The sequence below is a fragment of the Streptomyces sp. NPDC026092 genome, from assembly GCF_040638605.1.
Taxonomy (GTDB): Bacteria; Actinomycetota; Actinomycetes; order Streptomycetales; family Streptomycetaceae; genus Streptomyces.
Genome location: NZ_JBEZYN010000010.1, coordinates 226,010 through 271,909, shown reverse-complemented (window position 1 = coordinate 271,909; position 45,900 = coordinate 226,010). Strand labels below are relative to the sequence as shown.

Below are 45,900 nucleotides of genomic sequence, written 5' to 3'. Positions count from 1 at the left end.
GGCATGGTCTTCCAGCGCTTCAACCTCTTCCCCCACATGACCGCCCTCGCCAACGTCATGGAAGCCCCCATCCAGGTCAAGGGCGAATCACGGGCGGTCGCCCGCGAGCGGGCGGAACGCCTCCTCGACCGGGTCGGCCTGGCCGACAAGGCCGGGAACTACCCCTCCCAGCTCTCCGGCGGCCAGCAGCAGCGCGTCGCCATCGCCCGCGCACTGGCGATGGAACCCAAGCTGATGCTCTTCGACGAGCCCACCTCGGCCCTCGACCCGGAGCTGGTCGGCGACGTCCTCGACGTCATGCGCGACCTCGCCGAGTCCGGCATGACCATGATCGTCGTGACCCACGAGATGGGCTTCGCCCGCGAGGTCGGCGACAACCTGGTCTTCATGGACGGCGGCGTCGTGGTCGAGTCCGGCCACCCGCGCGACGTCCTGACCGACCCGCAGCACGACAGGACCAAGGCGTTCCTGTCGAAGGTCCTCTAAGCGGGCTCGGGAAGGGGCGGTACGGAGAGCCTCCGTACCGCCCCTTCCTCGTTCGAGGCTCCGGTCGGCCGAACGGCGGTATGTCGCCTTGCGGCGGCCCGGCCGGGGCCGGACCGTTTTCTCGCCGCGACCGTGCGCCTGATCGGAGACCCTCTGTGGACGCCCCGCCGACGATGACGCTCGGTCCGGACCGGTCGGCCGAGCGTGTCGTGCGGCCGCGGCGCGCGCTGCGCGCGGGGGCCTCGCAGGTGCTCGCCGCGGCCGTGGGGTTCGTCCTGGGGTTGCTGCTGCCGGGGATCGACGGCGGGTACCAGGTGGCCGCGGAGCGGGCCGTCGACGTGCTGAAGGTCGTCGGCCTGGGGGTGCTGAGCGTCGCGACGCTGATCTTCTCGGTGCTGTTCCTGGTCGTGCAGTGGGCGGCGGGGAACTTCAGTCATCGGCTCGTCCTGTTCCGGACCGATCCGGTGGTGTGGCGGCTCTTCGCCCTCGTGGTCGGCGTGCTGGTGTTCTCGGTCACGGCGAACCTGGCGATCGGCTCGCACCGCACCGTGTCCGTGGCCGTGCCCGCGACGGCCACAGTGCTGGCCGCGACCGCTCTCGTACAGGTCCGGCGGCTGCAGTTGAAGGCCCTGAAGTCCATCCAGCTCGCGCACGTCCTCGCCGATGTACGCGACCGGGGGCGGGAGGTCCTGCGGGCGATGCACCCGTCACCGAACGGCACGGACGGCGTCGTGCCCGACGCTCACGAGGCGCGCGCCCTGCCGGAGGTGACGTCGACCGTCGTCTGGGCCGGTGACACCGTCCTCGTGGCGCAGGTGGACTGGCTGCGGCTGGTACGGGTGGCGACGCGGGCGGACGCGGCGGTGGTCCTGAAGGTGCCGGTGGGGAGCACGATCTACCCGGGCGACCTGGTGGCCGAGGTCCGCGGTGGCCGTGTGCCCGACGCGGAGGTGCTGCGGGCGGTGGTCGGCGAGATCGAGCGCACCTTCCACCAGGATCCGACGCTCGCCTTCCGGCTCCTCGCCGACATCGGGCTCCGTGCCCTCTCCCCCGCGATCAACGACCCCGCGACCGCCGTCCAGGTCCTCGACGCCGTCGAGGGCCTGCTCCGGCCGCTCGCCTCCGCGGAGCTGGGCGACAGGTCGATCGCCGATGCCACGGGTGCCGTACGGGTGGTCATGTGCCTACCTGGCTGGGAGGAGTTCGTGCGGGTCGGGTTCGACGACGTGTGCCGTGCGGCCTCGGACGCGCCGATGGTGCTGTCCCGCGCCCGGCAGCTGCTCCTTCGAGTGCGGGAGGCGGCGCGGGAAGAGCGCCGGCCGGCCCTGGAGGAGCGACTGGCCTGGGTGGACCAGGAGCTCGCCGGCAGGCACCCGGCGTTCCTGCGCGAGGCCGCCGACTGAGCGCTGATCGCCCTACTCGACGGGCTTGTCCAGTCGGCCGAGGCGATGCCGGCCCGTCCCCTCCGGTACCGCCGCACTCTCCCGCAGTCCGTCGGGGGTGGCCTCCGAGGCGCGCCGGTACCAGCGGCCGTACCGCCCGGCGAGCGCCGGCGCGGAGACGCCGTGCAGCAGGACGCTGAGGGCCACCGTGAAGGCGACGACCCGGCCCATCAATGCCGTACCGGGGACGTGCTCCTCCACCATGAGCAGGCCGAGGACGACCGAGGCGAGTCCTCGTGGCCCGAACCAACCGATGTACGCGACCGTCGGGGCCCGCAGCCCGCTGCCGAGGAGCGAGAGGGCGACGGGCACCATGCGGACGACGGTCAGGCTGAGCAGGGCGTAGACGACGATCTGCCAGGTCAGGTGCTGCAGGGTCGGTCCGAGGAGCACGGCGCCGAAGAGCATGAGGCTGATCGAGGCCAGCAGCCCGCCGAGGTTCTCCGCGAACTCGGGCGTGTCGTCACGGCCTTCCCGCTTCTCCTCGGGGCCCGTCCCGAAGTGCCGGAGAGCGTGTCCGAAGGCGAAGCCGGCGACCCAGGCGGCGATGAAGCCGCTGCCGTCGACGACCACGGCCAGTTCGTAGGAGGCGACGGCCGCGGCGAGGACGTACACCTGTCCCCACTCCCGCGTGACCCAGCCACGAGTTCGGGCCGCCGCGAGGAGCCGCCCGCCGACGCCACCGACCAGCAGGCCAAGGACCGTACTGAGCACCAGCGCCCGCCAGAAGGTGCCGGCCACGCCCTCGGCGGCGTAGGAGGTGCCGGGGATCGCGGCGAGGAAGACGACGAAGAACGGCAGCACCATGCCGTCGTTGAGGCCGCTCTCCACATTGAGGCCCTGCCGGACGAGCCCCGGCACGCGCGGGTCCGACATGGCGCTCTTGCCCAGCGCGGCGTCCGTGGGCGCGAGGATCACGCCGAGGAGCGCGAGTTCCCACATCGTGAGTCCCGGCAGCAGGGGCCAGGCGAGCAGCCAGCCTACGGCGATGCTCAGCAGGAGCCCGATCCCGAGCAGCCGACGGGGCAGGAAGCCGCCCGTGGTGAGGTCGCGGCGGCGGACGGTCATGGCGTCGGTGAACAGCACGAGCGTCAGGGCGGCTTCGAGGAGCACCATGATCGGCTCGGCGTCCGGTGCGAGGCTCACGAGGTCGAGGACGGCGGGTCCGATGAGGATGCCGAAGCCCGTGAACACGATCGCCGACGAGACCGGCGTCGACGCCAGGCGCCGCGATCCGAGGGCGTACGCGGCGGTGACGCTCGCCACCGCCGCCACCGTCCACGCGCCGCCGCTCATCGCTCCGCTTCCTTCGCGCCGTCCGGCCGCTCGTCCCTCACGTTCCCGACGAGGCCGCCCCGGCCGCCGCCGGCCGGTCGGTGTCGCCGTGCCAGGTGGGCCAGCCGAGCAGCCGGGGGCGTTCGGTCACCCAGGCGCGGGTGTCCGTGCCGATCTCCGCGGAGATGAGCGACTCCAGGAGCTGGGAGTAGCGCAGCACGAGATCGCGGTGGGCCGGGTCGGCGGCGAGGTTGTGGACCTCGGCCGGGTCCTCCTGGCGGTCGTAGAGGACGACGTCGTTGTCGGCGAAGAGGGCGTCCAGGTCCGCCGGGCGGTTCGGGCGGAGCGGGGAGAAGTACCGGCCGAAGGTGTAGCGCTCGTCGGTGTAGCCGCGGAGGAAGCCGCGCTTGGTCCAGTCGGGGCGCAGCGCACCTGACTGGATCCGTTCGTTGGCGTCCGGGTCGGCGAACTCGAACCAGAAGTTGGCGTCGAGGGTCGTGATCGACTCGACGGCGGTCAGGACGCCCTCGCGTACCGCGGATCCGTCGAGGACCGACAACAGGGAGTGGCCCTTGAGCGCGGGATACCGGTCGGCGATCTGTTCCTGGTCCACGCCCGCGCAGGCGAGCAGGGTCGGGGCGAGGTCCACGGACGACGCCAGCGCGTCGGTCCGGCCTCCGCCCTGGACATCGGGGTGGGAGAGGAGGAAGGGAACGTGGAAGTTCTCGTCGTAGACCAGGTTCCCCTTCTGCCGCAGGCCGTGGGAGCCGGCCATCTCGCCGTGGTCGGAGGTGAAGGCGACGACGGTGTGGTCCGCCTGCCCGGAGGCCTCCAGCGCGTCGAGCACCAGCTCGACGCTGCGGTCGACGTCGCGCAGCGCGTTGAGGTAGAAGTTCAGGCCGTCGTACCAGTGCGCGTCGTCGGCCACCGGTCCGAAGACGATCTCGAGCATCCGCGCGAACTCGGCCACGGCGGGGGCGGCGCCGGACAGGTCGTCGTGCAGGCTCGGGGGCAGCGGGAAGTCCCAGCGCTTGCGGTACACGGGGATGTCGGCGGCCGCCTTCGCGACCACGGCGTGGGCGAGCCCGAACGGCAGCTGGACCTGGGGGGAGCCGCCGTAGTCGAAGCTCATGATGTCGTGCGGGTTCACGAAGTTGACGGCCATGAACCACGGCCGGTCCTCCGCCACCACGGGCGCGCGGTTGCGCAGCCAGCGCACGGCCTGTCCCGCGATGACCGGGTCGATCTTCAGCCCGGCCCAGGCTCCGCCGTCGATGTCGCCCCAGTCGTTGAACTCGCTGAACCCGTACGGCTCCAGGGCGTCCGTCGTCGGCTCGGGACGGTCCGGGGTGATGTACGCGTTCGAGAGGTGCCACTTGCCTTGATAGGTGCAGTAGTAGCCGGCCGAGCGCAGCATCGTGCCGATCGTGCCCAGGGCGGGGTCCAGGGGACGGATGTACGGCATGTTGTCGTTGTCGTAGATCTCGGTGATCGGCAGGTGCTGTCCGGTGTAGAGCACGGAGCGGGCGGAGCTGCACATCGCCGAGGCCGAGTAGAACCGGTCGAACACCGTCCCCCGCGCCGCCAGCCGCTCCCGGGCGGGCAGCGAGAACCCGTCGGGGCGCGGGACGACCGCCCGCTCCTCGTCCGTGACGATCAACAGGATGTTGGGGCGACGCTCCATGGCCACCTGCCCTCCGACGTGGTTTGCACCCGTGCGACATGGCCGGACGGCGCAGATGCTCGATCATTGGCCCTCGCCCGAATCTACGGCGCCCCACACTCCCCCGCCCGCGCGGCGCGGCCACGTGCCGCCGTCCGGGTTACGCCTGCGCGTCACACCGGCAGCCGGCCGTCGAGCCCGGCAGGTCCCAGGGCGCCCAACTCCCGCTCCGCGACGGAACGGAAGCTGCGTGCGGGGCGGCCGGTGACGCGCTGGACGGTGTCGGTGACGCGGTCCTCGGCGCCTTCGGCGATGGACCGGTCCATGGCGGCGAGCATCGTGGCGAACTCCTCGGGCATGAAGGCGGTGAGCCGGTCGCGCAGCTCCGCGTGCGACAGCTGCCGGTGGCTGACGGAGCGCCCGGTGACCTGCGTGACGATGGTGGCGATGTCGTCGTAGCGGAGAGCCTCGGGTCCGGTGAGGACGAGGTCGGTGTCGGGGGCGTGGGCGTCGGTCAGGGCGCGGACGGCCACGGCCGCGATGTCCTCGGCGTCGACGAAGCCGACCCGGCCGGTTCCGGTGGCGGTGCTGATGACGCCGTCGGTCCGGATGCTCTGTGCGTGCACATGGTCGCCGGTGAAGTTCTGCATGAACCAGGACGGCCTCAGCACCGCCCATTCGTCGAAGATGCCCGGCAGCGCCTTGTGGACCTGGCCCACGGCGGGCCCGCCCTCGGGGATCGCGGAGGAACTCAGCAGCACCGCGCGCCGTACCCCGGCGGCGCGGGCCCTGCGCAGGAAGGGCAGGACGACGCCCGCGGGGTCGGGGTCGCCCACGGGCGGGATCACATAGACGCGCTCGGCGCCGTCGAGGGCGTCGGCGTGGCTCGCCGGGTCGTACCAGTCGAACCGGACCGGCTCGGCGCCCGCGACGGGCGTGCCCCGGCGGCCGGCCGCCCTGACCGCGTGGCCCGCGGCCGTCAGCTGGGCGCACGTGCGGCTGCCCGTGGTCCCGGTGGCGCCGATGACGAGGGTGGTTGCGGCGGCGGTCATCGGCTGCTCCCGGCGAGGTCGACGCCGGCGTCGAGGACGGCGAGGGGGTTCCAGTAGTCGCGGTAGGAGGTGAAGCGCCCGTCCTCGACGGTGACGACGGCGATGTACGTCATGTCGAAGGGGTGGTCGCCCTCGACGAGCCGGCCGACGCCGCGCATCTCGACGACGATGGTCCGCGGCTCGGTGGTCTCGTGGATCCGCAGGTCGGCTTCGGGGAAGTCGTGCACGTCGATGCTGTCCGGGTAGGGACGCATGTACGCGGCGATCGCCTCGCGTCCGTCCAGCCGCGACGGCATTCCCGGGGGCGCGAAGGGGAACTCCATCACGCCGTCCTCGGCCCAGAGGCCGACCCAGCCGGGGATGTCCTTGTCGAGCAGGAGCCGCAGGCTGTGGCGGTACAGATCCGCCGGTGAGGCCGATGCGGGTACGGACATGGGTATGCTCCGTTCTCAGAGAATACGGACCGGGGGTCCGCTTGCAGAACGATACGGACCGAGGGTCCGCTTTTCAACCGGAGGAGCTCGTGACCCTGCCCCAGCCCGAGCGGAGGACCCGCAAGGACGCGGCGCGCAACCGACAGGCCGTCCTGGAGGCCGCCGACGCCCTCTTCGCCCGCTCCGAGCGCCCCGAGGACCTCACGATGGCCGACATCGCGGCGGCGGCCGGCGTCGGCAAGGGAACGCTCTTCCGCGCCTTCGGCGACCGCGCGGGCCTGCTGCGGGCCCTGTACGAGGCCCGCCTGGAGCCGGTCGTCGAAGCCGTGGAGACAGGCCCGCCACCCCTGGGCCCGACCGCCCCACCCCAGGACCGCGTCCCCGCCCTGCTCGACGCGATCCTCTGCTTCAAGCTCGACAACCGCCCCCTCGCCCTGGCCCTGGAGGAGAGCGGGACGAGCAGCAGCCCGTACCAGGCCGGGCACTACGCGCACTGGCACGACCGGCTCCGGTCCGTCCTGGAACAGCTCCCCGCCCTGCCCAACCCCGCCTTCACCGCCCACGCCCTGCTGGCCGCCACCCGCGCGGACCTGGTCGAACAGCTGGCCGGGAGGGAAGACGTGCCGCGCGAGCAGCTCAGGGCCCAACTGGCGGAGTACGCAAGCAGGGTCGTGGCCGCGCGCTAGCGGCACAGCCCTACCTCAGGCCCGGGGCCGTCAGTGGTCCGTATGGACTCGACCGGCGCCATCAAGGTCACGTCAAGGAAGGGACGCAGGCGGGTGGGGGCGGGGATAGCTTCGAGTGCGCGCCTCGGGTGCTTGACGCGTCCGGGCCCCAGTTGCCGCTCGCGGTCCCTATGGAGGGTCCCATGTGTCTGTTCCAGTACGACGCCGATCCGGAGCCTGAAGAACCCGAGCCGGCCGGGCCTCTCTACGTGCCCGTCCGGCCGGGGCGGGCGGAAGTGGTGGTGCGGCTGTTCCGCACCCCGCTCGGAGCCCGTACCGCAGTGGGGTTCACCAGCCAGGAGCGACTGGCCGCCACCCTTGGCGCCGACCAGTCCTGCATCCGGCTCACCGAGTCCGCGCTCCGCGCCGTCGCCGAGCCGATCGGCGCGTCGATACTGACCGTCGACCCGACCCTCACCGCACCCGCGGTCACCGTCGGGGCGATCGGGTCCCCCGCCACTCCGGTCCTGCCGGCCCCCGGCACCACCGCCACCCAGGCCGCCTAAGCCGTCGACGCCCTCCGAGGGGCGGGGCGACCCCACCCCCTCAGAGACGTGGACCGTCGAAAAGGGTCGCCCGCCTCCCCGACTTGCCTGGAAGGAAAGTCGGGGTTAGCTTTCCTGTTAGGAAAGTAGAGCGGGGACGCGGGAGGGCATGCGACGTGAGCGCACCGGTGAACGCCGAACAGGCGTGGAGGGACCTGCAGCGCATCCGCGTGCCGCAGGAGCGGGTGTACGACGAGGTCGAGCGGTCCGCCGCCGGCGGGCGGGGCAGCACCTGGGCCACGGCCGGGCTCATGTGGCTCTTCCTGGCCGGTCTGGGCCTGGACCTGCCCGGATGGGGCGTGGCGCTGGTCATCGCCGCGTACGCCGCGCTCCTTGCCGTGGTGGGCACGGTCCAGAACCGCCGGAGCCGGGTGCGCCTGCACCACACCCGGTGCACGTGGCGGATGTTCGCCGCGTTCGGCGCCGGGGCGGTGGTCACCGGCGGCACGACCCTGCTGTCCGGCCGTCTGGTCGACTCGCTGGATCCGATGGCCGGCAGTCTGATCCAGGCCACGGTCTCCGCGACGGCGTTCCTGCTGTTCGTCGGGCCCACTGGCCGCTGGGCCGCCCGGTCGGTGCGGGGCCGAGGCGTACGGGCCGTGGGCGCGGCGGACGCGGGGGCCGAGCGATGAGCATTCCCGTCGGCTTCGACGAGCTGATCCACCCCGCCACACGGCTGTCGGTGGTCTCGCTGCTCGCCGCCACCGAATGGGCGGACTTCGCGTTCGTCCGCGACAGCCTCTCGCTCAGCGACTCCGCGCTCTCCAAGCAGTTGCACACCCTGGAGGAGGCCGGCTATCTGGAGCTCCAGAAGGACGGCGGCGGCCGCAAGCGGCGCACCCGGGTACGGCTGACGGACCGCGGCCGCTCCGCCTTCGAGGGGCACGTGGCGGCGCTCCGGGCGATCGTCGAGGGCGCCGGGTTCCCGGCGGCGACCGACGCACCGGCCCCGGCTCCCCATGCCTCCTCGGGGGCCGGGCGATGACGCTACGGAACACCTTCGCCGAGCCCGTCGTCCACGCGCGCGGCGTGCGGATGGCGTACGGCGACATCGATGTCCTGCACGGCGTCGACCTGGACATCCACCGCGGCGAGGTCTTCGCCCTGCTCGGGCCCAACGGGGCCGGGAAGACGACCACGGTCGAGATCCTGGAGGGCTTCCGGCGGCGTTCCGGCGGCGAGGTGAGCGTTCTCGGTACGGACCCGGAGCGCGGCGACGACGCGTGGCGCGGCCGGATCGGGCTTGTCCTGCAGTCGTGGCGCGACCACGGCCGCTGGCGGGTCGCCGAGCTGCTGACGCACTTCGCCACGTACTACCCCGACCCCCGCGACCCCGCCGAACTGCTCGCCCTGGTCGGTCTCACCGAGCAGGCCGGCCGGCAGGTGGCCCGGCTGTCCGGCGGGCAGCGCCGGCGTCTCGACGTCGCGCTCGGCATCGTCGGCCGCCCCGAACTCCTCTTCCTGGACGAGCCGACCACCGGCTTCGACCCGGAGGCGCGGCACGAGTTCCACGTCCTGGTCGAGCGGCTGGCCCGCGACGAGGGCGTCACCGTGGTCCTCACCACCCACGACCTGGTGGAGGCCGAGCGGCTCGCGGACCGGATCGCCATGCTCGTCGGCGGCCGGATCAGGGCCTGCGGCACGCCCGAGGAACTGGCCCGGCGGGCCGCCGCCCGGGCCGAGGTCCGCTGGACGGCCCTCGACGGGACGTCCCACCGCCAACGCACCGAGGATCCCTCGCGGTTGGTCTGGGAACTCCACCGGGACGCGGAAGGGCCGATCGCCGGCCTCGAAGTCCGCCGCCCGACGCTGGAGGACACGTACCTGCACATGGTGCACCGCGAGACGGACGACACGGCCGAGGAGGCACAGGTCGCATGACGAAGACCCCCAGGACGAACGCCTGGCGTGCCGGGCTCCAGCGCGGCCGCATCGAGCTGCGGCACCTCCTGCGCAATGGCAAGGAGATGTCCGGCCACCTGTCCAACGTGGTCGTCGCGGTCGTCATCGCCACGTACATCGACGGCGACGTGGACGGCACCGCGGCCCCGATGGCCCATCTGGTCCTCGCGGGCTTCGCCGCCTATCTGCTGTTCCAGATCGGGCTGATCAACCTGCCGCAGATCCTCGTGACCGAGCGCGAGGAGGGCGTCCTGCTGCGGCTGCGCGCCACGCCCGGCGGGATCCCGGCCTACCTCGTCGCCAAGTGCGTACTGATCGTCGGTGTGGCGGTCGGCACCCTGGCCCTGCTCCTGGCGGCCGCCGCGCTCCTCGCGGACGGGCCGCTGCCGCACGGGCCCGGCGACTGGCTGACGCTGCTGTGGGTGACCGCGCTCGGGCTGCTCGCCGTCGTACCGCTGGGCGCGGCCATCGGAGCCGTACTGCCCAATCCCCGCGAGGCGTTGGCGCTGATCATGCTGCCGATGCTGGGGCTCCTGTTCACCTCAGGGGCGGTGTTCCCGCTCAGCGCGCTGCCCGGACCGGTCCAGCAGGTGGCCTCGGTCTTTCCGCTCAAGTGGACGGCGCAGGGGCTGCGTTCGGCGCTGCTCCCCGACTCGGCACGGACCGCCGAGGCGGCCGGCTCCTGGGAACTGCCCATGGTCGCCCTCGTCCTGACCGCCTGGGCGGTCCTCGGGTTCCTCCTCGCGGTGCCCCTCCTGCGCCGCGCGGCCCGCCGCGAGACCGGCTCCCGGCTGTCCGCGCGGCACCGCAAGGCGGCGCAGAGCGGCGCCCTGCCCGCGTAACGACGGAAACGCCGCCGCCGGTTCCACAAAGCCCATGGGCCCGTGGAACCGGCGGTCGGCGAGGGTCGTCCGGGGCTGCCCCCAAGTGGATCCGCAATCGTCCTCGCGGCATCGGCGGGCTCCTGCCGGCTGGTCGCACGCACGCGCTCTCCCTCCATGATGCGCGCGCCCGGGCCGCCAGGAGCCGCCCGCCGCCTCAGTGCTGGTGGGCGCCGCCTGCCGGCTTCTCCTCCGAAACGGCCGCGCCGTGGCTTCCGTGGTCTCCGTGGCCCGGGACGGTGCCGTCCGGCTTGGCCACCAGGAAGAGGCCGGCCATGCCCATGTCGGAGTGGCTCTGGACGTGGCAGTGGTACATCCAGGCGCCTGCCCCGACGTGTTCTCCCGCGATGACCTGGAATCCGAAGGAGTCCGCCGGGCCGGTGATCTTGTTGTCGATGACTCGGCTCACGTCCTCCGGGCCGGCCAGGAGCCCCGTACGGTTGTCCGCCCAGCGATGCCCGTGCATGTGGAACGTGTGGTAGTACTCGCCGTGCGTGATCATGATGATCTCCACCCGGTCCCCCACCGTGGCGAGGAAGTTGGGCGGATCGGCCGCCGGCCGGTTGTTGATCGTCATGTCGTTGAAGACGACCGTGAACTGCTTGTCCGGGAGGAGGTCGCCCTTCCGACGCACGATCAGGCCGCCGTACAGACCCTTGCGGATGCCTCCGGTGCCGTGGTCCGTGCCGACGACGTGGTCGTGGTAGTGCCAGTACCCGGCACTGCCGGGGCGCCAGGTCCCGTCGGGGCGGCGGCCCGGCGCGTGGGTGCGCCAGGTGTACGTGCGGGTGGCGCCGGGTTCGACATGGCTGCCGCTCATCCGCGTGCCGTCGTTGTCGATGTCGTAGTCCACACCGTGCGGGTGCAGGCTCACGGCGACGTCCGTCAGGTTCTCGAACTCGATGTGGAGGGTGTCGCCCTCGACGATCTCGATCAGCGGGCCGGGCACGGTGGCCTTGCCCTTCTCCAGGCCGTACGCCATCCGGCCGTCGACCAACTTCTCTGCGTACAGCTTGAGATGGCGTATCTGGCCCCCGGCGGGGGCAGTTCTGGGTGGAGCGGCGGGTGCGGCGTTGGAGGCGGAGGCGAGAGACAACGATGTCACGCCGGTCGCGGCGACGGCCCCGCCCGCGAGCAGGCGACGGTTGAAGCTGCGTCTGTCCATGTCGAACTCTCCGGTCTTCGGGGGAGATTGACGGGTGCGGAGCCCCTGGGGACGGCCCACACGGTAGCGGGACGGCTGTCGTTTATCCACATCCAGGACAAAGTCGGTCCGGTTGTGGTCATAGCCCTTGGCGAACCAAGCAAAGAGGTCTAGCTTCAACGGCTGTTGTTGTGACCTCAGAGGGATGGGTGACCCATGAAGCGCACACCACATCGCCAACCGAGATCAAGAACAGGCCTTGCCGTGGCGGCACTTGGGGCAGGCGTTCTGGCGGCCTCACTGCTCGGCGGAGACCCCGCCTCGGCCAGACCGTATCCGGATCCACCGTCGGCCCTGGCGTCGACAACGTTGTCTCTCCCGTCTCCGCCGGGCGGCGCGAACGTCAAGGTGCTCGTCTTCCACGGCTCGGCGACCGCCGAGTCCCCGACGGTCGACGCGGGGATAGCGGCCGTCGAGTCCATCGGCCTGACCGGTCCGGCCGCCGGCCGCTTCCGTACGGAGGCAACGAACGACCCGGCCGTCTTCACCGACGCCAGGCGGCTCGGCAAGTTCAACGCGGTGGTGTTCCTGACCGGGGGCGGCGATGTGCTCGACCCGGAGCAGGAGGCGGGCCTGGAGACCTACATGGAGGCGGGCGGCGGCTTCGTCGGCGTCCACGAGGCCGCCCGCACCGAGCCGTACTCCTCCTGGTTCACCGGCCTGGTCGGCGCACGGCCGACCGGCGCGCCGAGCAGCACGCAGCGCGCCGTGGTGGAGGTCGGCGACCGGCAGCACCCGGCCACCAAGTCCCTTCCGCTGGAGTGGAAGCGGCCCGACAAGTGGTTCAACTGGGACCGCAACCCGTCGGGCACCGTGCACACCGTGGCGCGGGTCCGGGAGGGCTCGTTCCAGCCGGCGGCCAAGCCGAACGGCTGGGACCACCCGGTGTCCTGGTGCCGTGACTACGACGGCGGCCGGTCCTTCTACACCGCCATGGGCGGCACCGTCGACAGCTACGCAGAGACGGACTTCCGCGACCACCTGCGCGGCGCGATCGCCTGGACCGCACGCGTCTCGCAGGCGGACTGCAAGGCGACGATCGACGCGAACTACACCGCCGAGCGGGTCACCAAGCCCAATCAGCCCGGCCAGAACGACCAGATCGGCGAGCCGCACGGCCTGGTCGCCGCCCCCGACGGGCGGATCCTGTACATCGGCCGCGGCGGCGCCGACTCGAGCGTTCCGGTGGTCACCGACTGGAACAACCCGGACATCGGCAAGGGCAACGGCGAGATCCACGTCTACGACCCGAAGACCAAGCTGGTCACGAAGGCCGGCGCGCTCACCGTCTTCGGGAACAAGGGCGGCGGCGACGAGCTGATCAAGAACGAGGAGGGGCTGCTCGGCATCGAGCTGGACCCCGGGTTCATGACCAACGGCTGGGTCTATCTGCACTACACCCCGCACTCCCGGATCGACCGCGCCGCGCACATGGGCGAGCGGAGGGTCTCCCGCTTCACCCTCGACCTCGCGACGAACAAGCTCGACCCGGCGAGCGAGAAGGTGCTGCTGAGCTGGCCCGTCCAGATCCACAGCTGCTGCCACGCGGGCGGCGGGATGGCCTGGGACTCCAAGGGCAACCTCTACATCGCCACCGGCGACACCAACTCGTCCGGTTCCAGCGGCGGTTACTCGGGGAACAACCCCGCGCCGAACTTCCAGGGCGTCTCCTTCGCGGACGCGCGCCGCACCGCCGGCAACACCAACAACCTCAACGGCAAGATCCTGCGGATCCACCCCGAGGACGACGGCACCTACACCCTCCCGGCGGGCAATCTCTTCACCGGCGAGGAGACCGAGGAGGGCGGCGGGAAGACCCGGGGCGAGATCTACGTGATGGGCGTACGCAACCCCGCGCGCATCTCCGTCGACAAGGCGACCGACATCCTCTACGCGGGCTGGGTCGGCCCCGACGCGGGTGCGCCGTCGACGACCTGGGGCCCGGCGAAGTACGACACGTTCGCCGCGATCACCAGGGCGGGCAACCACGGCTGGCCGTACTGCATGGGCAACAAGCAGCCCTACCGGGACCGCGGCCTGACCGATCCGAGCAAGCCGCTCGGCTGGTACGACTGCAACGCGCCGAAGAACGATTCGCCGAACAACGACGGCCTCGTGAACCTGCCGCCGATCACGTCCAACACCATCTGGTACTCGCCCCAGGGCGGCGGCGTCGACTACCCGAGGGACGCGGGCGGCATCCCGAGCTACAAGCAGGAGGAGCAGAAGCTGCTGCTCCCGTGGCTCAAGGGCGGCGGGCAGGCGACCATGAACGGTCCGCTGTACCGCTACGACGCGGCGAGCGACTCGGCGGTGAAGTGGCCGTCGTACTGGGACGGCAAGTGGTTCGTCGGTGACTTCTACGACGGGGACCAGCCCCGGCACGCCGTGCTGACCGATCCGAAGACGGTCGGCAAGGGCGGACTGCCGGTGCACGCCGAGTCGTTGAAGAAGATCATCCCGGTCGGGCAGGGCGGCATCAGGAACCTGATGGACTGGAAGTTCGCCCCGGACGGTTCGCTGTACGTCCTCGACTACGGGCGGGGCTTCTTCACCTCGCACCCCGACTCCGCGCTGTGGCGCGTGACCTACAAGGGCGGCGGGCCCACCCCGGCCGCGGACCAGCTCGCACGGAAGGCGGCACGGTGAGCAGAAGCCTGTCCATGAGACACAGAGGCCCGAGCCTGTGGGCGGCCCTGCTGGCCGCCCTGGCGATGGTCGTGGGGCTGACCTCGGCCTCCGCCTACGGCAGGACCGACGACGGCCGGCGGTCCGCCGCGGCGCAGGTGCTGACCTGGAAGGCGGGCGATCCGATCGACCGCTACCTGGAGTTCCCGACCACGGCGGTGGCGGGCGCGACGACCATCGTCTTCGAGAACAGCACGGCGAGCGGCAACACGACCGGCATGCCGCACACCCTGACCTTCGACGTCTCCGACCCCGAGTACAACAACGACGTCCCGCTCAACATCCTGGCCAATCCGAGCGACGCGAACGGCGGCCGGCACACGGCCGAGGTGACGCTGACCCCGGGCCGGTACCTCTTCAAGTGCACGATCCCGGGCCACGGCCAGATGCAGGGCATCCTCACCGTCACCGAGGCAGGCAACGAGGACACCACCGCACCGGAGACGACCGCGAAGGTCGAGGGGGACCGCAACGGCGACGGCGCGTACGTCGGCCAGGCGACGGTCACGCTCGGCGCGACGGACGCGGGTTCGGGCGTCGACAAGGTCGAGTACGCGGTCGGTGCGGACGGCCCGTGGCAGCCGTACACCGTCCCGGTCGTCGTCGACCAGATCGGTGCGCACACGATCCGCTACCGGGCGAGCGACAAGGCGGGCAACACGGCCGCCGAGAAGACCGCCGCGTTCACCGTCGTCGCCCCGCCCACCGACGACACGACGGCGCCCGAGACCTCGGCGACGGTGACCGGCGAGCAGGACGACCAGGGCCGCTACCTCGACATGGCCACCGTGACGGTCACCGCGTCCGACACCGGCTCGGGCGTCAACACCATCGAGTACGCGCTCGGTGACGGCGCCTGGCAGCCGTACACCGCGCCCGTGATGGTGCACCAGGCGGGCGCCCACACGGTCCGCTACAAGGCGACCGACAAGGCGGGCAACGCCGCCGCGGAGAAGACCGTGAGCTTCACGGTCGTGACCCAGCCCGATCCCGACACGACCGCCCCGGAGGCCTCCTCCACGGTCGCGGGGCAGCGCAACTCCGACGGCGCGTACATCACCAGCGCCATCGTGACACTGACGGCGACCGACGCGGACTCGGGCGTCGAGCGGATCGAGTACTCACTCGACGCGGGCCCGTACCTGGAATACACCACCCCGGTGATCGTCGACCGCGTCGGCCACCACACGGTGCTGTACCGGGCGACGGACAAGGCGGGGAACACCTCCACGGCCAGGAACGTCTCCTTCACCGTCGCCGAGGGCGGCGGCGTGCCGGCGCCCAACTGCCCCGAGTTCGACGAGCGGTTGACGGTCATCGTCGGGACGGTCGACACCGGCGTCCCGAACCGGATGACCAACAGCCGCTGCACGGTCAACGAACTCATCGAGGACGAGAAGGACTGGTCCTCGCACGCGCTGTTCCTCAAGCACGTCGACACGGTGATCGACCGGCTGCTCGCCGACGGTGTCATCGACACCCGCGAGCACAGGAAGATCTACCGCGCGGCCAAGCAGTCGGGCATCGGCAAGCCGGGCCAGACCGAGGGGTACCGCGACCTCTTCGACGGCACCGCCGCGACCTTCTCCAAGTGGCAGCACGTCGGCGGCGGCAAGTTCGCGCTCGGCGCGGACGGGGCCATGACCAGCAGCACCACGGTGCCGGGCATGGGCATGCTGTGGTTCCCGCAGCGGCAGTACGGCGACTTCTCGCTCAAGCTCCAGTGGCGCGACGACGCCCCCGGCGCCGGCAACGCCAACGGCGGTGTCTTCGTGCGCTTCCCGTACGTCCACGACAACCCCGAGGAGTCGCGTCCCGAGTGGGTCGCGATCAAGTACGGCCATGAGATCCAGGTCCTCGACCGGCCCGACGGCGACATGTACAAGTCGGGCTCGATCTACGGCTTCGACCGGGTGGGCCTCGCCGGCGCCGGCGTGACCCCCAAGGGCACCTGGAACGACTACGAGATCCGGGTGGAGGGCCAGCACTACTCGGTCTTCCGCAACGGCAAGCTCATCAACGAGTTCGACAACACCGGTGGCCAGCTCTTCCAGCCGCCGCGGGCCGACGACCCGGGCACCGACGGCCGGCGCTACGCCTCCGGCTACATCGGCCTCCAGGTCCACGGCACGACGGACGTCATCTCGTACCGCAACATCCGGGTGAAGCAGCTCTAGCCCGCGAGAGACGCGAGGGCCCCTCCCCCGTCCCGGGAGGGGCCCTCACCTGTGCTCAGGACGGCAGGTTCTGCTCCGCCCAGACCACCTTGCCGGTCTCGGTGCGGCAGGTGCCCCAGCGGCGGCAGAGCATGTTGATGAGCTGGAGCCCCCGGCCGCCCTCGTCGCTGAGATCGGCGTGCTGGATCTGGGGCAGGTCGGGGCCGGTGTCGGAGACCTCCACGACGAGCCGTTCGCCGCGCAGGAGCCGGAGCCGGCCGGGTCCGTTGCCGTAGCGCAGGGCGTTGCCGACGAGTTCCGACACGACGAGCTCGCAGACGTCGGCGAGCTCCGCCAGCTCCCAGTCGGCCAGTTGCTCCGTGACCAGCCGCCGCGCCACGGACGCCGCACGCCCCTCCCTGGGCAGCTCCCACTCGCGCAGCTCGTCCGGGGTGCCCGAGGCGGTCGTCGCGGCCAGGAGCACGGCCTCGTCGAACCGGGGCGCGTCGGCCGGGGCACGCTCAAGGAGGGCGCCGCGTGCGAGGGCGTCGGACGTCAGTCCGCGCGCCGCCGACCGCAGCCGCTCCAGCTGGTGGTCCAGGTCGGTCCGCCGGGACTTGACGAGACCGTCGGAGTAGAGGACGAGATGGCCGTCCTCCGGCACCTTCAGCCGGATCGGGTCGTACGGAATCACGCCCGCGCCGAGCGGCGCGCCGACCGGTACGTCCACGAACTCGGCGGCGCCCTGTCCGTCGAGGAGCAGCGGGGGCAGGTGCCCGGCGCTGGCCAGCGTGTACGTGGCGTCGGCCGGGTCGAAGACAGCGCAGAGGAACGTGGCGACCTGCTCGTCCTCCAGGTCACGGGTGGCGAGGTCGAGCCGGGCCAGCACGCGCTCGGGCGCCATGTCCAGGGTCATCAGGGTCCGGGCGACGGCCCGCAGCCGCCCCATGGTCGCGGCGGCGGGCAGCCCGTGGCCCATGACGTCGCCCACCATGAGGGCCGTACGTCCGCCGGGCAGGGCCATGACGTCGTACCAGTCCCCGCCGACGCCGTGGTGGGCGGTCGAGGGAGCGTACTCGGCGTGGACGCGCAGCCCCGGCGTCACCGGGGTCGCGCGGGGCAGCAGGCTGCGCTGGAGCGAGACGACGCGCTCACGCTCGCGCCCGTACAGCCGGGCGTTGTCGATGTAGACGGCGGCCTGGGAGGCGAGGTGCTCCGCGAGGGCGAGGTCCGTGGTGGAGAACGGCGGTGTGCCGCGGCCGCGGACGAAGTCCGCGCTGCCGAGCAGCAGTCCGCGGGCGATCAGCGGGACGGCGAGGTAGCTGTGCACTCCGGCGGCGCGCATGCTCGCGGCGGCGCTCTCCGTCGGCGCGACCCGGAGGTAGTCGGCCTCTCCCATCCGGCTCACGAGGACCGGCCTGCCCTGGCGCAGGCAGTACCGGTGGAGCAGCGTCTCGTGGGCCTCCTCGGACCGGACGGAGGTCTCGCCCACCGGGGTGGGCTCCAGGGTGGCCAGCTCGTCGACGGCGCACAGGGCGGTGGCCCGCATGAGCGGAACGCCGCTGCCCGTCCACCGTGCGCCCTCGTCGCCCCGCAGGACGCTCTCCAGGATGTCGACGGCGGCCCCGTCGGCGAAGCCCGGCACGGTGAACTCCGCCAGCTCCTGGGCGGTGCGCTCCAGGTCCAGGGTGGTGCCGATCCTGGACCCCGCGGAGTTCAGCCAGGCGAGCCGACCCCGTGTGTTGATCCGGTCGAGGGGAACCTCGCCGGCGCTCGCCGCGAGCCGCTTGCGCGCCCCGGCCGAGCGGAACAACGCCGCACCGTTTCCGGCCGAGGCGCGGCGCGCCAGGCGCCGTCTGCCGTTGCCGCCACTCACTCTTTCGGCCTCCAGACAGGGATTCGACCGCTGTTGGTGCCCAGCATGCACCTCTTCCCGGCCGATTGGGATGATCTCGGCGGGCAGCGTTCGAAGTGACCCGGCTGTGACGCGGTGCGGGACGCCTGCCGGTCAGCCGAAGTCGGGGATCGGGTGCTCGGGAGCGAGGGCCGCCGCGATGCGCTGGGCGATGACATGGGCGGTGTGGCCGTCGGATGCGGCGGGGCCCTGGGTGGTCGAGACGGCGATGGCCAGGCGCTCGGACGGAAGGTAGTCCATGGAGGCGGAGTAGCCGAAGAAGAGGGGGTGCTGGGAGATCCAGTCGCCGAGCACGACCACGCCCATGCCGTAGTGGGTGGCCTCGGTGTTCGCCAGGCAGACCGTCGCCGGGCAGGTGGGGGTCTGGTGGCCGAGACCCACCGTCCCCGGGTTCAGGAGCTGTCGGTACGAGGACGGCGAGAGCAGCTCCCCCGAGCCGATGGCGGCGGCCGAGCGGGCCAGGTCGCAGATGTCGGTGGTCTGGACGGCGCCGGGGGCGGTGGTCCACGAGGGGTTCCAGAAGGTGGACTCCTCGTACGTCCCCCGGTCGGCGGTGAAGGCGTGCAGAACGGGCTCCGGGATGTCGGGCGTGAAGCTGTTGCTGGTCTCGCGCAGCCCGAGCGGGCCCAGGATCTGACGCCGGAGCAGGACGTCGAGCCGGGTCCCGGTGATCTTCTCCAGGGCTGCGCCGAGGAGGAGGAAGTTGGCGTGCGAGTAGCTCCAGTTCGTACCCGGGTCGTACCAGCGCGGCCCGCCGGCCGACAGGGCCACCAGTTCCTTCGCCGTCCACCGGCGGAACGGGTCGGCGGAGACGGCCTGCTGGAACTCCGGGAGGGGGACGTAGTCGCGGAGCCCGGTGGTGGAGGCGGCCAGCATGCGCAGGGTGATCCGCTCGCCGTTCGGAAGGTCGGGCAGCCAGCGCGCGACGGGGTCGTCGAGACCGACCTTGCCCTGGTCGACCAGGCGGAGCAGGGCCGTTCCCATGTAGCTGATGGCCACGTTGCCGTTGCGGAAGTGCAGGGCGGGGTCGGCCGGTACGCCCGTCATCGACTCACCGAGCGCGGTGGTGACGACCTCACGGCCGTCGACGGTGACACGCACGGTGACGGACTTGAGGTCCATCTCCGTCCTGGCCTGCTCGGCGACGCGCACGACGTCGCGGGCCGGGCCGTGGCCGGGCACTCGGGAGCCGGCGCACGACCCGCGGCGGCCGCCGTCGCCCGCCGCGGTGCCGGCGGCGGTGCCCGCGGCCGTGACCGAGGTGCTGAGGGCGACGAGTGCGGTGAGCGCGGCGACGAGGGCGCGGCGGGACCGCGCGGTGGAACGGGCTGGAGTCATGGCCGGAGTATCGGCCGGGGGCGCCCGTGCGGCGGGTCGGCGGGCGCCGACCCGCGCGGACGTCACCCGCAAAGTCGCACAGGCGCCCGGAGCGCCGTCAGCGGACGACGTCGAAGACCTGCTTCTGCAGGCCGTTGGCGTAGGCCTCGTACTCGACGAGCTTCAGCTTCTGGGCGTCCTTGTCGGTGGTGCTGAACAGGCGCTTTCCGGCTCCGAGCAGGAGCGGGAAGACGAGCAGGTGGTAGCGGTCGATGAGACCCGCGTCCGAGAGGGCCTGGTTCAGGCTCGCGCTGCCGTGGACGATGATCGGGCCGCCCTCGGTCTCCTTCAGCGCGGCCACGTCGTCGAGGGAGCGCAGGATCGTGGTGTCGCCCCAGTCGGAGACCAGCCGGTCGTCGGTGAGGGTGGTGGAGACGACGTACTTCGGCATCACCTTGTACTCGGCGAACTCCTCCATGGCCGGCCACACCGGGCTGAACGCCTCGTAGCTGACCCGGCCAAGGAGCATCGCGGCGGCCTCCTGCTGCTCGCGCCCCTTGATCTCGTAGGCCTCCGGGAGGAACTCGGTGTGCTTGAAGGTCCAGCCGGAGTTGCGGTACCCGGGCTCTCCGCCCGGCGCCTCCACGACGCCGTCGAGCGAGATGAAGGCCGTTGAGATCAGCGTGCGCATCGGAGTTCCCTTGCTGTCGTGGGCGTGGGTGGGGCGAGGCCCGTCATGGCGATCATTCCACCCGCGCGAGCACCAGTCGCAGCGCCCCCCGGCCGCCCGCATACTGGGACGGGCGGGAATCCTCCCCGCAGGAGGGCCTGTGGACCCGAGACTCCGAAGCGTCTCCCACCGCTCCTGGGGCGACACCCCCGACGGCACCGCGTGGCGGCTCGTGCGCGCGCTCCCGTTCCTCCTGGCGGGCCTCGGCATCGCCTTCCAGCTCGCCACCCCCAGAGAACTGACCGGCACCCCGCTCTTCGTCTCGGCCCCCCTGATCGCGGCGCCGCTCTTCACCGGCTGGGCGACCGCGCTCTTCGGCGCGTTCGGTCTGATCGCCATCGTGCTCCTGCACAGATCGATGCCCGTGATGCCGGGGAGCGGCGCGATCCTCGGCCTTGTGACGGAGGCCGCCACCGTCGTCTTCGTCACGGCGATCGCCGTTCTCCTCAACCGTGTCGTACGGCACAGCCGCGAGCGGCTCGCGACGGCCCGGAGCGTGGCCGAGGCTGCCCAGCGGGCCGTCCTGCCGACTCCGCCCCAGCGCGTCGACGGCCTCCGGCTGGACGCCCGCTACGAGGCCGCCCAGGAGGACACCCTGATCGGCGGGGATCTCTACGCGGCGAGCGCCTCGCCGCACGGTGTCCGCCTCCTGATCGGCGATGTCAGGGGCAAGGGGCTCGGCGCGATCGAGACGGTCTCCGTGCTCCTGGGAGCCTTCTGGGAGGCGGTGGACAGGGAGCCGGAGCTCGCCGCCGTGATGGGGAGCCTGGAGCGCGCCCTGTCCCGGGAGGGCGCGCGCCGCAGCGGCATCGACGACCTGGAGGGGTTCGCCACCTGCGCGCTCGTGGAGATACCGCCGGGTCACGAGTTCGTGCGCGTGCTCAACCACGGGCACCCCGAACCGCTGCTCCTCGCCGACGGCGGCGTCACCGGCCTCACACCCCGGGAGTTCGCCCTGCCGCTGGGCCTCGGGGGCGTCGGCTCCGGGCCGGCCACCGCCGACGTCTGGGCGTTCCCGCCCGAAGCCATGCTCCTGCTCTACACGGACGGGCTCTCGGAGGCCCGTGACGGCTCCGGAGTCATGTACGAACCGGCGGATCGGCTGCGCGGGCGGGCCTTCTCCTCACCCGAGCGGCTGCTCACCGCGCTCGTGACCGATGTCCGACGCCACTCCGACGGCGGCGCGTCCGACGACATGGCCCTGCTCGCCGTCCAACGCCCTTCGCGGCCGCCTCCACAACGCCCGGCCCGAGCAGGCCGGCCCCTTCGCGGTCAGTCCTTGTAGTCCGGGCAGGTCCGGTCGAGCAGGCGCAGCATCGCCGCCCAGGCGAGGTCGTACGCGTCGTCGTCCTGGAAGTCCGCGGAGGCCTCGCCGGCCAGCTGCCGGGCCGTGTACGCGCAGATCTCGGCCGACGGGACGGTCAGGGCGCCGCCGCCCGCCTGCGCCGTGACCTGGATCTCGCAGGCCCGCTCCAGGTAGTACATCCGCAGGAAGGCCTGGGCCGCGCTCTCGCCGACCGTCAGGAGACCGTGGTTGCGCAGGATCAGGGCCGGGTGCGTGCCGATGTCGGCGACCAGGCGCTCCTGTTCGTCGAGGTTGAGGGCGACGCCCTCGTAGTCGTGGTAGCCGACGCGGTCGTAGAACTCCATCGACATCTGGTTCAGGGGGAGCAGTCCGCCCTCCTGCGCGGCGACGGCGCAGCCGGCCTTGGTGTGCGTGTGGAGCACGCAGTGGGCGTCGGTACGAGCCGCGTGGATGGCGCTGTGGATCACGAACCCGGCCGGGTTGACGGGGTACGGGGTCGGCTCGACCGGGTTCCCGTCGAGGTCGATCTTGACCAGATTGGAGGCGGTGATCTCCTCGAAGAGGAGCCCGTAGGGGTTGATCAGGAAGTGGTGGTCGGGTCCTGGCAGGCGCAGCGAGATGTGGGTGAAGATCAGGTCGGTCATCCGGAAGTGCGCGACGAGCCGGTACACGGCGGCGAGTTCGCGGCGCAGCCTCAGCTCCTCGGCGGCGTCCGCGGCGGGCGTGGTCGACGGGAGGGGTGCGGTGACGGTCATACGGGGGCTCCTGCGGTGGTGGGGTCGACGACGGGCGTGAGGGGGCGCCCGGTGCGGTGCCAGGCGACGATGTTCTCGGCGGGGCGGCACACGTAGCCGCGGCGCGAGGTGTCGGACAGGAAGGCGCTGTGCGGGGAGAGCTGGATACGGGGGTGACGGCGCAGCGGGTCGTCGGCCGGGGGTGGTTCGACCGGGAGGACGTCGAGGGCCGCACCGGCCAGGTGGTGGGAGTCGAGAGCCGCCAACAGCGCCTCGGGATCGACGAGTTCACCGCGGGCGACGTTCACGAGGAAGCCGCCGGGGCGCATCCGCTCGAGGAGCGCGGCGTCGACGAGGCGGTGGGTGCCCGGTGTCAACGGGACGTGCAGGGAGAGGACGTCGGAGGCGGCGGCGAGTTCGCCGAGATCTTCGTACCGCTGGACGCCGACCGGCCAGTGGGCGGGGTCGGCGTGCGGGTCGAAGGCGGCCAGGCGGCCGAAGACGGGGGCCGCGAGCGTGGCCAGCGTCCGGGCGATCCGGCCGAACCCGACGAGCCCCAGGGTCAGCTCGCTCGCACGGCGCGGCAGAGGGCCCCGCTCGACGAACTCCGCGTTCCAGCCGCCGGCCCGGACGACGGCGTCGGCCTGCGGGAGCCGCCGCACCAGCGAGAGGGCGGAGGCGAGGGCGTGGACGGCCACGTCCTCCGTCGCCACGTCGGGCAGGTTCGTCACCCACAGGCCCCGCCGCCGGGCCTCCTCCGTGTCGACCATGTCGTACCCGGCGGACATCGTGGCGAGGATCCGCACCCCGGGCAGCCGGTCGAGCAGCGCGGCGTCGATCCGCGCGTAGCCGACGATCAGGGCGTCGGCGTCGCGGGCGGTCTCGGCGAGGACGTCGGGGTCCCGGGTCCCCGCGACGCGGACCTCGAATCCGGCGTCCACGAGCAGCCGTACCCCCGGCCGCGGGTCCAGGTCCTCGGTGTCGGTGAACACGGCGACCGGACGACCGGCAACGGGACGGCTCACGGGACTCCCCTCTTCGCAGTGATGGACGATTCGTTCGCTCGAATCGCCAACAAGCTACGTTTCAGCAGTTTCACATGTCCAGGGCTACCGATATCGCATACTTGTGACGCGCGTCACGATCGATTCAGCGCCGACCGCCGGTGGCCGAGAATGACGACGGAACGAACAGAGGAGAACTCCCTGTGGACCTGGACCACATCGACCTGGCCATCGTGCGCGAGCTGCAGACCGACGGACGCCTCACCTACGAGGCGCTCGCCCAGCGCGTCGGACTGTCCCGGCCCGCCACGCGCGCCCGGGTGCAGCGCCTCCTGGAGCCGGGAACCGTACGGGTCGTCGCCGTCGTCCACCCCGCGGTCCGCGGGCTGACCGCGTCCGCGCACCTGTCGATCGACGTGCACGGCGCGGCGGAGCCCGTGGCGCGGGCGATCGCCGCGATGCCGCAGGCCCCCTTCGTCACCCTCACCGCCGGCCGGCACGCCATCATGGCCGAGCTGCGCACCCCGGGCTTCGACGCGCTCGACCGGACGATCGAAGCCGTGCGCTCGGTACCGAACGTCGCGGGGGTCGATCCGCTGATCAGCACCCGCCACCTCAAGGACCCCTACCTGATGGCGGACGATCCGACGGTCTCGGACCTCGACGAGACCGACTTCCGGATCCTCGACGCCCTCGAGCAGGACGGCCGCCTGCCGTTCGCCGACCTCGCCGAGCGCGTCGGCCTCTCCCCCGGCGCCACCCGAGCACGCACGCTCCGGCTCCTGGAGGGCGGCGTGGTCAAGGTGCTCGCGCTGATCCGGCCCGAGGTCCTGGGCCTCGGGCTCCTCTGCGGGTTCGCCGTGCGCGTCGAGGGCGCGCGCGAGCCCGTCGCCCGGGAGCTGACGGCCTGGGACCAGGTCTCCTTCCTCTCCGCCTGCGTCGGGCGGGCGGAGCTGGTCGGCACCATCACCGCCGAGTCCCTCGGGTCGGCGCGGGCGACGCTCGACGCCGCACGCGCCCTGCCCGGCGTGCGCGGGGTGGAGAGCTGGGTCCACCTGGAGCTGGTCAAGGAGCGGTACGACCTCGGCACCCCCGCCGCGTAGCGAGACGGCCGACCGCGACGCCGTCGGCCGCGACGCCGTCAGCCACGGCACCGTCAGCCACGGCACCGTCGGCCGCGACGCCCCCGCCACAGACGATCCGTAAGCGAAACGAGTCCACACCTCCGAAGAGTTTCTTTCGTTCACCTATGGCCAACGCGTCGTTCGTTCCCTATCGTCCTCACGAACGATTCAGCCGTTCTGGCACCCCCTTGGCCGAAAGCAGGCTCCCCTCATGCACCACCCCCTCCCCAGGACCCGCGCCGAGCGCACCCTCCTCGTCACCGGCGCGGCCGTCGCCGTCCCGGGCACCGACGTGCGGGCCGAGGCCCTCGCCGTCCGCGGCGACCGTGTCGTCCACGTCGGCACGGCCGCCGACGCCCGCGCCGCCCTCGGCGGCAGCGCCGACGAGACCCTGGAGCTCGACGGCGGCCTGGTCCACCCGGGCTTCGTCGACGCCCACTGCCACCCGGTGATGTACGGCCAGGCGCTCGCCTGGGTCGACTGCCGCCCCGAGCGCGTTCCGGACATCGACACCCTCGTCGCCGTGCTGACCGAGGCCGCCCGCGAGCTGCCCGCCGGCGTACCCGTCCGCGGCTTCGGCTACGAGCACCGCCGGCTCGCCGAGCGCCGGCACCCCACCTGTCACGACCTCGACCGGATCGCCACCGACCGCGAGGTGTACGTCATGAACGCCTCCGGCCACGGCGGCGTCGTCAACTCCCACACCCTGCGGGCCTGCGGCATCACGGCCGGCACCCCGGACCCCGAGGGCGGATCCATCGGACGGCTCGCCTCCGGAGAGCCGGACGGGCAGCTGTGGGACGCCGCCTGCGACCTGCTGACCGGCCCCGGAGGCGTGAAGATCGGCAACCACGGCCCGAACTTCCACCTCTCCGAGCCCGACGCGATCATGGCCGACCATCTGATGCGGGCCCAGGAGACGTTCCTGGCCGCCGGTGTGACGACGGTCGGCGACGCCCAGGCCTCGCGCCGCGAGATGGAGACCTACCTGCGGGCCCGCGCCGACGGCTCGCTGCGCATGCGGGTCTCGGCGTACCTCACCTCCGCGCTGCTCGACACCGCCCTCGACCTCGGCGCGGTGCGCGGCTTCGGCGACGACCTGTTCCGTGTCCAGGGCGTGAAGTTCTACGCCGACGGGACGCTCGGCGGCTGGACCGCGTACTTCCCCGAGGGGTACGCCGCCGACTGCTGCCACCACGGGCAGCTCTACCACTCGGCCGAGGAGTACGCGGAGATCGTCGCGAAGGCGCACCGGGCCGGCCTCCAGACCGCCACCCACGCGCAGTCCCCCTTCGCGATCGGCATGGTCCTCGACGCGATCGAGAAGGCCCAGGCGGACGTTCCGCGCCCCGACATGCGCCACCGCATCGAGCACTGCGGCCTGCCGACCGACGAGCAGATCACGCGCATGGGCGAGCTCGGCGTCGTCCCCGTCATGCAGCCGCAGCACCACCTCCGTACCGGCGACGGCACGCTGACGGCGGTCGGCGACCTCGGCCACCGGTACAACCCGGCCGGACCCTGCCTGCCCGCCGGCGTCCCCGTCGTGTTCAGCTCCGACGCGCCCGTCGCCCCGCCCGCCCCGCTGGAGGCCGTCTCCGCGGCCGCGACCCGCCGTACCGTCCTCGGCACGGTCCTCGGCGACGAGTCGCTGCGCGTGTCGGTCGCCGAAGGCCTGCACGCCCATACCGGTGCCGCCGCAGCGGCCCTGCACCGCGAGCACGCCGTCGGCGCCCTCGCGCCCGGGATGCTCGCCGACTTCGTCGTCCTCGACGCGGACCCGCTGCTCGCCGACCCGGCCGCGCTCGCCTCGATCGGCGTCCGCGAGACCTGGATCGGCGGCGAGCGCGCCTGGGCCGCACCGGGCCGCTGAGGCCCCGTAGCTCCTGGTGCCCGGCAGCTCCCCCGCTCCCGGCCGCCCCGCTCCCTCCCCCTCGCCCCACTCCCCCGCACCGCCGTCACCGCGTTGTCCCGCCGTACCCCCGTCCCCACAACTCCCCCCTGCTCACCGCCCAGCCGGAGGCCCCTCGTGTCCCAGTCCCCAGCGGCACGCCCGCAGAACCCGATGAGAGCCGCGCTCGCCGCCCTCGTCGGCACATCCATCGAGTGGTACGACTTCTACGCCTTCGCCACCGCCGCCGCGATCGTCTTCGACGACGTCTTCTTCCCCGCCGACATGCCCCCGGCGCTGCGGACCCTGTCCGCCTTCGGCACGTTCGCCGTCGGCTTCCTGCTCCGCCCTCTCGGCGGGATCGTCTTCGGGCACATCGGTGACCGGGTCGGCCGCAAGAAGACCCTCGTCATCACCCTGCTCATGATGGGCGTCGCCTCCTTCGCGATCGGTCTGCTCCCGACGTACGCCCAGGTCGGCGCCCTCGCTCCGATCCTGCTCATCGTGCTCCGCCTGATCCAGGGCATCGCGATCGGCGGCGAGTGGGGCGGCGCGGTCCTCGTCGCCGTGGAGAACGCGCCCAAGGGCCGGGCCACCTTCTTCGGTTCCTTCGCCCAACTCGGCTCCTCCGTGGGCGCCCTGCTGTCCACCGGCGCGTTCTCCCTGATGAACCTCTGGGGCGACGAGGCCTTCGACAGCTGGGGCTGGCGCGTGCCGTTCCTCGCCTCCGCGGTCCTCGTCGTCATCGGCCTCGTCATCCGGCTGAAGCTGGAGGAGGCCCCGGTCATGGAGGAGATCCGGGCCCAGAACACGGTCGAGACGACGCTCCCGCTCGTGGAGGTCCTCCAGACCTCGTGGCGCACCGTCCTCGTCGGAGTCTTCGCGCTCGCCACCGCGACCGGCGGCTACTACGTGGTGACCAGCTACCTCCTGGCGTACGGGACGGGCGAGCTGGAACTCTCCGAGTCGATGCTCCTGAACGGCCTCTCCCTGGCGGCCTTCCTGGAACTCGTCGTCACCCCCGGCCTGTCCTGGCTCGGCGACCGCATCGGCGCGCACAAGGTCGTCGTGGCGGGCCTGGCGGGCGTCATCGTCCTGTCCGTCCCCCAGTTCCTGGCGCTCGGGACCGGGAGCGTGGTCCTGATCTACCTCAGCATGCTGGCGATGCGGCTCGTGATGTCCGCGCTGTACGGCCCGATCGCGGCGATCCTCGCCGAGGGCTTCGAGCCCCGGGTGCGCTACACCGGCATCTCACTCTCCTACCAGATCTGCAACATGATCTTCGGCGGCTTCGCCCCGCTGGCCGCGGTCTCGCTCACCGCGCTCGTCGGCGGCCACTACTGGCCGGCCGCGGCCCTGCTCATGGCCATCTCCGCGATCGGCATCTGGTGCACGCTGCGCCTGCGCCGACTCGGCGTGCCCGAGGCGGGCGACGTGGCACCGCGACAGGCAAAGGCGACCGTGCCGGTGGCGTGACCGGAGGGGCCGGCCGGGGTCATGGGCATCCGTGCCCGTGGCCCCGGCCGCGTCTCATGTCCGGCGGCGCGGATTGGACGTTCCACCGAGGGAGTTCGGCGTCCCTGGTCGGGAACGCGCCTTGTTCGTCGAGGGCTTCGGCGTTTTGGATGGCCAAGATCGGAAGGATCCGCGGCGGTTTCGGATCCGAGACAGGCACGGAAAGAAGCTCATGGCATCCCTGCTCGACGGCTGTACGCCCTGGCCCGAGGAGTTCGTCGACCGTTACTGGTCGGTCGGGCTCTGGCGCGGCAACACGCTGGACAACCTCCTGCGCGGCTGGGCCCTGCAGTACGGCCCTCGGACCGCGCTCGTCCACGGCGACACCCGCCTCACGTACGCGGCCCTGAACCGGCGTGTGGACCGCAGGGCCGCCGGGTTCCGGCTGCGGGGCCTGCGGCCCGGGCAACGGGTGGTTGTCCAACTGCCGAACGTTCCCGAGTGCGTCGTCACCGTGTTCGCGCTGATGCGCGCCGGGGCTGTCCCGGTCTTCTGCCCGCTCGCGCACCCCGCGTCCGGGGTGGCCGAGCTCGTGCGGCTCACCCAGGCCGTCGGCTACGTCGCCGCCTCGACCCACCCGTTCTTCGACCACACGGCGCTCGCGGCGGACATCGCGGCCCGTTGGCCGTTCCTCCGGCGGGTGTTCACCCTGGAGGCGCCCGGGGAGTCGTCCCCGTACGGCGGGCTGACGACCGACCCGGCCGGCTGCCAGTACAGCCCGTTGGGCTCCGTCGACGCCGCGCCCGAGCCGGCGCTCGCGCAGAACGCCGACCAGGTGGCGTTCTTCCTGCTCGCCGACGGTGACGCGGACGGTGACGCCGAGGCTCCGTTGCTCGTTCCGCGCACCCACAACGACTTCGCCTATCAGGCGCGGGCCGCCGCCGAGCTGGTGTCGCTCACCGAGGAGGACGTCTATCTCGCCGTGCCGCCCGCGGAGTCCCCGTTCGTGCTCGGCTCCCCCGGCATCGTGGGCACCCTCTCGGTCGGCGGCACCGTCGTCCTGGTCGACACCCAGGAGCCCGCCGCCTGTCTTCCGGTCGTCGAACGGGAGCGGGTCACGCTCACGTCGGTGACGTCCGAGACCGCCCGGCTCTGGCTCGACGCCCAGCCCACCGTGCGGGCCGACATGAGCAGTCTGCGGCTCGTCCAGATCGAGGGCGCGCCCGCGGACCGGGCGACCGCCGAACAGGTCGGCTCCGCCTGGGGCTGCCGGCCGCAACAGGTCCTCGGCATGGCCGAGGGGGTGCTCCTCCTCACCCGGCCCGCCGACTCCGACGGGACCGCGCTCGGCACGCAGGGCCGACCGCTCTCGTCCGACGACCAGATCCGGATCGTCGACGCCGACGGCGAGGCCGTGCCCGACGGTGAGTCCGGGGAGCTTCTCGTCCGTGGCCCGTACACCCCGCGCGGCTACTACCGGGCGCCCGAGCGGAACGCCCGCTCCTTCACCGCCGACGGCTACTTCCGTACCGGGCACCTCGCGCGACGCGCCAAGGACGGCGACGTGGAGGTGACCGGACGCCTCTAGGGCCTGTCCGGCGGATCAGGGTCGGAAAGGCCCTAGGGCCTGTCGAGAAGGGACACTGGGAGCGCTCTCAAGGTATTGACCTGGACACGACATGAGCGGTTCACTCCCCTCAGGATCTGGTCCAGACCAGCACTCGAATCACGCACCCGAATCGAGGCCCCCATGTCCCTGCTCTCGCGCGCCCGCCCCCGCACCGCGCGGCTCGTGGCGCTCGCCACCGCCGCGGTGACCCTCGCCCTCGGCTGGGGGCCCGCCACCTCCGCCGCGCCCGGCACCGCCCAGCGGCTCGCCCCGGCGGCGGGCGTCCAGGCCGTCACCTTCGAGGACAATTTCGACGGCCCGGCCGGGGCCGGCGTCGATCCCGGCAAATGGAACATCGAGACAGGCGACAACGGCGGCAACAACCACGAACGCCAGTGGTACACCCCCGGCGCCTCCAACGCCGCGCTCGACGGCCAGGGCAACCTGGTGATCACCGCCCGCCGCGAGAACCCCGGCAACTACCAGTGCTGGTACGGCCGGTGCGAGTACACCTCCGCCCGGCTGAACACGGCCGGCCGCTTCACCCAGACGTACGGGCACGTGGAGGCCCGGATGAAGGTGCCGCGCGGACAGGGCATGTGGCCCGCGTTCTGGATGCTCGGCCACGACATCGGCCAGGTCGGCTGGCCGAACAGCGGCGAGATCGACGTCATGGAGAACGTCGGCTACGAGCCCTCGACCGTCCACGGGACCCTGCACGGCCCCGGCTACTCCGGTGGCGGCGGGATCGGCGCCGCGTACACCCTCTCGGGCGGGCGCGCCTTCGCCGACGACTTCCACACCTTCGCCGTCGACTGGTCGCCGGGCTCCCTCACCTGGACCGTGGACGGCCAGGTCTTCCAGCGGCGCACCCCCGCCGATCTCGGCGGCCGCCAGTGGGTGTTCGACAAGCCCTTCTTCCTGATCCTCAACCTCGCCGTGGGCGGTGACTGGCCGGGCAACCCGGACGGTTCGACGCCGTTCCCGAACCACCTCGTCGTCGACTACGTCCGCGTCACCACCTCGGACGGCTCAGGGGGCGGCCCCACCGGAGCCTTCACCGGTCTGGCGGGCAAGTGCCTGGACGTGGCGGGCGCGCAGACGGGCAACGGCACCCAGGTCCAGCTCTACACCTGCAACGGCACCGCCGCCCAGCGCTGGACCCTGCCGGGCGACGGCACGGTGCGGGCCCTCGGCAAGTGCCTGGACGTCGACGCGGCCTCCACGGAACCCGGCGCCAAGGTCCAGCTCTGGGACTGCAACGGCAGCGGCGCCCAGCGCTTCGACTACAACGGCACCACCCGTGACCTGGTGAACGTACCGGCCGACAAGTGCGTGGACGTACGCGACAACAACGCGGCCGACGCCACCCCCGTCCAGACCTGGTGGTGCAGCGGCAACCCCAACCAGAAGTGGACCTTCACCGGCTGACACAAAGCCTCGGCATGCGGGGCGCGACGGAAGTCGCGAGACTGGTCCCATGGCGCACAAGGCATTCCTGGAGGGCGGCCCGGCCGACCTGCCGGACCGGGTCGTCCCGATCGAGACCCCCGGCCAGGACCTGAAGATCCCGCACCTGGGCGGCTACGAACACTTCAGGGAGACCCCCCGCCGGGAGGACACGGCGGAGGGCACCCTGCGGGTGTACGAGTGGTGGGAGCGTACGGAGATCGCCGAGTAGGACCGCTCTGGACGGATCTCGGCGGTGTCGGCGATTCGGCCAACACCGCGTCGGCGCACACCCGTTGCGGCACCGGGGTGGGTGCATCGGGCACGCTCCGACAGGCGCATGATCCCGGGGTTCGACGTCCGGCTCAAACACGGGTGTTCGAAACTTCGAGGGGCTCGTTGAGCATCACGACCCAGTCGTGATCGAGCAAGGAGCCCCTTTGACCTCAGCGAACCCACCCGAGCAGGCGAACCCCAGTAAATCGACGGAAGAGTTCCGGTACCGCGACGAGTCGCGGCTCAAGGCCGGCGCCCAGATGACCACCGCCACGATGGCCCGCCGGCTCCCCGCCCTCGTGGCGCGGTCCCTGCGGATGGCCTGGACGGTGGACCGCGTCGCGACGGCCGGGCTGCTGGTCTGCCAGATCGGCACCGGCGTCCTCGCCGCCCTGGGCCTGCTCGCCGTCACCGGCACCATCACCGCGCTCATCTCCTCGGGCGACATCACCGACCGGCTGCGGGAGGCCGCCCCACAGCTGGCGATCATCGCCGGCGCGACCGGGCTGCGGGCGCTCCTGGGGACGGCCGTGGTCTGGCTGACCGGCCGACTGCGGCCCGTCCTCGCGCGGGAGGCGGAGCTGACGATGATCGAGGCCGCGCTCGGCGCCGAGCTCGCGGCGAACAACAAGCCCGGGTACAACGACTTCTACGACATCGCCGACCGCGGCGCCCAGGTCACCCCCGACCTCGTCGCCGAGGCCCAGGACGTACTCGCCGCCACCGCCACGCTCGTCGCCGGGGCGACCGTACTGGCCGTACTGCACCCGGCGCTGCTCCCGCTGCTCCTCCTGGCGTGCCTGCCGCAGGCCGCCGCGTACGTACGCGCGGCACGCGTCCTGTACCTGGCGGGCCTGGAGACCTCCGGGCGGCGCCGCATGCTGCGCAAGCTCCGCTGGCACACGGCCTTCACGGAGTCCAGCGAGGAGATGCGGGCCTGTCTGGCCGGCCCGTTCCTCGTCGAGCGCTACCGCGGCCTCGCCGCCGAGGTCAACGCCGCCGAGCGCAAGGCCGCGGACACCGGTGCCTGGATGGGTCTTGCGGGCGCGACCGGCGGCGGGGTCGCGTCGGCCACGGTCTGGGGCGTGCTCCTGTGGCTCCTGGCCTCCGGGCGCATGGACCTGGCGGCCGGAGGCGGGGCGGTCTTCGCGCTCCAGACGGCGACCAGTTCCGTGCGCGGCATCATCAACGGCGGGGCGCGTCTCGTGCGCACCGGCTGGTACGTCCAGGACTGGCAGCGGTTCCTCGACAACGCCCACGGCCAGGCGATGACGGCCTCGCGCGGTACGAAAGTGCTGTCGGCGCCGCCGGAGCGGTTCGAGGCCCGGGACATCACCTACCGGTACGAGGGCGCGCCGAGGGACAGCCTCAGCTCGGTGTCCCTGCATGTGAAGCGCGGTGAGATCGTGGCGCTGGTCGGGGAGAACGGCTCGGGCAAGACCACGCTCTCGCGGCTCCTCTGCGGTCTGCTCCTGCCGACGTCGGGTGCGGTGGCGTGGAACCACACGACCACGGAGAGGCTCGATCCGTGGCGGGCGTGGCAGCATGTCGCGCTGGTGCCGCAGAAGTACACGTACCTGCCCCTGACCCTGCGGGACAACATCACCTTCGGGCAGGGGGACACCAGCGACGCGGCCGTGCTCGCCGCGTGCGAGGCGTCGGGCGCGAGCGACATGCTGCCCGGTCTCCGGTCCGGGCTCGACACGCTGCTCACGGCGGAGTGGTTCGGCGGCCAGCAGCTGTCCGGGGGCCAGTGGCAGCGCACGGTCCTCACCAGGGCGTTCCACCGCCAGGCGGCGCTCCTCGTGATGGACGAGCCGACGGCGGCGCTGGACGCGCGCGCCGAGCACCACATCTTCGCCGGGCTCCGGGAGCTGGCCAAGGACCGGGCGGTCCTGCTCATCACCCACCGCCTGGCCAACGTGGCCGTCGCCGACAGAATCGTCGTCCTCGACCGGGGCCGGGTCGTCCAGGAAGGCACGTACGACCAACTCACCCGGCAGCCGGGCCTGTTCCAGGACCTGTGGGAGCTCCAGCAGCGCTTGAGCGGCGAGGCGGGCTGATCGAGTAAGGGGTTGCCCGGGGGCCGTGGCGGAGGATGCAATGTCCGGCATGGTCACCCAGATCCCGTCGTACAAGATCGGCGCTCTCGTCCCCCTGACCCGGCCCGGCTGGGCCGAGGCGGGCCACCATCTGCTCGCCGGGCTCGAACTGGCGGTCGGTGCGGTCAACGAAGCCGACGGGGCCGCCGGACGCCCGCTCGAGCTGGTCGTCCGGGACACCGCCGCCGATCCGCAGCGGGCCGCGGATGCCGTGGACGAACTGGCCGGCCTCGGCGTGGTCGCGCTGGCCGGGGAGTTCCACAGCGTCGTCGCTCGCTCCGTCGCCGCCCGGGCCGACGCCCTCGGCCTGCCGTTCCTCTGCTCGTCGGCGGTGCTCGACGCGCTCACCGACCGGCCGACGGACTACGTCGCGCGGCTCGCCCCGGCGCAGTCCCACGGCTGGCGGATCTACGCGGACTTCCTCCTCGGCGCGGGCCACCGCCGCATCGCCGTCGCGGCCGAACCGAGCGTCTACTGGGCGTCCGGCACCCGTATCCTGCGGGACCACCTCGCTCCGCGCGGCGGCGACCTCGTCGAACTCGATCTGCGCGCGCTCACCCCCTCGGCCGTGTGCGACGCCCTGGTCGACCGTCGCGCGACCGCCCTCGTCCTCCTGGCCGGCCACCCGGACCCGGCGGTGTCGCTCGTCGAGTCCGTCCGCCGCGACCCCCGCCTCGCCGAGCTCCTGATCGGCGCCCCCGCCGGACAACCGGAGCTCGCCTCGTGGTTGACGCGCCTGGGCAAGGGCGGCGCCGCCGTCCCCTTCCTCCGCTACCTGCCCGAGCGCCTCGGCCCGCAGGGCGCGCGCGTCGAAACGGCCCTCCGCGAACGCCTGGGCGAAGCACCCTCCTTCGTCGCCTTCGAGGGGTACGACACCATCACCGTCCTCACCGAGGTCCTGCGCTCCCACGGCACGGACCGGGCCCGCATCGCCGCCTCCTGGCCGCACATCACGGCCGAAGGCACCCGCGGGCCGATCCGCTTCTCCCGCGCCCCGGGCATCGGAGTGTGGCAGTGGACGTGGCCGCCCGTCCAGGTCGTCGACCGGGATCCCGCGGACCCGGACCGCTTCCGGGTCCTGCACGCCGGCTGAGGGCGCCATCGCTGGAGCCCCTGGACGCCGGCGCGTTGTGCACGGCGCACAAGCCGCGCCCCGCGCGGGTGGGAGTCGGCACCGGATCGTGTGCGGCCGCTGGTCCGGTCTCCGGGGCGGTGCTGCGATGTGCGCCGACCCGGAGCCGCCGGGTCCCTCGTCCTCCGGGAGCCCCCATGTCCCTCCGTCACCGACTGCGGCGCACCGCACGCGCCGTGGCGCTCTGCGCCGCCGGCGTCCTCGTCGCCACCGGCCTCACCGCCGCGACCGCCGGACCCGCCGCCGCGTCCTCCACCGCCGATGTCGTCGCCGAGGCCCAGGCCCTCCAGGCCGTCGGGCTGCCCGGTGCCAACGACTGGTCGTGCAGGCCGAGCGCGGCGCACCCCCGCCCCGTGGTCCTCGTCCACGGCACCTTCGTGACCGGCACCCTGAACTGGATCGAACTCGCCCCGCTCCTCAAGGCCAAGGGCTACTGCGTCTTCGCCCCCACCTACGGCCGGTTGCCACACATCCCCGTCATGGCGGCGATCGCACCCGTGGAGCAGTCCGCCGCGCAGCTGAAGACCTTCGTCGACGGCGTCCTCGCGGCGACCGGCGCGAGCGAGGTCGACATGGTCGGGCACTCGCAGGGCGGCCTGATGCCGCGCTACTACCAGAAGTTCCTGGGCGGAGCGGAGAAGACCAAGCGGTTCATCGCCCTGGCGCCGACCAGCCACGGCACCACCCTGTCCGGCTTCGCGACGCTGCTCCAGAGCGTCGAGGGCGCGCCCGAGGCCCTCCTGGAGAGCTGGTGCCAGGCCTGTCTCGACCAGGCCCCGGGCTCGGACCTCCTGAACCGGCTCGACGCCGGCGGTGACACGGTGCCGGGTGTCTCGTACACGGTGATCGCGACCCGGCTCGACTTCATCGCCACGCCGCCGTCCTCGCAGTTCCTGGTGGGGCCCGACGTCCGGAACCTCTACACCCAGGACCTGTGCTGGTACGACCTGGCGCAGCATGCCACGCTCCAGGTCGACTCCGAAGCGCTGCACGAGGTCATGAACGTCCTCGACCCCGCGCACGCCACCCGCACGGGCTGCCGCGTCCTGCCCTGACGCCCGCGCCCCGCTACGCGGACGTCGCCGGCGGGTAGCTCGGGCGGGCCGGGATCGGCGCCGCGCCGTGCGGCGTGGGCAGGGGCGGGAGGGCGGGCCGGTGCAGCCAGGCCGTCAGCAGGTCGTCCACCGGCTCGGTGGCGTAGCGGGCCACGTGGGCGGTGAAGCCGCTCGTGGTCACCACACCGTGCCGGTGGACGGTCGCCCAGTCGCGCAGCATGCGGAAGAAGGCGCCGTCGCCCAGGGCGCAGCGGATCGCGTGGACGGTGAGGCCGCCGCGCTCGTAGAGCCGGTCGTCGAACATCAGCTTCCGGCCGGGGTCGGCGAGGATCAGGTCCTGCGGCTGACCCGCGAGCAGCCGGTGCGCGATGGCGGCCATCTCCTGCGCCGGACGGCCGCCGGACCGCTCCGACCAGAGCCACTCGGCGTACTTGGCGAGCCCCTCGTTCAGCCAGATGTGCCGCCAGTCGGCGATGGTCACGCTGTTGCCGAACCACTGGTGCGCGAGCTCGTGGGCGACCAGGCGCTCGGAGCCGCGGGCGCCGTCGACGTGGTTGGCGCCGAAGAGGGAGAGCCCCTGGGCCTCCACGGGGACGTCGAGGTCCTCGTCGGCGACGACGACCGTGTACTCGCCGAAGGGATAGGGCCCGTACAGCTCCTCGAAGAGCTGCATCATCGCGGGCTGCCGTGCGAAGTCGCGGGAGAACCGCGACAGCAGGTGCGCCGGCACATGGGCGCTCTGCTGCACACCGCCGAGCCCGGGGTCGCCGAGCAGCACCGTCTGGTGCATGCCGATGGAGAGGCCGACGAGATAGCTGGAGGTCGGCGCGGACTGCTCGTACACCCAGGTGGTGGTGGAGGACCTGGTGGTACGGGTGAGCAGCCGGCCGCCCGCGACCACGGTGTACGCGGACGGGGTGTTGACCGAGATCTGGTACGAGGCCTTGTCGGCGGGGCGGTCGTTGCAGGGGTACCAGGAGGGCGCGCCGACGGGCTGGCTGGCCACGAGCGCGCCGTCGGTCAGCTCCTCCCAGCCGAGGCCGCCCCAGGGGCTGCGCACCGGCTTGGGGTTGCCGGAGTAGTGCACCTCGACGGTGAACGCGGCGCCCGCGGGCAGCGGCTTGGCCGGCCGGAGCCGGAGCTTGCCGGCCCGGTGGGCGTAGTGCGGGGCCTTGCCGTCCACGAGGATCCGGCCGACCTTGAACTCGCCCAGGTTCAGGTGGAACTCGGTGAGCGGGGCCCGGCCCGCTATCGCGCTGATCCGGGCCGTCCCGGCCAGCCGGTTGGGGCCCGGCCGGTACTCCAGCGCCAGTTCGTACCGGTGCACTCGGTATCGGGAGTCGCCGTTGGCCGGAAAATACGGGTCCGACGCCGTTGCCTGCTGGCCGCTCACTGCCGCTTACGCTCCCTGCCCTGTGCTGTGCTCGTACCGCCCGTCAGGGCCGCCACGCCTCGATCGGATTGCCCAGCCAGCGGCTGTCGGCGGGGACCGATTCCCCGGCCATCACCAGCGACGCGGGACCCAGCGTGCTGCGGGCCCCGACCGAACTGCCGGGCAGGACGATTCCGCCCGGGCCCAGGGTGGCACCCTCGCGGAGGACCACAGTATCCGTCCTCAAGATCCGATCGTGGAAGAGGTGTGTCTGCAGGACGCAGCCCCGATTCACGCTGGCCGCGGCGCCGAGCACCACCAGGTCGGTCTCCGGGAGCCAGTAGCTCTCGCACCACACGCCCCGGCCGATTCGCGCCCCGAGCCCGCGCAGCCACAGGGTCATCACGGGTGTGCCGGGCACCGAGCCGATCAGCCAGGGCACGGCGAGGACCTCGACGAAGGTGTCGGCGAGCTCGTTGCGCCAGACGAATCCGCACCAGAGCGGGTGCTCGCCCGTCCGGTGCCGGCCGACAAGCAGCCACTTCGCGGCCACCGAGACCAGGCACGCGGCGACGCCGGCGGCGAGCAGGACGGCGCCGGAGAGCAGCGCGGCGCCCAGGACGCCGAGCCCGTCGGTCGTGGCCAGGGCGCAGAAGGCCGCCACGGTCACGACCGCGAGCGCGGACGAGCAGAACACCGGGACGAGCCGGCACAGCTCGACGAGACCGCGCGCCCAGAGCAGCCGCGCGGGCGGGTCGTACGTCCGGCTCTGGTCGGAGTCGGCCGCCGAGCGCGGCAGCTTGACCGGCGGCAGACCCAGGTACGAGCTGCCCTTCTTGGCCTTCTTCGGGGTCGCGGACAACACGCCGACCAGACCGTCGTCCGGCACCGTGCGGCCGGGCGCGGTCATGCCGGAGTTGCCGAGGAACGCCCGGCGGCCGATCTCGGAGTGGCCGATCCGTACCCAGCCGCCGCCCAGCTCGTAGGGGGCGGTCAGGGTGTCGTCGGCGAGGAACGCGCCCTCGCCGACGGTGGTGAGGCTCGGCAGGGCGAGCACCGTGGACACCTCGGCGCCCCGGCCGATCTTCATGCCGAGCAGCCGCAGCCACACCGGGGTGATCAGGCCGGCGTAGAGCGGGAAGAGCGTCTCGCGCGCCAGGTCCATCAGCTGGGTCACGGTCCACGCCTGCCAGGCGACCCGGCTGTGCGTCGGGTGGCTGCCGGTGCGCAGCCCCAGGCTGAGGAGCCGGACCGCGACCAGGACGAACGCGGCGTACGTGACTCCGTAGGCGAGCGCGGCGGGTACCACCGCGATCAGCGCTCCGGTCAGGGCATCGGCGAGGCCGGCGCCGGCGGGCACGAAGTGGCTGACGACGAGCAGCGCGGGCAGCCCGGCGAGCACGGGCAGGGCGGTCAGCAAGAGGCCGGTCGCGCCGTAGGTGGCCCGCCAGTGGACGGCGCGCGGCGGGCGCTCCTTGGGCCAGTTCCGCTTGGCCTTGCCGAGCTTGACGGCGGGGGCACCGGCCCAGCGCTGGCCGGTCGGGATCGTGCCCGCCACGGCGGAGCCGGGGGCCACCTCGGCGCGCTTGGCGACCCGGGCCCCGGGGAAGAGCAGGCTGCGGGTGCCGACGACGGCGCCCGCGCCGACCTTGACCGGGCCGATCTCCAGGTGGTCGCCGTCCAGCCAGTGGCCGGAGAGGTCGACCTCGGACTCGACGGCGCAGCCGCGGCCGAGCTTGAGCATGCCGGTGACCGGGGGCAGCGAGTGCAGGTCCACGTCGGGGCCGACCTTGGCGCCGAGTGCGCGGGCGTACCGCTCGAGCCAGGATCCGGTGAGGGAGGTCGCGCCGACGTACTCGGCCAGCCGCTCGGCCGTCCACAGCCGCAGGTGGACGCTGCCGCCGCGCGGGTGACGGCCGGCCTTCAGGCCGCGCAGCAGCAGCCGTGCGCCGCCCGCGGCGATCGCGATCCGGCCCGGCGGGCTGAAGAGCAGCGCCGCGCCGGCGGCGACGAGCCACCAGGAGGCGGTCGGCGCCCAGGGGTAGGCCCCGAACCAGTGCAGGACGTTGCCCAGGGCCAGCAGGGCGACGGTCCAGCGCAGGCCGATCACGGTGAAGAGCGGAAGCAGCAGGGCCGACTGGACGACCTTGGTCCGCAGCGGGACCGGGGCGATCGTGCGGGCCGCGCCGTCGTCCTGGACGGACTTCTCCAGGCGCCGGGCCAGCTTGCGCAGGGTGGGCTGCTGGTAGATGTCGAGGACGGCCGCGCTCGGGTAGCGGGTGCGCAGCCGGGTGGTGAGCTGGGCGGCGGCGAGGCTGTTGCCTCCTATGGCGAAGAAGTCGTCGGTGGCGCCGGTGACGGCCACGCCGAGGGTCTCGCTCCACTGCTCGGCGAGCCAGGCCTCGGTGCCGTACAGCTGCTCGACCGGTCCGGTGGTCTCGACCTCGGGGAGCGGCCAGGGCAGTGCGTCCCGGTCGACCTTGCCGGAGGTGCGGGTCGGCAGCTCGGCGACCGGGGCGAGCAGCGGTACGAGGGCGGCCGGCAGCTCGGCGCGCAGCTTCTCGACGGCGGCCGCGTGGTCCCAGCCGTCCTGGGTGACGAGGTAGCCGACGAGCAGCTGGTTGCCGCTGCGGGCGGTGCGTACGGCGGCGGCCGCGCCCGCGACGCCGGGCAGCGCCTGCAGGGCGGCGTCGACCTCGCCCAGCTCGATCCGGCGGCCGCCGAGCTTGATCTGCTCGTCGCCCCGGCCGAGGAAGACCAGGCCTTCGGGTTCGGCGCGGACGAGGTCGCCGCTGCGGTAGGCCCGCTCCCAGCCGAGGGATTCCAGCGGGGCGTACTTCTCGGCGTCCTTCTCGGGGTCGAGGTAGCGGGCCAGGCCCACGCCCCCGATGACGAGCTGGCCGCTGCCGCCCATCGGCACCGGCTCGCCGGACTCGTCGACGACGGCCAGCTCCCAGCCGTTCAGCGGGAGCCCGATGCGAATCGGTTCCTCGCCGGTCAGGAGGGAGGCGCAGGCGACGACGGTGGCCTCGGTGGGGCCGTACGTGTTCCAGACCTCGCGGCCCTCGGTGACAAGGCGCTGGGTCAGCTCGGGCGGGCACGCCTCGCCGCCGAAGATCAGCAGCCGGACCTCGTCGAGGGTCTCCGGCTCCCAGAGCGCGGCCAGCGTCGGCACGGTCGAGACGACGGTGATCTCCTGCTCCACCAGCCAGGGGCCGAGGTCGGCGCCGCTGCGGACCTGGGAGCGCGGTACGGGCACGAGGCAGGCGCCGTAGCGCCAGGCCAGCCACATCTCCTCGCAGGAGGCGTCGAAGGCGACGGAGAGCCCGGCCATGACCCGGTCGCCGGGGCCGATCGGCTCCTCGGCGAGGAAGAGGTCGGCCTCGGCGTCCACGAAGGCGGCGGCGCTGCGGTGGCTGACGGCGACGCCCTTGGGCTTCCCGGTGGAGCCGGAGGTGAAGATGATCCAGGCGTCGTGCCCCGGTCCGGGCCGCCCCGCGGGGGCCCCGGACCGCACTCCCCCGGGGACCTCGACGCGCTGTCCCGCGCCGAGCACCGCGCGTACCCCGGCCTCGCCGAAGACCAGCTCGGCCCGCTCGTCGGGGTCCTCGGCGTCGACCGGTACGTAGGCGGCGCCGGCCGCGAGGACGGCGAGGATCGACGCGTACAGCTCGTTGGTGCCGGAGGGGACGCGGACGCCGACCCGGTCGCCGAGGCCGACCCCGGCGGCGGCCAGGGCGCGGCGCCTGCGCTCGACCTCGCCGGCGAGCGCCCGGTAGGTCAGCCGGGTCGTGCCGTCGTCGAGGGCGAGCTCGTCGGGGTGGGCCCGGACGGACTCCTCGAAGATGTCGATCAGGGTGCGCGCGGGCGCCGCGGGCGCCGCCGAGAACCGGGCGTGCTTCCCGGTCTCCTCGGGCGTGTCCGCGTCGTCGAGGAGGGTGAGCTCACCGCTCTGAGGTGTGGCTGCCATCGGCCCTCGCGTCTCGTTCCCGGCGTCATCCGGGTCGTCGGCGGAGCCCGGGTCTGCCCAGGTTGTTCCGGTCCGACGCCAAACAGCCCGCCAGTCTAGTCCTTCAAGGTGGAATTTCTTGTCGACGCCTTGCGCATGGCCGGGAAGGGGCGGTATTGGGGGCGCTCCCTCATGGGCCTGCGAGCGGTCACAGGGGCTGTCGTCGGGGCCGTCAGCGGGGCGGGTTCCAGGCCTCGGCGGCCCTGTCGAGTTCCTCGTCCAGGGCCATGGCCGCCGTGATCAGCGCGAGGTGGGTGAAGGCCTGCGGAAAGTTCCCGAGCTGTTCCCCGGTGGGGCCGATCTCCTCGGCGAAGAGCCCGACATGGTTGGCGTACGTGAGCATCTTGTCCATCGCGTACCGGGCCTGGTCGAGCCGGCCCGCCCGGGCCAGCGCCTCGACGTAGAGGAAGCTGCAGAGGGAGAACGTGCCCTCGGAGCCGCGCAGGCCGTCCGGGGACGCCTCGGGGTTGTAGCGGTAGACGAGACTGTCCGTGACGAGCTCCCGGTCCATCGCGTCCAGGGTGGCCAGCCAGGACGGCGCCCTCGGGGAGATGAAGCCGACCAGGGGCATGAGCAGCAGGGACGCGTCCAGGACCTCGCTGCCGTAGTGCTGGACGAACGCGTTGCGATCCGGGTTCCAGCCGCGTTCCATCACCTGGACGAGGATCGCGTCGCGCTGGGCGATCCAGCGCGGCAGATCGGCGGGCCTGGCGTACTCGGTGGCGAGTCGGATGCCCCGGTCGAGGGCGACCCAGCACATCATGCGGCTGTACGTGAAGTCCTTGCGGCCGCCGCGGGTCTCCCAGATCCCCTCGTCGGGCCGGTCCCAGTGGTCGGCCAGCCAGTCGAGGAGCGCGGAGAAGCCCTTCCACCCCTCGTACCCGGCGAGTTCGGCGAGATCCGACGAGTGGGTCATCGCGTAGGCGAACTCGCCGTAGACGTCGAGCTGGAGCTGGTCGGCCGCCCCGTTCCCGGCCCGTACGGGAGCGGAGTCGCGGTACCCCGAGAGGTGCTCCAGGATCTCCTCGGACAGCTCGGTGTCGCCGTCGATCCGGTACATGATCTGCATCGGTTCGCCGTTGCGCGGGCGGGGTCCGTGGAAGCGGGCGCCGAGCCAGCGGCGGTAGGCGTCGGCCTCCTCGACATAGCCGAGATCGAGCAGGACGCGCACGGAGAGTGACGCGTCGCGGATCCAGGTGTAGCGGTAGTCCCAGTTCCGCTCGCCGCCGATCTGCTCCGGCAGGCCCATGGTGGGGGCGGCGATGGGGGCTCCGGTCGGGGCGTAGATGAGCAGTTTCAGGGTGATGGCCGAGCGGTTGACCATGTGCTGCCAGCGGCCCCGGTAGCGGCAGCGCCGGATCCATCCGTGCCAGTACGTGTGGGTCTCCCGCAGCTCCTCCTCGAGCGCCGGCGCGGTGACGGGTCCGGGGGCGGGGACGCCCGGGGAGGCGGTCTCCAGGACGATCCCGGCGCGCTCGCCCTGCCGGAGGGTGACGGTGGCGCGGACGTCCTGGCCATCGGCGTCCAGCGGGACGGAACTGCGCAGGTACATGTCGAGGCCGGGGCCGTGGAAGGTGGCGGAGCCGCCGTCGAGGCTGAGGGTGTGCTCCGCGCGGCCGTAGTCGAAGCGCGGCCGGCACGCGACCTCGAAGGTGAGGGTCCCGCGGACCACGCGCAGGACCCGGACCAGACGGTGCCGGTCGGTGGCCTCGTCCGGACGCGCGGCCACCGGCATGAAGTCGACCACCTCGCCGACCCCTTCCGGGGTGAGGAAGCGGGTGATCAGGACGGCCGTGTCGGGGAGGTAGAGCTGGCGGACCGTCATGTCGTCCATGACGGGCGCGATCGTGAAGTGGCCGCCGCGTTCCTCGTCGAGCAGGGCGGCGAAGATGCTCGGCGAGTCGAAGCGGGGCGCGCAGAACCAGTCCACCGCCCCGCCCGCGGAGACGAGGGCGGCGCTCTGGAGGTCGCCGATCAGTCCGTGGTCCGCGATCGGTGGGTAGCCGGGCACGCACGACCTCGCTTCCGCCGCTGTTCTGTTGCGCACCACGCAACCCGCCGTCGCCCGCTTCGGCAACACGGGGCGCCCGACCGGGCGAACGGGCTCGCGCCTCCTCCCTTCCCACCAGTCCGACCAGTCGGTACGTTGCGGGGAGCGCCGAGCCGACCGTCGAGCCCCTGGAGGCCCCTGTGTCCGCACCCGCCCCCTCGATCGCAGGCCACTGCGACCCGCGCTTCGCCGCCGTACGGGAGGTCTTCGAGGCCAACTTCCGTACGCGGGACGAACTCGGCGCCGCGGTCGCGGTCCAGGTCCACGGGGAGACCGTGGTCGACCTGTGGGGCGGCTGGGCGGACGCCGCCCGTACGCGCCCCTGGGAGCGGGACACCGTCGTCAACGTCTGGTCGACGACGAAGGGCGTGACCGCGCTCTGCGCCCACCTTCTGGCGGACCGGGGTCTGCTCGACCTGGACGCGCCGGTGGCCTCGTACTGGCCCGAGTTCGGCGCGGCGGGCAAGGAGGAGCTGCCCGTGCGCTTCCTGCTCTCGCACCGCGCAGGCCTCTCCGGACTGCGCGAGCCGCTCACGCTGGCGGAGTTCTACGACTGGGAGGTGACGACCGCCCGGCTCGCGGCGATGGAGCCGTGGTGGGAGCCCGGCACGCGCTCCGGCTACCACGCGCTGACGTACGGCTTCCTGGTCGGCGAGGTGATCCGGCGCGTCACGGGACGGCTGCCCGGCGCGTTCCTCCGCGAGGAGATCACCGGGCCGCTCGACATCGACTTCACCATAGGACTGCCGGACAAGGCGGCGGACCGGGCGGCCGAGCTGGTGCACCCCCGGGTCTCCGCGTCGAGCGAACAGGCCGCTCTCTTCGCCCAGTTGGAGCCCGCGGCACAGGCGGCCCTGGCCAACCCGCCGGTGGGCGTCGCCGAGGCCAACACCTCCGCGTGGCGGGCCGCCGAACTGCCGGCGGCCAACGGCCACGGGACGGCCCGCGCGGTGGCCCGGCTGTACGGCGTGTTCGCCGGGCGGGGCCGGTCCGATGGGCGCGTGATCCTCTCCGAGGCGGCCGCCGAACGGGCCCGCGAGGGCCAGGGGTCGTGCCGGGACCTCGTGCTCGGGGCGGGCTTCGCCCACGACACGGAGTGCGCCCTCGGCCTCTGGCTCAGCGGCCCCAACGCCTCCTACGGCCCCAATCCGCGCGCCTTCGGCCACGACGGCTTCGGCGGCTCCTGCGGCCTGGCGGACCCCGAGGCCGGGGTCTCACTCGGCTACGTCATGAACCGCATGGGCCCGCACATCGCGGACGACCCGCGCAAGATGGCACTGATCGAGGCGGTGTACGCGGCGCTGTGACCGTCCCGGTCACGCCTGCGGCGGGGGCAGCGGGGCGCTGGCGACGCCCTTGCTCCGGCCGCTGAGGTCGGCGTCCAGGGTCGCCTGGGCGACGCGCATGTGCTCGGCGTAGACGGGTTCGGACATCCGGCGCCAGGCGACGTCCGCGTCGACCTCCTCGACCCGGCTCACCACCCACCAGATGTTCCCGAAGGGATCGCGCACGCGGCCGCCCCGGTCGCCCCACGCGCTGTCGGCGATCTCCGTCACCACCGTGGCTCCCCGCGCGACGGCGGCGGCCATGGCGGCGTCCGCGTCGGCCACGTAGACCCGGAGCAGCGAGGGCATCGGCGGCCAGTCGGCGCGCCGGTCGAAGGCGAGCACGACGGTGTCGCCGACCCGGATCTCGCCGTGCCCGATCGTGCCGTCCTCCAGGGGCACCCGCGCGAGTTCCTCGCCGTCGAAGGCGGCCGCGACGAAGTCGAGCAGGGCGCCGGTGTCGTCGGTGACCACCCAGGGCGCGACGCTGGTGTATCCCTCGGGCACGGCAGGCGCGGTACGGCTCATCGAAATCATCCCTTTCCCGGACTGGGCTCCTGGGACGACCGTAGGACGCGATCAGGTCGGGCTCTGTCCTACATGAGGAGCTGGGCCTACTTGAGCATCCGTACGGATCCCGCCCATGGGCCGCCCAGGAACTGGGAGCACCGGTACGGACCGACCGGTTCGCCGTCTCCGATCAGGGTGACCTCGACGTCGTCGGGGTGGATCCGGGGATGCAGGATGGACTGCGCCCGGGCGAGGGTGCACACCAGTTGGCCGTTGACCAGGTCGTCGCGCCGCGTGCCCGAGAAGGCCGAGCCCGGGGAACGCAGGGTCACGCGGGTCGCCTCGCCCGTGACCTGGTAGGAGATGCCGCTCACGAGGGTCGTCAGGCCGCGCTCCTGTTCCTGCTCGGTGGGTCCGGCGACCAGCAGTTTGAGGGCCGCGCCGAGTTCGGTGATCTCCAGGTCGGGGCGGGAGACGCCTTCGAGGTTCCCCGCGCCGGAGACGTAGTAGAGGCGGAGCCCCTTGGTGAGGCCGGTCGGCGGTTCGCCCGCGCCGATCACACCGCTCGGCTGCACCCCGCAGGACACCACCGCCAGGGCCAGGAGCGGGCTCAGGAACAGAGAGGCCGCGCGCGGGGTCATCCGGTGGTCCCTTCGGTACGGCGCAAGGGCAGGCGCAGGGTGAAGACCGCCCCGCCCTCCGGCCTGTTCGCGGCCTCGATCGTGCCGCCGTGCAGACGGGCGTTCTCCAGGGAGATCGCCGTTCCGAGGCCGCTCCCCTCGGACCGCGTGCGCGCCGCGTCCGCCTTGTAGAAGCGGTCGAAGACATGGGCGAGGGCATCGGGCGTCAGCCCGGGGCCGCGGTCGGCGACGATGACGGTCGCCGAGCCGTGGCCGGGACCTGAGCCGGGTTCCGAGCCGGGATCCGAGCCCGGGTCGGACGCGAGGGTGACCGTGACCGGGGGTGCCCCGTGCCGCAGCGCGTTACCGACCAGGTTGGCGATGATCACGTCGACGCGCCGGCGGTCCACCGATCCCCGTACCCCGTCGGAGAGTTCGACCCGCACCTCGTCCGTCCAGCCG

Annotated in this window: 37 protein-coding genes (1 of these 37 running past the window's edge); 21 read left to right on the top strand and 16 right to left on the bottom strand. The window is 72.6% G+C overall.

Annotated elements, in window-relative coordinates; all coding sequences use genetic code 11:
- Window positions 1-486 (top strand): amino acid ABC transporter ATP-binding protein (locus AB0F56_RS19225; protein WP_362010875.1); only part of this gene is annotated, 486 nt, incomplete at its 5' end.
- 155 nt (window positions 487-641) lie between these two features.
- Window positions 642-1,889, top strand: a complete 1,248-nt coding sequence (locus AB0F56_RS19220; RefSeq protein ID WP_362010872.1) for a DUF2254 family protein — start codon at window positions 642-644, stop codon at window positions 1,887-1,889.
- A gap of 12 nt (window positions 1,890-1,901) precedes the next feature.
- Here the strand turns inward: AB0F56_RS19220 and AB0F56_RS19215 are convergent, their stop codons facing one another.
- From AB0F56_RS19215 to AB0F56_RS19200, 4 genes are all read right to left on the bottom strand, one after another.
- Window positions 1,902-3,224, bottom strand: a complete 1,323-nt coding sequence (locus AB0F56_RS19215; RefSeq protein WP_362010870.1) for a cation:proton antiporter — start codon at window positions 3,222-3,224, stop codon at window positions 1,902-1,904.
- Window positions 3,225-3,261: 37 nt separating this feature from the next.
- Entirely contained in the window at window positions 3,262-4,887 is a 1,626-nt protein-coding gene (locus tag AB0F56_RS19210) for a sulfatase-like hydrolase/transferase (protein WP_362010868.1), read from the bottom strand.
- A 152-nt stretch (window positions 4,888-5,039) separates the two neighbouring features.
- A complete protein-coding gene (locus AB0F56_RS19205; RefSeq protein WP_362010866.1) occupies window positions 5,040-5,918 on the bottom strand; it encodes an NAD(P)H-binding protein in 879 nt (292 codons plus the stop codon).
- Window positions 5,915-6,352 (bottom strand): nuclear transport factor 2 family protein, encoded by a 438-nt coding sequence (locus AB0F56_RS19200; protein ID WP_362010863.1) that lies wholly within the window; start codon window positions 6,350-6,352, stop codon window positions 5,915-5,917. Before AB0F56_RS19200 ends, AB0F56_RS19205 begins: the two co-directional genes overlap by 4 nt.
- A gap of 89 nt (window positions 6,353-6,441) precedes the next feature.
- Here AB0F56_RS19200 and AB0F56_RS19195 point away from each other — a divergent pair, with 89 nt between their 5' ends.
- The 6 genes from AB0F56_RS19195 to AB0F56_RS19170 all read left to right on the top strand — a co-directional run bounded on the left by AB0F56_RS19195 (window position 6,442) and on the right by AB0F56_RS19170 (window position 10,366).
- Entirely contained in the window at window positions 6,442-7,038 is a 597-nt protein-coding gene (locus tag AB0F56_RS19195; RefSeq protein ID WP_362010861.1) for a helix-turn-helix domain-containing protein, read from the top strand.
- A 182-nt stretch (window positions 7,039-7,220) separates the two neighbouring features.
- Window positions 7,221-7,583: an SAV_915 family protein gene (locus AB0F56_RS19190; RefSeq protein WP_362010859.1), complete on the top strand. Its 363-nt coding sequence runs from the start codon at window positions 7,221-7,223 to the stop codon at window positions 7,581-7,583.
- Between the two features lie 155 nt (window positions 7,584-7,738).
- Window positions 7,739-8,254, top strand: a complete 516-nt coding sequence (locus AB0F56_RS19185; protein ID WP_362010857.1) for a hypothetical protein — start codon at window positions 7,739-7,741, stop codon at window positions 8,252-8,254.
- Entirely contained in the window at window positions 8,251-8,607 is a 357-nt protein-coding gene (locus tag AB0F56_RS19180; protein ID WP_362010855.1) for a transcriptional regulator, read from the top strand. Before AB0F56_RS19185 ends, AB0F56_RS19180 begins: the two co-directional genes overlap by 4 nt.
- Window positions 8,604-9,503 carry an ABC transporter ATP-binding protein gene (locus tag AB0F56_RS19175; RefSeq protein WP_362010852.1) on the top strand — a complete coding sequence of 300 codons (900 nt, stop codon included), beginning with the start codon at window positions 8,604-8,606 and terminating at the stop codon, window positions 9,501-9,503. Before AB0F56_RS19180 ends, AB0F56_RS19175 begins: the two co-directional genes overlap by 4 nt.
- The gene (locus AB0F56_RS19170; protein ID WP_362010850.1) at window positions 9,500-10,366 is read left to right on the top strand and encodes an ABC transporter permease; all 867 of its coding nucleotides are present in this window, start codon (window positions 9,500-9,502) and stop codon (window positions 10,364-10,366) included. Before AB0F56_RS19175 ends, AB0F56_RS19170 begins: the two co-directional genes overlap by 4 nt.
- Before the next feature lie 196 nt (window positions 10,367-10,562).
- Here AB0F56_RS19170 and AB0F56_RS19165 read toward each other — a convergent pair whose 3' ends face one another.
- A complete protein-coding gene (locus AB0F56_RS19165) occupies window positions 10,563-11,570 on the bottom strand; it encodes a multicopper oxidase domain-containing protein (protein WP_362010847.1) in 1,008 nt (335 codons plus the stop codon).
- A 195-nt stretch (window positions 11,571-11,765) separates the two neighbouring features.
- On the opposite strand from AB0F56_RS19165, the gene AB0F56_RS19160 reads away from it, so the two are divergent.
- A complete protein-coding gene (locus tag AB0F56_RS19160; protein ID WP_362010846.1) occupies window positions 11,766-14,258 on the top strand; it encodes a ThuA domain-containing protein in 2,493 nt (830 codons plus the stop codon).
- Between the two features lie 14 nt (window positions 14,259-14,272).
- Window positions 14,273-16,474, top strand: coding sequence for a family 16 glycoside hydrolase (locus AB0F56_RS19155; RefSeq protein WP_362010843.1), 2,202 nt, complete (start codon window positions 14,273-14,275; stop codon window positions 16,472-16,474).
- A gap of 55 nt (window positions 16,475-16,529) precedes the next feature.
- Here AB0F56_RS19155 and AB0F56_RS19150 read toward each other — a convergent pair whose 3' ends face one another.
- From AB0F56_RS19150 to AB0F56_RS19140, 3 genes are all read right to left on the bottom strand, one after another.
- Window positions 16,530-18,329: a SpoIIE family protein phosphatase gene (locus AB0F56_RS19150; protein WP_362010841.1), complete on the bottom strand. Its 1,800-nt coding sequence runs from the start codon at window positions 18,327-18,329 to the stop codon at window positions 16,530-16,532.
- Window positions 18,330-18,461: 132 nt separating this feature from the next.
- Window positions 18,462-19,706, bottom strand: coding sequence for a serine hydrolase domain-containing protein (locus tag AB0F56_RS19145; protein WP_362010840.1), 1,245 nt, complete (start codon window positions 19,704-19,706; stop codon window positions 18,462-18,464).
- Window positions 19,707-19,803: 97 nt separating this feature from the next.
- Window positions 19,804-20,376 (bottom strand): dihydrofolate reductase family protein, encoded by a 573-nt coding sequence (locus tag AB0F56_RS19140; RefSeq protein ID WP_362010837.1) that lies wholly within the window; start codon window positions 20,374-20,376, stop codon window positions 19,804-19,806.
- Window positions 20,377-20,515: 139 nt separating this feature from the next.
- Here AB0F56_RS19140 and AB0F56_RS19135 point away from each other — a divergent pair, with 139 nt between their 5' ends.
- Window positions 20,516-21,700, top strand: coding sequence for a PP2C family protein-serine/threonine phosphatase (locus tag AB0F56_RS19135; protein WP_362010836.1), 1,185 nt, complete (start codon window positions 20,516-20,518; stop codon window positions 21,698-21,700).
- Here AB0F56_RS19135 and AB0F56_RS19130 read toward each other — a convergent pair.
- A complete protein-coding gene (locus tag AB0F56_RS19130; RefSeq protein ID WP_362010834.1) occupies window positions 21,688-22,476 on the bottom strand; it encodes a class II aldolase/adducin family protein in 789 nt (262 codons plus the stop codon). The genes AB0F56_RS19135 and AB0F56_RS19130 overlap by 13 nt on opposite strands.
- Window positions 22,473-23,480 carry a C-terminal binding protein gene (locus tag AB0F56_RS19125; RefSeq protein WP_362010831.1) on the bottom strand — a complete coding sequence of 336 codons (1,008 nt, stop codon included), beginning with the start codon at window positions 23,478-23,480 and terminating at the stop codon, window positions 22,473-22,475. The genes AB0F56_RS19130 and AB0F56_RS19125 overlap by 4 nt, the downstream gene beginning before the upstream one ends.
- Window positions 23,481-23,662: 182 nt before the next feature.
- On the opposite strand from AB0F56_RS19125, the gene AB0F56_RS19120 reads away from it, so the two are divergent.
- From AB0F56_RS19120 to AB0F56_RS19080, 9 genes are all read left to right on the top strand, one after another.
- Window positions 23,663-24,562: an Lrp/AsnC family transcriptional regulator gene (locus AB0F56_RS19120; RefSeq protein WP_362010828.1), complete on the top strand. Its 900-nt coding sequence runs from the start codon at window positions 23,663-23,665 to the stop codon at window positions 24,560-24,562.
- 232 nt (window positions 24,563-24,794) lie between these two features.
- On the top strand, window positions 24,795-26,456 hold the full coding sequence (locus AB0F56_RS19115; protein ID WP_362010825.1) for an amidohydrolase: 1,662 nt from the start codon (window positions 24,795-24,797) through the stop codon (window positions 26,454-26,456).
- 156 nt (window positions 26,457-26,612) lie between these two features.
- The gene (locus AB0F56_RS19110; protein WP_362010823.1) at window positions 26,613-27,950 is read left to right on the top strand and encodes an MFS transporter; all 1,338 of its coding nucleotides are present in this window, start codon (window positions 26,613-26,615) and stop codon (window positions 27,948-27,950) included.
- 211 nt (window positions 27,951-28,161) lie between these two features.
- Window positions 28,162-29,517 (top strand): AMP-binding protein, encoded by a 1,356-nt coding sequence (locus AB0F56_RS19105; RefSeq protein WP_362010821.1) that lies wholly within the window; start codon window positions 28,162-28,164, stop codon window positions 29,515-29,517.
- Window positions 29,518-29,667: 150 nt separating this feature from the next.
- Window positions 29,668-30,969 (top strand): family 16 glycosylhydrolase, encoded by a 1,302-nt coding sequence (locus tag AB0F56_RS19100; protein WP_362010908.1) that lies wholly within the window; start codon window positions 29,668-29,670, stop codon window positions 30,967-30,969.
- Window positions 30,970-31,018: 49 nt separating this feature from the next.
- Entirely contained in the window at window positions 31,019-31,219 is a 201-nt protein-coding gene (locus AB0F56_RS19095) for a DUF5988 family protein (protein ID WP_362010818.1), read from the top strand.
- A 208-nt stretch (window positions 31,220-31,427) separates the two neighbouring features.
- Window positions 31,428-33,326: an ABC transporter ATP-binding protein gene (locus tag AB0F56_RS19090; RefSeq protein WP_362010815.1), complete on the top strand. Its 1,899-nt coding sequence runs from the start codon at window positions 31,428-31,430 to the stop codon at window positions 33,324-33,326.
- Between the two features lie 49 nt (window positions 33,327-33,375).
- Window positions 33,376-34,458, top strand: a complete 1,083-nt coding sequence (locus tag AB0F56_RS19085; protein ID WP_362010812.1) for an ABC transporter substrate-binding protein — start codon at window positions 33,376-33,378, stop codon at window positions 34,456-34,458.
- 176 nt (window positions 34,459-34,634) lie between these two features.
- Entirely contained in the window at window positions 34,635-35,552 is a 918-nt protein-coding gene (locus tag AB0F56_RS19080) for an alpha/beta fold hydrolase (protein ID WP_362010809.1), read from the top strand.
- Window positions 35,553-35,565: 13 nt separating this feature from the next.
- Here AB0F56_RS19080 and AB0F56_RS19075 read toward each other — a convergent pair whose 3' ends face one another.
- From AB0F56_RS19075 to AB0F56_RS19065, 3 genes are all read right to left on the bottom strand, one after another.
- Complete coding sequence (locus AB0F56_RS19075; RefSeq protein ID WP_362010807.1) at window positions 35,566-36,945, bottom strand: M1 family metallopeptidase; 1,380 nt, start codon at window positions 36,943-36,945, stop codon at window positions 35,566-35,568.
- 43 nt (window positions 36,946-36,988) lie between these two features.
- Window positions 36,989-40,894, bottom strand: a complete 3,906-nt coding sequence (locus AB0F56_RS19070) for a Pls/PosA family non-ribosomal peptide synthetase (protein WP_362010804.1) — start codon at window positions 40,892-40,894, stop codon at window positions 36,989-36,991.
- Window positions 40,895-41,105: 211 nt separating this feature from the next.
- Window positions 41,106-42,944: a glycoside hydrolase family 15 protein gene (locus tag AB0F56_RS19065; protein WP_362010801.1), complete on the bottom strand. Its 1,839-nt coding sequence runs from the start codon at window positions 42,942-42,944 to the stop codon at window positions 41,106-41,108.
- A 179-nt stretch (window positions 42,945-43,123) separates the two neighbouring features.
- Between AB0F56_RS19065 and AB0F56_RS19060 the strand changes: the two genes are divergently transcribed.
- Complete coding sequence (locus tag AB0F56_RS19060) at window positions 43,124-44,290, top strand: serine hydrolase domain-containing protein (RefSeq protein WP_362010799.1); 1,167 nt, start codon at window positions 43,124-43,126, stop codon at window positions 44,288-44,290.
- Window positions 44,291-44,299: 9 nt separating this feature from the next.
- Here AB0F56_RS19060 and AB0F56_RS19055 read toward each other — a convergent pair whose 3' ends face one another.
- The 3 genes from AB0F56_RS19055 to AB0F56_RS19045 all read right to left on the bottom strand — a co-directional run.
- Window positions 44,300-44,836 carry a VOC family protein gene (locus tag AB0F56_RS19055; protein ID WP_362010797.1) on the bottom strand — a complete coding sequence of 179 codons (537 nt, stop codon included), beginning with the start codon at window positions 44,834-44,836 and terminating at the stop codon, window positions 44,300-44,302.
- Window positions 44,837-44,922: 86 nt separating this feature from the next.
- Complete coding sequence (locus AB0F56_RS19050) at window positions 44,923-45,459, bottom strand: hypothetical protein (RefSeq protein WP_362010795.1); 537 nt, start codon at window positions 45,457-45,459, stop codon at window positions 44,923-44,925.
- A protein-coding gene (locus AB0F56_RS19045) for an ATP-binding protein (protein WP_362010792.1) crosses the window boundary here: on the bottom strand, window positions 45,456-45,900 show its 3' portion. Its footprint extends 1,118 nt past the window's final position; the window shows 445 of its 1,563 coding nt (coding positions 1,119-1,563); the start codon falls outside the window, past its right edge — the gene reads right to left on this strand; its stop codon occupies window positions 45,456-45,458. The genes AB0F56_RS19050 and AB0F56_RS19045 overlap by 4 nt, the downstream gene beginning before the upstream one ends.

Excerpts from the sequence above, each read along its gene's own strand:
- AB0F56_RS19215 (WP_362010870.1), bottom strand. The coding sequence starts at position 3,224 with ATGAGCGGCGGCGCGTGGACGGTGGCGGCGGTGGCGAGCGTCACCGCC.
- AB0F56_RS19210 (WP_362010868.1), bottom strand. The coding sequence starts at position 4,887 with ATGGAGCGTCGCCCCAACATCCTGTTGATCGTCACGGACGAGGAGCGG.
- AB0F56_RS19205 (WP_362010866.1), bottom strand. The coding sequence starts at position 5,918 with ATGACCGCCGCCGCAACCACCCTCGTCATCGGCGCCACCGGGACCACG.
- AB0F56_RS19200 (WP_362010863.1), bottom strand. The coding sequence starts at position 6,352 with ATGTCCGTACCCGCATCGGCCTCACCGGCGGATCTGTACCGCCACAGC.
- AB0F56_RS19190 (WP_362010859.1), top strand. The coding sequence starts at position 7,221 with ATGTGTCTGTTCCAGTACGACGCCGATCCGGAGCCTGAAGAACCCGAG.
- AB0F56_RS19180 (WP_362010855.1), top strand. The coding sequence starts at position 8,251 with ATGAGCATTCCCGTCGGCTTCGACGAGCTGATCCACCCCGCCACACGG.
- AB0F56_RS19175 (WP_362010852.1), top strand. The coding sequence starts at position 8,604 with ATGACGCTACGGAACACCTTCGCCGAGCCCGTCGTCCACGCGCGCGGC.
- AB0F56_RS19170 (WP_362010850.1), top strand. The coding sequence starts at position 9,500 with ATGACGAAGACCCCCAGGACGAACGCCTGGCGTGCCGGGCTCCAGCGC.
- AB0F56_RS19165 (WP_362010847.1), bottom strand. The coding sequence starts at position 11,570 with ATGGACAGACGCAGCTTCAACCGTCGCCTGCTCGCGGGCGGGGCCGTC.
- AB0F56_RS19160 (WP_362010846.1), top strand. The coding sequence starts at position 11,766 with ATGAAGCGCACACCACATCGCCAACCGAGATCAAGAACAGGCCTTGCC.
- AB0F56_RS19155 (WP_362010843.1), top strand. The coding sequence starts at position 14,273 with ATGAGACACAGAGGCCCGAGCCTGTGGGCGGCCCTGCTGGCCGCCCTG.
- AB0F56_RS19145 (WP_362010840.1), bottom strand. The coding sequence starts at position 19,706 with ATGACTCCAGCCCGTTCCACCGCGCGGTCCCGCCGCGCCCTCGTCGCC.
- AB0F56_RS19140 (WP_362010837.1), bottom strand. The coding sequence starts at position 20,376 with ATGCGCACGCTGATCTCAACGGCCTTCATCTCGCTCGACGGCGTCGTG.
- AB0F56_RS19130 (WP_362010834.1), bottom strand. The coding sequence starts at position 22,476 with ATGACCGTCACCGCACCCCTCCCGTCGACCACGCCCGCCGCGGACGCC.
- AB0F56_RS19115 (WP_362010825.1), top strand. The coding sequence starts at position 24,795 with ATGCACCACCCCCTCCCCAGGACCCGCGCCGAGCGCACCCTCCTCGTC.
- AB0F56_RS19105 (WP_362010821.1), top strand. The coding sequence starts at position 28,162 with ATGGCATCCCTGCTCGACGGCTGTACGCCCTGGCCCGAGGAGTTCGTC.
- AB0F56_RS19095 (WP_362010818.1), top strand. The coding sequence starts at position 31,019 with ATGGCGCACAAGGCATTCCTGGAGGGCGGCCCGGCCGACCTGCCGGAC.
- AB0F56_RS19085 (WP_362010812.1), top strand. The coding sequence starts at position 33,376 with ATGGTCACCCAGATCCCGTCGTACAAGATCGGCGCTCTCGTCCCCCTG.
- AB0F56_RS19080 (WP_362010809.1), top strand. The coding sequence starts at position 34,635 with ATGTCCCTCCGTCACCGACTGCGGCGCACCGCACGCGCCGTGGCGCTC.
- AB0F56_RS19070 (WP_362010804.1), bottom strand. The coding sequence starts at position 40,894 with ATGGCAGCCACACCTCAGAGCGGTGAGCTCACCCTCCTCGACGACGCG.
- AB0F56_RS19055 (WP_362010797.1), bottom strand. The coding sequence starts at position 44,836 with ATGAGCCGTACCGCGCCTGCCGTGCCCGAGGGATACACCAGCGTCGCG.
- AB0F56_RS19050 (WP_362010795.1), bottom strand. The coding sequence starts at position 45,459 with ATGACCCCGCGCGCGGCCTCTCTGTTCCTGAGCCCGCTCCTGGCCCTG.